General features: G+C 62.0%; 56 protein-coding genes (2 of these 56 only partly in view). 28 read left to right on the forward strand and 28 right to left on the reverse strand.

Translation table 11 applies throughout. The annotated features are described in order from the left end of the window. The 5 genes in view from NKH06_RS02480 to NKH06_RS02500 are tightly spaced (at most 2 nt apart) and all read right to left on the reverse strand, a layout consistent with a single transcriptional unit that may run on beyond the window. A protein-coding gene (locus tag NKH06_RS02480) for a CgeB family protein (RefSeq protein ID WP_023809475.1) crosses the window boundary here: on the reverse strand, positions 1–222 show its start. It extends 909 nt beyond the left edge of the window; only the first 222 of its 1,131 coding nucleotides appear in the window; the start codon lies at positions 220–222; the stop codon falls past the left edge of the window. Positions 223–224: 2 nt separating this feature from the next. Then, positions 225–1,325, reverse strand: a complete 1,101-nt coding sequence (locus tag NKH06_RS02485) for a glycosyltransferase family 4 protein (protein ID WP_352773681.1) — start codon at positions 1,323–1,325, stop codon at positions 225–227. Beyond that, on the reverse strand, positions 1,310–2,602 hold the full coding sequence (locus NKH06_RS02490) for a TIGR04295 family B12-binding domain-containing radical SAM protein (RefSeq protein ID WP_352773679.1): 1,293 nt from the start codon (positions 2,600–2,602) through the stop codon (positions 1,310–1,312). Before NKH06_RS02490 ends, NKH06_RS02485 begins: the two co-directional genes overlap by 16 nt. Further along, on the reverse strand, positions 2,599–3,672 hold the full coding sequence (locus NKH06_RS02495) for an NAD-dependent epimerase/dehydratase family protein (RefSeq protein WP_352773677.1): 1,074 nt from the start codon (positions 3,670–3,672) through the stop codon (positions 2,599–2,601). Before NKH06_RS02495 ends, NKH06_RS02490 begins: the two co-directional genes overlap by 4 nt. Next, positions 3,669–4,775, reverse strand: coding sequence for an NAD-dependent epimerase/dehydratase family protein (locus NKH06_RS02500; protein WP_352866729.1), 1,107 nt, complete (start codon positions 4,773–4,775; stop codon positions 3,669–3,671). Before NKH06_RS02500 ends, NKH06_RS02495 begins: the two co-directional genes overlap by 4 nt. 212 nt (positions 4,776–4,987) lie before the next feature. Here NKH06_RS02500 and NKH06_RS02505 point away from each other — a divergent pair, with 212 nt between their 5' ends. Beyond that, complete coding sequence (locus tag NKH06_RS02505) at positions 4,988–5,260, forward strand: hypothetical protein (RefSeq protein ID WP_127255003.1); 273 nt, start codon at positions 4,988–4,990, stop codon at positions 5,258–5,260. A gap of 52 nt (positions 5,261–5,312) precedes the next feature. On the opposite strand, the gene NKH06_RS02510 is transcribed toward NKH06_RS02505, so the two are convergent. Continuing rightward, positions 5,313–5,906, reverse strand: a complete 594-nt coding sequence (locus NKH06_RS02510) for a response regulator (RefSeq protein ID WP_352551574.1) — start codon at positions 5,904–5,906, stop codon at positions 5,313–5,315. A 332-nt stretch (positions 5,907–6,238) separates the two neighbouring features. On the opposite strand from NKH06_RS02510, the gene NKH06_RS02515 reads away from it, so the two are divergent. Together NKH06_RS02515 and NKH06_RS02520 are read left to right on the forward strand one after the other, a co-directional pair. Further along, positions 6,239–9,349: a CheR family methyltransferase gene (locus tag NKH06_RS02515; RefSeq protein WP_352753499.1), complete on the forward strand. Its 3,111-nt coding sequence runs from the start codon at positions 6,239–6,241 to the stop codon at positions 9,347–9,349. After that, positions 9,346–9,726 (forward strand): response regulator, encoded by a 381-nt coding sequence (locus NKH06_RS02520; protein ID WP_023809467.1) that lies wholly within the window; start codon positions 9,346–9,348, stop codon positions 9,724–9,726. Before NKH06_RS02515 ends, NKH06_RS02520 begins: the two co-directional genes overlap by 4 nt. A gap of 421 nt (positions 9,727–10,147) precedes the next feature. On the opposite strand, the gene NKH06_RS02525 is transcribed toward NKH06_RS02520, so the two are convergent. Continuing rightward, positions 10,148–11,326, reverse strand: coding sequence for a zinc-dependent alcohol dehydrogenase (locus NKH06_RS02525; RefSeq protein WP_352892119.1), 1,179 nt, complete (start codon positions 11,324–11,326; stop codon positions 10,148–10,150). Positions 11,327–11,401: 75 nt separating this feature from the next. Next, positions 11,402–12,187 carry an SDR family NAD(P)-dependent oxidoreductase gene (locus NKH06_RS02530; protein WP_352753506.1) on the reverse strand — a complete coding sequence of 262 codons (786 nt, stop codon included), beginning with the start codon at positions 12,185–12,187 and terminating at the stop codon, positions 11,402–11,404. Positions 12,188–12,513: 326 nt separating this feature from the next. Here NKH06_RS02530 and NKH06_RS02535 point away from each other — a divergent pair, with 326 nt between their 5' ends. From NKH06_RS02535 to NKH06_RS02570, 8 genes are all read left to right on the forward strand, one after another. Next, entirely contained in the window at positions 12,514–12,780 is a 267-nt protein-coding gene (locus NKH06_RS02535; RefSeq protein ID WP_023809464.1) for a hypothetical protein, read from the forward strand. Then, positions 12,777–12,995 carry a hypothetical protein gene (locus tag NKH06_RS02540; protein WP_352753508.1) on the forward strand — a complete coding sequence of 73 codons (219 nt, stop codon included), beginning with the start codon at positions 12,777–12,779 and terminating at the stop codon, positions 12,993–12,995. Before NKH06_RS02535 ends, NKH06_RS02540 begins: the two co-directional genes overlap by 4 nt. A gap of 4 nt (positions 12,996–12,999) precedes the next feature. Beyond that, entirely contained in the window at positions 13,000–13,218 is a 219-nt protein-coding gene (locus tag NKH06_RS02545; RefSeq protein WP_352441966.1) for a hypothetical protein, read from the forward strand. Positions 13,219–13,302: 84 nt separating this feature from the next. After that, positions 13,303–13,533, forward strand: a complete 231-nt coding sequence (locus tag NKH06_RS02550; RefSeq protein ID WP_031212583.1) for a hypothetical protein — start codon at positions 13,303–13,305, stop codon at positions 13,531–13,533. A 157-nt stretch (positions 13,534–13,690) separates the two neighbouring features. Beyond that, complete coding sequence (locus tag NKH06_RS02555; RefSeq protein WP_352551570.1) at positions 13,691–14,146, forward strand: hypothetical protein; 456 nt, start codon at positions 13,691–13,693, stop codon at positions 14,144–14,146. Then, positions 14,143–15,363, forward strand: coding sequence for an NRAMP family divalent metal transporter (locus NKH06_RS02560; protein ID WP_023809459.1), 1,221 nt, complete (start codon positions 14,143–14,145; stop codon positions 15,361–15,363). The genes NKH06_RS02555 and NKH06_RS02560 overlap by 4 nt, the downstream gene beginning before the upstream one ends. Further along, entirely contained in the window at positions 15,363–15,722 is a 360-nt protein-coding gene (locus tag NKH06_RS02565) for a hypothetical protein (RefSeq protein WP_352773670.1), read from the forward strand. The genes NKH06_RS02560 and NKH06_RS02565 overlap by 1 nt, the downstream gene beginning before the upstream one ends. A 2-nt stretch (positions 15,723–15,724) precedes the next feature. Next, positions 15,725–16,057 carry a hypothetical protein gene (locus NKH06_RS02570; RefSeq protein WP_352551568.1) on the forward strand — a complete coding sequence of 111 codons (333 nt, stop codon included), beginning with the start codon at positions 15,725–15,727 and terminating at the stop codon, positions 16,055–16,057. Positions 16,058–16,088: 31 nt separating this feature from the next. On the opposite strand, the gene NKH06_RS02575 is transcribed toward NKH06_RS02570, so the two are convergent. From NKH06_RS02575 to NKH06_RS02585, 3 genes are all read right to left on the reverse strand, one after another. Next, a complete protein-coding gene (locus NKH06_RS02575) occupies positions 16,089–16,415 on the reverse strand; it encodes a hypothetical protein (protein ID WP_023809457.1) in 327 nt (108 codons plus the stop codon). A 352-nt stretch (positions 16,416–16,767) separates the two neighbouring features. Continuing rightward, positions 16,768–17,616: a GNAT family N-acetyltransferase gene (locus NKH06_RS02580; protein ID WP_352773667.1), complete on the reverse strand. Its 849-nt coding sequence runs from the start codon at positions 17,614–17,616 to the stop codon at positions 16,768–16,770. A gap of 137 nt (positions 17,617–17,753) precedes the next feature. After that, entirely contained in the window at positions 17,754–18,272 is a 519-nt protein-coding gene (locus NKH06_RS02585; RefSeq protein ID WP_013530428.1) for a YciE/YciF ferroxidase family protein, read from the reverse strand. A gap of 438 nt (positions 18,273–18,710) precedes the next feature. On the opposite strand from NKH06_RS02585, the gene NKH06_RS02590 reads away from it, so the two are divergent. Then, entirely contained in the window at positions 18,711–20,273 is a 1,563-nt protein-coding gene (locus NKH06_RS02590; RefSeq protein WP_352773665.1) for a GMC family oxidoreductase, read from the forward strand. 67 nt (positions 20,274–20,340) lie between these two features. Here NKH06_RS02590 and NKH06_RS02595 read toward each other — a convergent pair whose 3' ends face one another. From NKH06_RS02595 to NKH06_RS02630, 8 genes are all read right to left on the reverse strand, one after another. Beyond that, positions 20,341–21,870 (reverse strand): aldehyde dehydrogenase family protein, encoded by a 1,530-nt coding sequence (locus NKH06_RS02595; protein WP_352892122.1) that lies wholly within the window; start codon positions 21,868–21,870, stop codon positions 20,341–20,343. Then, the gene (locus NKH06_RS02600; RefSeq protein ID WP_352892123.1) at positions 21,867–22,673 is read right to left on the reverse strand and encodes a creatininase family protein; all 807 of its coding nucleotides are present in this window, start codon (positions 22,671–22,673) and stop codon (positions 21,867–21,869) included. The genes NKH06_RS02595 and NKH06_RS02600 overlap by 4 nt, the downstream gene beginning before the upstream one ends. Further along, positions 22,670–23,644, reverse strand: coding sequence for an ABC transporter permease (locus NKH06_RS02605; protein WP_023809451.1), 975 nt, complete (start codon positions 23,642–23,644; stop codon positions 22,670–22,672). The genes NKH06_RS02600 and NKH06_RS02605 overlap by 4 nt, the downstream gene beginning before the upstream one ends. A gap of 10 nt (positions 23,645–23,654) precedes the next feature. Further along, complete coding sequence (locus NKH06_RS02610; protein ID WP_352551558.1) at positions 23,655–24,677, reverse strand: Gfo/Idh/MocA family protein; 1,023 nt, start codon at positions 24,675–24,677, stop codon at positions 23,655–23,657. An 11-nt stretch (positions 24,678–24,688) separates the two neighbouring features. Next, on the reverse strand, positions 24,689–27,232 hold the full coding sequence (locus tag NKH06_RS02615) for an ATP-binding cassette domain-containing protein (protein ID WP_352892124.1): 2,544 nt from the start codon (positions 27,230–27,232) through the stop codon (positions 24,689–24,691). A 116-nt stretch (positions 27,233–27,348) separates the two neighbouring features. Continuing rightward, positions 27,349–28,368 (reverse strand): sugar ABC transporter substrate-binding protein, encoded by a 1,020-nt coding sequence (locus NKH06_RS02620; protein ID WP_352631310.1) that lies wholly within the window; start codon positions 28,366–28,368, stop codon positions 27,349–27,351. Between the two features lie 159 nt (positions 28,369–28,527). Next, a complete protein-coding gene (locus tag NKH06_RS02625) occupies positions 28,528–29,466 on the reverse strand; it encodes a threonine ammonia-lyase (RefSeq protein ID WP_352892125.1) in 939 nt (312 codons plus the stop codon). Then, positions 29,456–30,523 carry a succinylglutamate desuccinylase/aspartoacylase family protein gene (locus NKH06_RS02630; RefSeq protein ID WP_352892126.1) on the reverse strand — a complete coding sequence of 356 codons (1,068 nt, stop codon included), beginning with the start codon at positions 30,521–30,523 and terminating at the stop codon, positions 29,456–29,458. The genes NKH06_RS02625 and NKH06_RS02630 overlap by 11 nt, the downstream gene beginning before the upstream one ends. A 130-nt stretch (positions 30,524–30,653) precedes the next feature. Here NKH06_RS02630 and NKH06_RS02635 point away from each other — a divergent pair, with 130 nt between their 5' ends. The 6 genes from NKH06_RS02635 to NKH06_RS02660 all read left to right on the forward strand — a co-directional run bounded on the left by NKH06_RS02635 (position 30,654) and on the right by NKH06_RS02660 (position 37,059). Further along, on the forward strand, positions 30,654–31,439 hold the full coding sequence (locus NKH06_RS02635; RefSeq protein WP_352675296.1) for an IclR family transcriptional regulator: 786 nt from the start codon (positions 30,654–30,656) through the stop codon (positions 31,437–31,439). A 129-nt stretch (positions 31,440–31,568) separates the two neighbouring features. Beyond that, entirely contained in the window at positions 31,569–32,318 is a 750-nt protein-coding gene (locus NKH06_RS02640; RefSeq protein WP_023809444.1) for a GntR family transcriptional regulator, read from the forward strand. Between the two features lie 46 nt (positions 32,319–32,364). Next, positions 32,365–33,933, forward strand: coding sequence for a putative N-acetylmannosamine-6-phosphate 2-epimerase (locus tag NKH06_RS02645; protein WP_352892127.1), 1,569 nt, complete (start codon positions 32,365–32,367; stop codon positions 33,931–33,933). 83 nt (positions 33,934–34,016) lie between these two features. Then, positions 34,017–35,312 (forward strand): ABC transporter substrate-binding protein, encoded by a 1,296-nt coding sequence (locus NKH06_RS02650; RefSeq protein ID WP_245486173.1) that lies wholly within the window; start codon positions 34,017–34,019, stop codon positions 35,310–35,312. Positions 35,313–35,368: 56 nt separating this feature from the next. Continuing rightward, positions 35,369–36,235, forward strand: coding sequence for a carbohydrate ABC transporter permease (locus NKH06_RS02655; protein ID WP_023809441.1), 867 nt, complete (start codon positions 35,369–35,371; stop codon positions 36,233–36,235). 2 nt (positions 36,236–36,237) lie between these two features. Further along, a complete protein-coding gene (locus NKH06_RS02660) occupies positions 36,238–37,059 on the forward strand; it encodes a carbohydrate ABC transporter permease (RefSeq protein WP_023809440.1) in 822 nt (273 codons plus the stop codon). Here the strand turns inward: NKH06_RS02660 and NKH06_RS02665 are convergent. The 8 genes from NKH06_RS02665 to NKH06_RS02700 all read right to left on the reverse strand — a co-directional run bounded on the left by NKH06_RS02665 (position 37,049) and on the right by NKH06_RS02700 (position 45,616). Beyond that, positions 37,049–38,176 (reverse strand): NAD(P)/FAD-dependent oxidoreductase, encoded by a 1,128-nt coding sequence (locus NKH06_RS02665; protein WP_128303908.1) that lies wholly within the window; start codon positions 38,174–38,176, stop codon positions 37,049–37,051. The two genes, NKH06_RS02660 and NKH06_RS02665, sit on opposite strands and share 11 nt — an antisense overlap. A gap of 176 nt (positions 38,177–38,352) precedes the next feature. Further along, positions 38,353–38,742 carry a hypothetical protein gene (locus NKH06_RS02670; RefSeq protein WP_155930552.1) on the reverse strand — a complete coding sequence of 130 codons (390 nt, stop codon included), beginning with the start codon at positions 38,740–38,742 and terminating at the stop codon, positions 38,353–38,355. Positions 38,743–38,823: 81 nt separating this feature from the next. Beyond that, on the reverse strand, positions 38,824–40,434 hold the full coding sequence (locus NKH06_RS02675) for a GMC family oxidoreductase (protein WP_352551546.1): 1,611 nt from the start codon (positions 40,432–40,434) through the stop codon (positions 38,824–38,826). A gap of 56 nt (positions 40,435–40,490) precedes the next feature. Next, a complete protein-coding gene (locus NKH06_RS02680; protein ID WP_352892129.1) occupies positions 40,491–41,522 on the reverse strand; it encodes an extracellular solute-binding protein in 1,032 nt (343 codons plus the stop codon). Between the two features lie 103 nt (positions 41,523–41,625). Continuing rightward, positions 41,626–42,414: an ABC transporter permease gene (locus tag NKH06_RS02685; RefSeq protein ID WP_128303911.1), complete on the reverse strand. Its 789-nt coding sequence runs from the start codon at positions 42,412–42,414 to the stop codon at positions 41,626–41,628. Next, on the reverse strand, positions 42,411–43,310 hold the full coding sequence (locus tag NKH06_RS02690; RefSeq protein ID WP_031212568.1) for an ABC transporter permease: 900 nt from the start codon (positions 43,308–43,310) through the stop codon (positions 42,411–42,413). The genes NKH06_RS02685 and NKH06_RS02690 overlap by 4 nt, the downstream gene beginning before the upstream one ends. Then, positions 43,307–44,401 carry an ABC transporter ATP-binding protein gene (locus tag NKH06_RS02695; RefSeq protein ID WP_352721134.1) on the reverse strand — a complete coding sequence of 365 codons (1,095 nt, stop codon included), beginning with the start codon at positions 44,399–44,401 and terminating at the stop codon, positions 43,307–43,309. The genes NKH06_RS02690 and NKH06_RS02695 overlap by 4 nt, the downstream gene beginning before the upstream one ends. 84 nt (positions 44,402–44,485) lie before the next feature. Further along, complete coding sequence (locus NKH06_RS02700; RefSeq protein WP_127271535.1) at positions 44,486–45,616, reverse strand: branched-chain amino acid ABC transporter substrate-binding protein; 1,131 nt, start codon at positions 45,614–45,616, stop codon at positions 44,486–44,488. Positions 45,617–45,809: 193 nt separating this feature from the next. On the opposite strand from NKH06_RS02700, the gene NKH06_RS02705 reads away from it, so the two are divergent. The 9 genes from NKH06_RS02705 to NKH06_RS02745 all read left to right on the forward strand — a co-directional run bounded on the left by NKH06_RS02705 (position 45,810) and on the right by NKH06_RS02745 (position 54,616). Further along, entirely contained in the window at positions 45,810–46,727 is a 918-nt protein-coding gene (locus tag NKH06_RS02705; RefSeq protein ID WP_023809431.1) for a branched-chain amino acid ABC transporter permease, read from the forward strand. Position 46,728: 1 nt separating this feature from the next. Continuing rightward, entirely contained in the window at positions 46,729–47,904 is a 1,176-nt protein-coding gene (locus NKH06_RS02710) for a branched-chain amino acid ABC transporter permease (RefSeq protein ID WP_023809430.1), read from the forward strand. Further along, positions 47,901–48,686: an ABC transporter ATP-binding protein gene (locus NKH06_RS02715; protein WP_236382713.1), complete on the forward strand. Its 786-nt coding sequence runs from the start codon at positions 47,901–47,903 to the stop codon at positions 48,684–48,686. The genes NKH06_RS02710 and NKH06_RS02715 overlap by 4 nt, the downstream gene beginning before the upstream one ends. Next, positions 48,679–49,380 carry an ABC transporter ATP-binding protein gene (locus NKH06_RS02720; RefSeq protein WP_127292339.1) on the forward strand — a complete coding sequence of 234 codons (702 nt, stop codon included), beginning with the start codon at positions 48,679–48,681 and terminating at the stop codon, positions 49,378–49,380. Before NKH06_RS02715 ends, NKH06_RS02720 begins: the two co-directional genes overlap by 8 nt. Before the next feature lie 203 nt (positions 49,381–49,583). After that, the gene (locus NKH06_RS02725) at positions 49,584–50,858 is read left to right on the forward strand and encodes a flavin-containing monooxygenase (protein WP_352441986.1); all 1,275 of its coding nucleotides are present in this window, start codon (positions 49,584–49,586) and stop codon (positions 50,856–50,858) included. A gap of 42 nt (positions 50,859–50,900) precedes the next feature. Continuing rightward, positions 50,901–51,317, forward strand: coding sequence for a RidA family protein (locus NKH06_RS02730; protein WP_023809426.1), 417 nt, complete (start codon positions 50,901–50,903; stop codon positions 51,315–51,317). 5 nt (positions 51,318–51,322) lie between these two features. Next, positions 51,323–51,997 carry a DUF1028 domain-containing protein gene (locus NKH06_RS02735; protein WP_352441987.1) on the forward strand — a complete coding sequence of 225 codons (675 nt, stop codon included), beginning with the start codon at positions 51,323–51,325 and terminating at the stop codon, positions 51,995–51,997. Between the two features lie 20 nt (positions 51,998–52,017). Beyond that, complete coding sequence (locus NKH06_RS02740) at positions 52,018–53,508, forward strand: aldehyde dehydrogenase (RefSeq protein ID WP_352441988.1); 1,491 nt, start codon at positions 52,018–52,020, stop codon at positions 53,506–53,508. Between the two features lie 151 nt (positions 53,509–53,659). Next, entirely contained in the window at positions 53,660–54,616 is a 957-nt protein-coding gene (locus NKH06_RS02745) for a LysR family transcriptional regulator (RefSeq protein ID WP_352441989.1), read from the forward strand. A 6-nt stretch (positions 54,617–54,622) separates the two neighbouring features. On the opposite strand, the gene argE is transcribed toward NKH06_RS02745, so the two are convergent. Then, positions 54,623–55,783: an acetylornithine deacetylase gene (argE, locus tag NKH06_RS02750; protein ID WP_352441990.1), complete on the reverse strand. Its 1,161-nt coding sequence runs from the start codon at positions 55,781–55,783 to the stop codon at positions 54,623–54,625. A 273-nt stretch (positions 55,784–56,056) separates the two neighbouring features. On the opposite strand from argE, the gene NKH06_RS02755 reads away from it, so the two are divergent. After that, positions 56,057–56,538, forward strand: partial view of an oxidoreductase gene (locus NKH06_RS02755; protein WP_023809421.1) — the 5' portion only. It continues 1,588 nt past the right edge of the window; 482 of the gene's 2,070 nt are visible here — the first part of the coding sequence; its start codon is at positions 56,057–56,059; the stop codon falls past the right edge of the window.

The following is a 56,538-nucleotide window of genomic DNA, read 5'->3' on the forward strand; positions in this document are numbered from 1 at the left end:
GTAGGTCACCGGCATCAGTTCTGGGAAATCCTTGCGGAAGCGTTCGATGGCGAAGGATCCCTTCTCGGCCAGCAGGTTCGAACGGCTCCAGCCGTCCGCGGGCTCCAGCGCGACCGCCTGGTGCCGGCGCGCGACCAGTTCCCGCATGATACCGCGCAGGAAATGGGCATTGCCGTGGTTCCAGTCGGAAACGACCGAGTGGGTGTAGAACAGAAAGCGCATGGTCAGCGCCCCGCCATGGCCAGGGCCGCCTTGTCGTAGACGCCTCGCATGGCAGCCGCTTGCCTGACCAGTGTAAACCGGCGGCTCCGTCGCATGGCTGCCTGGCCGAGCTCCCGCCTGAATTCGGCGTCGCTGGAGAGACGATTGAGGCAGGCAGTGAGGTCGTGCGGATTGCGCGCATCAAAGAACATCGCGGCCCCGTCCCATAGTTCGCGATAGGTTGCGATGTCGGAAAGCACCAGTGGCGTTGCCGACATGGCAGCTTCCAGCGCGGCCAGACCGAATGGCTCATAGATCGATGGCGACACGAAAATACCGGCGCGCGCCATCAAGGAGCGCACCTCGTGAGACGGCAGTGCTCCCAGAGGAACGGCATAGCTGAAGCCGGCACGCCCGCCGTTGGGACCGTGCATCGAACCGGCGGCAAAGATGGGCCATTGCGTCAGTGACGCGGCCTGGTCGATCACCGCCGCATTTTTGCCCTCGTCCCACCAACGGGCGGCGGCGAAGACGAGCGGTTGACGCTTTTCGGCTCTCGGGACGGGGCGGGCGCTATTCGCCACGACGTGCAGGCGCGCGATCGGGCCGTAGCAGGTCTCAAGCATGTCGGCGTGGCTGCGGCTCGGCGCGATGACTGCGTCGGCCCGATCCAAGCCGCGCCTGTTGCGCTCCTTCTGCCAGGCCCATGCGCCATCCACTGTCTGTTTCCTGACGGCGTGGAACCATGTCGTCACGCAGGAATGGGAGACCACCACGGCTGGGCATGGCGCATCGAATCCCGATGCCTGCGTCGGCGCGTTGAAATGGACAAGGTCGATGGCGTGGTCGCGCATGGGCGCAAGCAATTCCCGCGGCAGCGCGTCGAGGTCGCCGCCGTCGCGGGTCATCCAATCCGGCGGCGTACTCAACCAGATCAGCGTCGTGAAAGCCTCCGCCTCCGCAGCTTGCTGCCTCGACGGTTGTGGACCGAGGCCGGCAAGCACCACGCTGTCGCCGCCGTTCACAAGTTCCCGTGCCAGATCGAGGGCATAGCGCCATACGCCGCCCACGGCATCGACGGTCATCAGGATGCGCCGCGAGCGCGGCGTCAGTGTCCGCAACATGTCGCCTCCAGCTCCGCCAGCGGCCGCGGGCGCCTCTCCTGGATGTCACTGAATTTCTGGAACGACGCGAGGTAGTGATCATGGGCCCGCTCCCAGGCAAGGTCGTCGGGTTCGCCCCACATCTCGCGGTAGCTGGGCGAACTCGGATACGGGTAAAGCGGCACAGGTTCGTTGGCCCATACGCCGTGGTCGATCAGGTGAGTTCGCCAATGCTCGACCAAGGCGGGATCATCTTCGACCACGCCGATCAGATTGGCCTGGACAAATGGAACGTGACGTCTGGCATCGACGAGCAGCGCGGCGAGTTCCTCGGTCCCCAGCCGGCAGCGCTTGGCCAGCATCGCCCGGCCTTCGACGGTCAGGCTTTCGAGCCCGGCCTCGATGGAGACGCAGCCCGCGGCGCCCAGCAATTCCAGCAGCTCGGGCTTCCACAGATCGATGCGGGTCTGTACGCCGAATTTCACGTCGCGATCGACCAAGGCTTCCAGTAACGCTTTTTGCGGCAGGAAGATCTCGTCGATGAAGTAGACGTAGCCGACACCTTGGGCAATCAGCCGATCGATCTCCGCTACCACCGCTTCGTGGTTTCGACGGCGATAGGCATCACGGAAATCGATCTTGGCGCAGAAGCTGCAATTGTAGGGACAGCCGCGCGATGCCTCCACTTCCGCGCCGAACCCGACCTGACTGTCGTCAAACCTGTGATGGTGATGCGCATGGGCTGCGATCCAGTCCGCTGGCCATTCGAGTGGCGGATGATCGACAAACGAGCTGGCGTGGACGCCGCCGTTCGAAACAACCCTGGCATCCCGCAGATAAGCGGTTGAGGGCACGGCGCTCCAATCGTCGCGCCGGGCAAGTTGCTCGACGACTTCTTCGCATTCGCCGCGCACGACGATGTCGACGCCGAGCTTGCGCAAGGTCGGCGCCGGCGTTGCAGAGCCGTGCGGCCCGACCGCGACCGTGCGTCCACCGCGCCCGGCCAGACGGTTGAGGAAATCGGCCGGCACACGCAATTCCGGCGGTGCGCAGCGCCAGAACAGATAGGTCGGGGCGGTACTGACGACGGTCATAGCCGGGGCGAAATCAGCCACCCGCTCGCAGAGACCGGAATTATCGAGCTTCTGCAACTGGCCATCCAGCATCAGCACCTGATGTCCGGCGGCTTCGAGCAGGGCCTTCGAATAGCCGAGTTCCAGCGGCAGATGCGGTTGGCGGCAGCCGAAATAAATGCTGTCGTCATACGTCCAGGACGGGTTTACCAGGGCGATTTTCATGCAACGTACCTCACGGCTTCAGGGCGAGGCTCGAGCCGATGGCGGCGCAGCCAGTCGGCGAGGTCGCGGATGCCTTCGCGCCATGAAACATGGGCCATCCAGCCAAGCGCGGTTTTGATCTTGCGGGTGTCGGCGACGAAGAAGGGCTGGTCGCCGGTGCGTTCCCCATCATGGCGAATCGAGAGCTCATGGCCGGTCAGGCTACGGATCTCGCTCAACAGCCTGCGCAGGCTGACCGCATTTTCCGGGCCGCCGCCAAGATTGAATGCCTGGCCTTTGGTGGTCTCGATGCGATCGAGCACGGCCCTGTAGGCGGCGACGGCATCGGAGACATGCAGGATATCGCGCACTTGCCTGCCGTCGCCGTAAATGGTGATTGGGCGTCCCGTCAGCGCGCTGAGCAGGAAGTGTGCGACCCAGCCCTGGTCCTCGGTTCCGAACTGTCGCGGTCCATAGATGCAGCTCATCCGCAGAACCGCCGTCGGCATGCCGTAAGATTTGGCATAGTCGAGCACATACTGATCCGCCGCGCCTTTGGAGCAACCGTAGGGCGTGCAGAAGTCCAGGCCCCGAGCCTCATCGATGCCGTTCGCCTGGATGACGCTGTCGCAAGGCACATAGCGATCGCCATCCTCGCGGACCGCTACGTCGGGCAGGCTGCCATAGACCTTGTTGGTGCTGGCAAAGATCACAGGGATATGCTCACCGCTCAGCCGCGCGGCCTCCAGAACGTTGAACGTCCCGCGAAGGTTGATGTCGAAATCCTCGCCCGGCTGGACCAAGCTTGTGGTGACGGCGGTTTGCGCGGCCAGATGGAAAATTGCCTTGGAAACCATCAAGACAGGCGCCAGGGCGTTGGCGTCTCGCACGTCGATCGTCTCCACCGTGAGGCGACCACCGTGTTTTTGCGCCAGCCATTCAAGGTTCTGCTGGACGCCCGGACGGCTGAGATTGTCGATCACCAGTACCGGCTCGCCACCCGACAACAGGCTGTCGGCGAGGTTCGATCCTATGAAGCCGCTGCCGCCGATGATGGCGACCGGCGCGTCGCGTCGATTGCGTGTGTTCATGACACCAGCCCACGTTCTTCGAGCTCGCGTTTCATGTCGGCGCCGCGATCGACGGCAGACGTGTTACGCACCCAGGAAACGAACTCGCCGAGCGAATTCTCCAGTTGCCGCACCGGCTCGAAACCGAGCAGCTCACGGGCCTTGGAGATATCGGCGAAGCAGTTGCGGATATCGCCGGAGCGGGCTTTGCCGAGCAGTTCCGGCGAGCGGTTCGGTGTCCCCATGGCCTCGGCCAGCAATCGCGCGACTTCGCTGATCGCATAGGCGCGGCCGCTGCCGATGTTGATGACATGACCCCTTGCCTGGCGTTGCTGCAGCGCAAGGCGAAAGGCACGGGCGACGTCATGCACATGGACGAAATCGCGCTTCTGTTCTCCATCCTCGAAGATCATTGGCCGTTGGCCGTTGGCGAGACGCGAAGCGAAGTTGGCCAGCACGCCGGTATAGGGATTCGACAACGCCTGGCCGGCGCCGAAGACATTGAACAGGCGCAGCGCGACCGCATCGACGCCATAGGCCTCGCCGAAGATCAGCACGGCGCGCTCCTGGGCATATTTTGTCAGCGCATAGATGGAGGCGAGATCGACCGGCTTTTCTTCGTCCGTCGGCAGCGGCGAGAGGGCGTCTCCATCTGGCGACAGCGGGTTCCATTGCCCGCTCCTGATGTCGCTCGCCTTGCGCCGAGCATTGTCGACACGCCGGCCGTCGGACGTTGCATAGAGCCCTTCGCCATAGACGCTCATCGACGAGGCGACGACGATCCGTTCGACCGGGTGCTTGATCAATGCTTCAAGTAGCGTTGCGGTGCCGAGATCATTGGCGCCGACATAGCGCGCGATCTCGTACATCGATTGTCCGACGCCGACTTCCGCCGCCAGATGAATGACCGCGTCGACACCTTCCAGCGCACTGGCGACCGCCTCTCGGTCTCGGACATCGCCCTTGATCAGCTCGGTTCCAGCGGGAAGCGCGACGGCTTCGCCCGCATGCACCTGCTCCAGCAGCGCATCGAGGATGCGAACCGAATAATCCTGCTCGACGAGTTCCTGTGCGACATGCCGGCCGATGAAGCCGCAGCCTCCTGTAACCAATATGCGTTTCACGACGACTCCTCAGACAAGTAACCTCGGCGCCCCGAACTTTTCGGCAAAAGGTTTGTTCCCTTGCTTCAACAAAGTTCCTTTGGTCGGTCCCATTGGGAGCCGGCGCATCGCGATCACCGCGCGGTTCTGGAACATTGACGTGCTTGTGCTGTTAGGACGCCCGACAGCCCGCCTGTCCTATGTGGCAACGCCGATGATCAAAGGAGATTTCAATGTCTCAGTCGCAAACGACCACCAACCACGACGAAATTCGCAAATGGGCCGAGGAGCGGGATGGCCGGCCGGCAGTGGTGCGCACCAAAGGCGAGGGCGGCATCCTGCGGATCGACTTCGGCGAGCCCGAGGAAGCATTCGAGCCCGTCGAATGGGACGAGTTCTTCCGGATATTCGACGAGAATGATCTGGCCTTTCTGTATCAGGCCAAGACCGGTGAGGGGAAAGCCAGCCGTTTCAACAAGTTCGTCGAGCGCAATCAGAAGGGCTGATGACGCCGGTCAAGTGGCCTATCTGTACGGCCAAGTTTTCTTGGAAGGCAAACTAATGCATCAGTTTTGCGCCGCGGGTTTTCGCCATCTCTTGCATGATGCCGTTGAGCCAGTTTTCAGTGGATTGACCAAGCTGTCTGCGGTCGACATCCCGAATCGCTTGCTCGAGCGTCCTCTCGACGAGCCGATCCGATGCCTCGACGTCTGCCAGCAAAAGGCGCGCCGCAAGTCGCAGTTTGGGCAAAAGCGCGAAGACGTCGTCGGAGGGGTCCGGCACGGGGGCCGCTCGCTCAGATGCCTGCGGGGGAAAGAGCGCGTTGAACACCGCCTGGCTGCCCGAGGATTTCCGCAAATTGCTGGCGTAGCGGAGATGATCGGGAATGGCGATGTCGTCATCGCCACTGAAGAACACGAAGGGGACACCCCGGCGCATCAACTCATCGGCGATTGGAAACACGCGTCGGCCATTGAGATTGACGTCGAGGATTGCAGCTTCAGCCGTCCCGGTGTGTTTGGATGCCTGTTCGACGGTTGCAGCGGGACCGAGGATGATGGCACCCATATTGCTGAAAAACCGCGCAAGATCTCCCGCCATCGCCCATTCGTCTTCGACTATCAGAATATGCAGCCCCCGCAGGTCGCGCACGTCGTCATCCTTTCTTGGAACGGGGGTTAGAATGGAGCGGATTTGCCTTCCGAATTCTGTCGTCCAAGGCCGCCTGCAATTGTCTCGTAAGCGCCAGCATGCGATCAGGGACGGCCCCAGCATGGGAACTTCCAAGCGATCCAGGCTCCCCTGATACCACCGGCGTCGGGAGTTTTATGTCAGCAGATCGTTTTGCCATTGAACCACCATTGATATCGGGTTCAACGTCATCCCTGACGTCTTGTTCCATCCGTCTTGCGCGCTATATGGTTGTGTCCTGTCCGCCGGCCTTGAGGGGATTTCAGGTCGGGTCGGCGAAAGGGGGACATGACGTGACAGCCCAACCGAAAAGGTTTCCCATCGTGGGCATAGGCGCGTCCGCGGGCGGCATTCCCGCGATGGAAGGTCTGTTCAAAGGCGTGACCGGTCAGCCTGGTATGGCTTTCGTCATCATCACGCATCTCAGCCCCAAGCGCGAAAGCCTGTTGCACGAGGTCATCAGCCGCTACACCGACATGCCTGTCATTGTGATCGAGGACGGCATGGTGGTTGAGCCTGACCACGTCTATGTGATGCCGCAAAACGTGACATTGGCCATTGAATCGGGGGTGCTGCACCTCCGCCGGCCCAATGGGCTTACCCAGGAGCGCAAGCCCATCGATATCTTCTTCGCCGCATTGGGTGAAGACCAAGGCGAATACGCCGTTGGCGTCATCCTGTCGGGCGGCGACTCCGATGGAACCCTGGGCGCCAAGGCCATCAAGGAGCGGGGCGGGTTTACCGTCGCGCAGGCGCCGGACGGCTACGGGCCGCGCAATCCCGACATGCCACAGAGCGCTATTGCCAGCGGACTCGTCGATGTCGCTGTGCCCGCCGAGGAGATCGGGGCGAAGCTGGAGGCTTTCGCCCGCGGCTTCGACCCGCTGGAAGGGCTGGCGGAAGAAGATGGCGACCATACGGCCGACATCGATAAGGTGCGAGAACAGATATACGCCATTCTGCGCAGCCACTCCGGCCACGACTTCTCGGGCTACAAGACCAAGACATTCCTGCGCCGCGTGAAGCGGCGCATGCAGATCGCCCAGGTCCATTCCATCAGCGCTTATATAGACTGGCTGAAGAAGGATGCTCGCGAGGTGATGAGCCTTTTTCGCGATCTGCTGATCAATGTCACCAACTTCTTTCGCGACCCCGATGCCTTCGAGTTGCTCGAGCGAAAGATCATACCGCAGCTGTTCGAAGGCAAGACCGCCAGCGACACCGTCAGGGTCTGGGTTCCCGGGTGCGCCACGGGCGAGGAGGTGTTCTCCATCGGCATCCTGCTGCGCGAACACATGGAGAAGCTTACGGTCGTTCCGCGCGTCCAGATATTCGCCACCGACATCGACGAGCCGGCGCTGGCGGTGGCGCGGGCGGCACGCTATCCGGAAGCCTTGCTGCAAGGTCTTTCTCCCGAACGCAAACAGCGGTTTTTCAACGGCGATGGCGAAAGCTATGTCATCAGCAATGCGATACGCGAACTGTGCATCTTCTCGCCGCACAGCGTCATTCGCGATCCACCCTTCTCGCGCATGGACTTGGTCTCCTGCCGCAATCTGCTGATCTATTTCGGCCCGATCATCCAAAACCGCGTCATCCCTGTCTTCCATTATGCGCTGAAGCCCGGCGGTTACCTTTTCCTTGGCACCTCCGAAAGCGTCGGGCAGCACGACGATCTGTTCGCCACCGTCGACAAGAAACATCGCATCTTTCATGCGCGGGAGCATGCCTCACCGCACATCAGACTGCCGGCCTTGATCGGGGAAAGTCATTCCAGCGTCTTCCCATCCGAAAGCGCCGGCTCGAAGAAGGGACTTGTCGGCTATCCCTTGCGGCAGGCAGTGGAGGCGCAGGTGCTGGAACGGTTCGCGCCGCCGCATGTCCTGGTCAACGCCGAGGGCGATGTCGTCTATTATTCGGCCAGGACCGGCAGATATCTCGAAGCGCCACAAGGGATTCCCAGCCGGCAGTTGCTGACGATGGCAAGGCGTGGGCTGCGGCTGGATCTCCGCGCCGCACTGCGCGAAGCGACGACCACGCGCCGCACAGTGGTGCGGGAAAACCTCACCGTGGAGGAAGACGACGAACGGGTCCAGCCGATCAGGCTGACGATCGAGCCGCTCGCGGAACGCGGCAACGGCGAGCCGCTTTACCTTGTCCTTTTCGAGCCGTCGGGCCCGACGCAGGCCCGCTCAGAGGAAGACGGCGGCAGCCGTGACAGTGACAGCACCGCCGATCTCGAGCGGGAACTGCGCGATACCAGAGAGCGCCTGCAATCGATGATCGAGGAATACGAGACCGCGCTGGAGGAGGTGAAATCGTCGAACGAGGAACTCGTCTCCGTCAATGAGGAGGCGCAATCCACCAATGAGGAACTCGAAGCCTCGAAGGAGGAGATGCAGTCGCTCAACGAGGAACTCAATACGATCAATGCCGAGTTGACGGCCAAGATAGAAGAGCTCAATCACGCTAACGGCGATCTGCGCAACCTGTTCGAAAGCACTGACATCGCGACCATTTTCCTCGACCGCAGCCTTGTGGTCCGCACCTTCACGCCGGCGGCGTCATCCTTCTTCAGCCTGCGCCCCTCCGATGTTGGCCGGCCACTGACGGATTTGTCGAGCCAACTCGACTACCCAGAGTTGAAGCAGCACATCGACAAGGTGTTCGAGACAGGCGAGATCCTGAATCACCATCTGGCGCGCGATGCCAGGGGCTTGTTCCACATGGTCCGCATCAATCCCTATCGGGACAAGGGCAACAGGATCCAGGGCGTGGTGGTGACACTTGTCGACGTTACCACGCTGGCACAGGCAGAAGAGCATCAGCAGGTGCTCATCTCGGAACTCAACCACCGGGTCAAGAACATGCTTGCGGTGATCGCCAGCATTGCAAGCCGCACGCGGGAAAGTTCTGATACGAAGGAGGAGTTCGCGGATGCGCTGATCGGCCGCCTGCATGCCATGTCGCGGGCCTACGGTCTGCTGACCCGGGAGAGATGGAAGGAAGCCTCGGTCAGGGAATTGCTCCAGCAGGAGCTCGAACCCTTCGGCATCGAGCGGGTTGAACTCGATGGCGCAGACGTGAAATTAGGCCCGCAACAGGGGCTTTCCCTCAGCATGGCCATTCATGAACTGGCCACCAACGCGGCCAAGTATGGCGCTTTGTCAAAAACCGACGGCAAGGTCAGTGTGCAATGGTCGATCGAGGATGACAGTTTCACATTTGGCTGGCGAGAGAAGGACGGTCCTCTTGTCAAGGCGCCCTTGGACAACGGCTTTGGCCTGACCTTGTTGCAAGGAGAAATTGGTTACAGGCTCGGCGGCCATGTCGAGACCGCGTTCCACAAGGACGGCCTCAGCGTCCAGATCGCGTTTCCGGCAAATCACAAGGAGGCGCCGTGAGCGACGACAGGCCGCGCGTTCTGGTGGTCGAGGACGAATGGCTGATCGCCGAAGACGTCGCGTCTCGCCTGCGTGCGGCGGGTTATCCGGTGATCGGCCCGGTCTCGTCGGTCGCCGCGGCTCGTCAGCTTATCGATGCAGGCAAAGCCGACGTGGCGCTGCTGGACATTCAATTGAACGGTGAAACAAGTCTGCCCGTGGCCGAAACATTGCTGGCTCGCGGCATCCCCTTCGCATTCATGACCGGATTTGGGCCGCGCGACGTTCCCACACCCTTCCGAAACTGCAAATTCGTGCCGAAACCGGCAGGCGACGCTGCACTTCTCAACACCCTGGCCGACCTGGCATCGCTTCGTCCCGACAAACACTCGCTGTGATTTCAAGAGGCCGGTTTCGATCAGTCCAGGGGCTTGTCGGTCGGCCTAGGCGTGGTGCTCGCCTGACGCGGCCGCCCGGCGTTTCGATTGGCAACCGGATTGTCCGGCGGCGGGGCCGATGGCCGGGATGTGCCGGCGGTTTTCGGCGTCAGCGGCTTGGCACCGGCATCCGTATCACTGGCGTCCCGTCTCGGGTGCGGCAGAGCATCGGCGTTTGGCGACCGGACGCTGGGTTTCGATGTGGGATTCCTCATGGCGATAACCTCCTTCGCAGCGGGCGGGCACGACAGTCTCGTCGCCCTGAGTTTATTCTGCGGGTCAACCGCCGCCACGGTCGAAAGTTCCAGGTTCCTCGGCAGCGTCGGTGCTATCCTTGGTGGGGAATCCGCGCAAGGCGGACCCCACGCAAGATGCCGACATCTCAGCCATGCGGTCGCATCACCACCTTGATGCAGCCATCCTGCTTGTCACGGAACGTCTTGTAGAGGTCCGGTCCCGCTTCGAGGTCTGCCCGGTGCGTGATCACGAAGGAGGGATCGATGTCGCCCTTCTGTACCATGGCCAGGAGCGGTTCGAGATAGCGTTGCGTGTGCGTCTGACCCATCCGGAAGGTCAGTCCTTTGTTCATGGCGGCGCCGAACGGAATATGATCGACGAGGCCGATATAGACGCCGGGCACCGAGATGGTGCCGCCTTTGCGGCAGGAGTAAATTGCTTCGCGCAATACATGCGGCCTATCGGTGCCGAGATAGACGGCAGCCTTGACCTTGTCGAGCATGGAGTCGGCACTGGCGCCGGGATCCGATTCCGTACCGACACAGTCGATGCAGCGATCCGGACCGCGGCCATCGGTCATCGCCATCAAGGCGTCGTAGATATCGGAGTTGCTGAAGTCGAGCGTCTCGGCCTTGCCGTGCTCGCGAGCCATCGCCAGCCGCTCCGGCACCTTGTCTATGGCAATGACGCGGCCGGCGCCGAGCATCCATGCGCTCTGGATGGCGAACTGGCCGACCGGACCGCAACCCCAGATAGCGACGGTGTCGCCTGGCTCGATGCCTGCGTTTTCAGCCGCCATATAGCCGGTTGGGAAGATGTCGGAGAGGAACAGCACCTGTTCATCGTCCATTCCCTCGGGCACCTTTATCGGACCGACATCAGCGAAAGGAACGCGCAGATATTCGGCTTGCCCTCCCCAATAGCCGCCGACCAGATGCGAATAGCCGAACAGGCCAGCCGGGGATTGTCCCATCACTTCGGCAGCCTGTTTGGCATTGGGATTGGACCTGTCGCAAAGCGAGAACAGCCCCTTCTGGCAAAACCAGCATTCGCCGCATGAGATGTTGAAAGGCACCACGATGCGGTCGCCCTTTCTGAACTTCGAATGGCCGCTGCCGACTTCCACGACCTCGCCCATCGTCTCGTGTCCGAGCACATCGCCCGACTCCATCGTCGGCATATATCCGTTCATCAGATGCAAGTCCGAGCCGCATATGGCGCAACAGGTGACTTTGATGATGACGTCACGATCATCCTCGATGGCGGGATCAGCCACCTGGTCGCATCGAATGTCGCCTTTGCCGTGCCACGTGAGCGCTTTCATGATGGTGCTCCTGCCTTGGAAGAAGGTCGGCAGAAGAGTCTGCCCGACATTTTGGTTTGGCGTGAAGGCCGAACGTCAGCCTTTGGAGGCAGAACCCGGCTCGGCCATCTTGCGGTGCTGTTCGGCCAGCGTGCCTGCCGGCGTCACATGCGCCGCGGCGACCTGCAGCTTGTTCTTCCAGCCGCTGATGACTTGTTCCTCACCGTCCATCATCGCCTCGTAGCCGGCCTCGGCCACATCGGCGGGATTGTCCTTCTCATCGGTGCCGACCTTGGTATCCATCATTTCGGCGCGTTCGAAGAACCGCGTCTGCGTTGCCCCGGGCATCAGCACGGTGACTGTGACTCCTGTGTCCTGCAATTCATGACGCAGTGCGATCGAGAAGGAATCGATGAAAGCCTTGGTGCCGTTGTAGACCGCCTGGAAAGTGCCCGGCATGAAACCAGCGATCGATCCTGTGAAGAGGATGCGGCCTCGGCCGCGGCGTGCCATCCTGGCTCCGAGTTGATGCGCGAGATAGACGGTACCGGTGATGTTGGTGTCGATGATGCGGCGGACTTTTTTCCAATCCTGATCGACGAAACCACGGCCGAGCCCACGTCCGGCATTCAGGAACAACAGGTCGACATCGCGATCGCCGATCCCGGCGATCAAACGATCGACACCTTCCTCGGTCGCCAGATCGGCCTCGATGGTTTCGACAGTCACACCATGCGAACCGAGCGCCTCGGCGGCCTGCCGGATCGCAGGTTCGTCGGCGGCTATGATCAGATGGTAGCCGTCCTTTGCGCACAGTTTGGCAAGTTCCTTCCCAATGCCGCTCGAGGCGCCCGTCACCACGGCCAACTTTTCATTCGTCATCACGTCCTCCGAACTTCGCTTCGGCCGAACCACTGTCGGAGCTGATTGTTCCGTGCGGGTTGATGCGCGGCCGTATGCGGGCCGTGACAACGATTTGTTCTTGAGTTCAATGAACACGCGGCGTGGAGAGGTGGAACAACTCAGGTCTGGGCGAGTTCGATATCATGCAGCATCGTTGCTCCCCTTGTTTGATGCTGCACGATCGGGTCCCCTCAGCCTGATCCGCTCGCGCTTTCTATCGGAAAGCGCGAGCATCTAATCACCTCGACAATCATGTTTTTGGAACAACAAACCCGTTCGGCAGTTCGGGGCGCAGGAGGAATAAAATGCAATACGCCGAAGAAATCGCGCTCAGGCGCGTGAAAATGCTGGTCGAACAATATGTTGTCGCCAGGAGCAGGAGATATGATTTCGTCTCGACGGAACTTGCCTGCAAGGCCATTCGCCAAGTCGTACGAAGTCCGATCGAAGACGCCGAACTGGACCATTTGCTGGCTAGAAGCGCGGTCAAACAGGGGCTCTCGGTGCGGTTCGACCGAATAGGTCATTGGCAGGCGGCTTCGCCCGAACTCAGCCAGGAGAAATCAGCATGAGGGCAGTCCTTTTGGTGTCGGCTGCATTCCTCGCCTTGGCGGGGTGCAACGACAATGCCGATCCAGCCAAGTCCAAGACGGACACTACGAACAGCCAGCCGGTGGACAAGAATCCCACGACGGACACCAACCCGACGCCGCAGACCAGCACCGGCGGCGACCAGCAAGGTACGCAGCCAACGCAGCCCGCATCTCCAAAGCCAAGTGGCGACTAGGCCTATGGAGCGACGCAACGCAATAATCTCGCTGGTGATAGCGGCGGTCATCATTGTCGGTTTCATCGTCGGCTTTTTCTACGTTGACATGGGCTGGCAGACCTCCCCGCTGAAACGTGCGCCGGAGCAGAACCAGGGCGGCAATGCCCCGGCGGACACCGCCCCGGCTGCGGGCGTCCAGAAAAATCCCAGGGAAAACACGGAAATGCCGGGGCAACAGTGATCGACGGCCGGCAGCAACAGGAGAGGGCGACCTCGCGGTGACCCTGCCGAACTGAGTTCAATACAGCACCGATCTGGAGTGTGGATGATGGGCATCCTTTCCGACCTCGACAAGAAGCTGACGGACAATATGTACGAGCATGGCAGCGAATTCACCGATGCGGTTTCGGATCTGCCGGAAGCAGTCGTGGAAGCGGTCGAACGGCTGATGTTTTTCATCCAGCCCGACGCGCGCGATACAGTCAGAACTCAGGTTCTCGGCCTCATTCACGAATACAGAATCCAAGACGCGCCGAACGGGGATCGCCCCGCCTGACCTTCAGCTTACGCTGATGCGGCAATTGAAACCGATCGGGACCTGGCTCGCCGCCTCGTGCTCCGGATCGGCGGGCGCGGTCGTTGACGGACCCGACGAGTGCTCTAGATCAGATTTACGCCGGCCACGGTTTTGTTGGGTCGGGGGAGACTATTCGGTGGCGCACCAAACGCCTGATTTGATCGTTAGACGCCGCTATCTCAGGCACGACTGCCTGTGCTTGCTGTTGCTGATGTTGTCGGCATGCTCATCTTCCGATCAGATCGAGCAGCAATCACGAACAGCGGCCTCCGCATCGCAGACCGTGTTGATGGCGCTGGACGCCTGGGCGGCAGGGGCGGCGCCGACCGCATACACGGTGGGTACGCTGCAATCGATCGGCGAGACGCTTACCGACGCCGGGGCGCAAATCCGGTCCGCGCAAACCAGTGAACCCGCCGAGCAAGCTTCACTGACAAAGGCAGTCTACGATTTGTCGGTCGCGGTGGCGCGTGCAGAGGCCGGATTGCAGGCGGGCGACCGGCCGGAAGTCCAAGACGCGCAACAGGATCTACGGCTGGCGTCGCGTTCGCTCGCTACCGCCTACGCCAAGTATTTCGCGCCGAAGCCATGAAGAAGCTCATGGAAATATCCCTCGGCGTCGTCACCAGCGTCGGCGGCTTCCTCGAAGTTGGGTCCATGGCGACGGCGGCGCAGGCAGGCGCGATGTTTGGCTTCCAGTTGATCTGGGCGGTGGTGCTAGGCACCATCTGCATCATCTTCCTTGTCGAAATGTCCGGCCGGTTCGCGGCCGTGAGCCATCACACGATCTCCGACGGCATCCGCGAGAGATTCGGCTTCAACGTCTTTCTATGGCCGTTGCTGGCCGCCCTGCTGGTCAATTTCCTGGTGCTGTCCGCCGAGATCGGCGGCGTCGCCATTGCGCTCGAATTTGCCACCGGCATAGGCTTCCAGTGGTGGGCACTGCCGGTGGCTTTGCTGGCGTGGCTGCTGCTTTGGAAAGGCACCTTCGGCTTCATCGAGAAGGGCGTATCTATTCTCGGTCTGGTGACGCTGTGTTTCGTCGTCGGAGCGGTGATGCTGAGACCCGATTGGACGGCAGTCGCAAGGGGCGCCGTGCCTTCGCTGCCGGTCCACGATGCCGCCAATTACTGGTTCATGGCGGTGAGCATTCTCGGCGCCTCGATATCGCCCTACCTCTTCATGTTCTATTCCTCGGGGGCCATCGAGGACAGGTGGGACAAAAGCTATCTCGGAGCCAATCGGGCCATAGCGGGGTTGGGCATGACTTTCGGGGGGACCATCTCGATCGGCGTGTTGATCGTGGCCGCTCTCGTGCTCGCCACGCATGGCGTCACCCAGGTGGACGACTATCACCAATTGCCGTTGATGCTGATATCCATATTCGGCTTCTGGGGCTTCGTGCTGTTTGTTGCCTCCCTCGCCATTGCCTGCTTCGGCGCCGCACTAGAGGTCGGGTTGCAACAGGCCTATCTTGTGGCCCAGGGTTTCGGCTGGAATTGGGGCGAGGATCGCAAGCCGCGCGACGATCCGGGTTTCAGCGCCACCTACACGATATCATTGCTTTTGGCGGCTATTCCCATCGCGCTTGGTCTCGATCCGCTGAGGCTCACCATCTTTTCCATGGCGCTGACGGCAGCCAGCCTGCCGCTGACGGTCGTTCCTTTCCTGTTTCTGCTGAACGACAAACGTTATGTCGGCGAGCATCGCAATGGCTTTTTGTCGAATGCCGCCGTCATCTTCATCATCGCGCTTGGCTTCGTACTGGCGGTGGTGACCATCCCGCTGCAGATATTCGGGGGCACATGATGAAGTTGCTGCGTGATCTCCTCGACAAGCAGGTGGTCGACCGCGAGCAGATCAAGATCGGCAAGGTCGACGGGCTGGTGGCGGAGTTGCGGCCTGGCAAGCCGCCTCGGATCATTGCCATCGAGCTCGGCTCCATCACCCTGGCACGTCGCCTCGGCGCACGGCCTGGGCGCTGGATGGCGCGGCTCGCGGTCAAGCTGGGTGGCAAGCAGCATGGCGAACCCCATCGGATCGCCTGGCACAAGGTGAAAGATATCGGCATCGATGTCGAGTTCGACATCGATGTGCGAGAAACGTCGATCTTCGCCTGGCAGGACTGGTTGCGCGACCATGTCATCGGGCGCATTCCGGGAGCTTGATAATGACCACGGTCAATCTCGAGCATCTGGCAGGGCGACGAGTACTCTCGCAGCGCGGCAAGAATGTCGGTTATATCGAGGAGATCCACGCCGAACGGGACGGTGACGATTTCCTCGTCACCGAATTCCATGTCGGGGTCTACGCTGCTTTCGAGCGTCTTTCGGCCTCGGCCATAGGCGTGGCGGTGCTGGATCTTTTCCGATTGCGCCGCCGCGACGGTCTATACCGCATCCCTTGGGACAAGCTCGACATCTCCGATCCCGCGCGACCGCGGCTGCTGTGCCCAATGACCGAACTCTCAGGCATGAAGGGCGCACCAGACCTCCATGAATAGGCCGTGGGGTGCTGCATCGTCGGGATCGTTCTCAGCGCAGCATGCTTGCCGCCAGGAAAACCACGGCTGCTATCAAAACGACAGCTGCAATCACCAAAACCGGCCAGTTGGCGCCAGGCCGCAGTTCCGGCTCGCCTTCGACCGGGCGCATGGCGTTGGCAAAGCTGGCATCGTTTTCGAATTCTGGACGATTGCGCGGCGGACTTGTCCCAGCGACCGGATTTTGTGTGTCCGCGGCCTCTGCGTCTGTCTCAAGCGGGGCAATGGCGGGATCGAACCCCGGCGTCTTGTCCTGCGTCGCTCCTGCCTGAACTTCGCCTCTGGCCGCGGCAGGGGTCGGACTTGAAACCTTGGCCATGATTTCTCCCTTTCAACCACGCCCTGGCAGACTTGCACTTGTGAGCGCGGCGAGAGCAAAGCTTGCGTGCGCCGGAGCGGCCTACCACGGTCGATTTGCTCGCCATGCGGTCCTCGTAGCGCACGCCAAACTTCTGCCGCCGCCGATTTGTTCCAAGCAGCAACACCCACGGCCTGAGTCGGTTCACACGAGGCTGTGGCGCTCAAGAATTTGGCTGTGGAGCATGGCGTCGCAAATTGGCGTTGGATCAGCCTTGGCAGATCATATGAACAGTCACTGCTCGCTGCGGGAAAATGAACCGACCCGTCGCTGCCTCGCGATTGAGGCCATGACGGCAGGTTCGCGATCAATTTCACAGCAGATCTTTCCGAAGGAAGATGCGGGCATGTCCAGGGATCCCGAATTCGACTTTGCCAAATTCCTCGAAACCATGGCGCATGTAGAATACCGGTGCCTGGAAACTGCTCGTCTCCACGACGGCCTTCTTACAGCCACGCCGGATGGCTTCTTCCTCGACAGTCCTGAGAAGTTGTGAGCCAAAGGATTGGCCACGCAACTGCTCAGGCAGGAAGAACATGTCGAGAAACAGGAGCCCGAGCTCCGTTCTGCCCCAAAGCCCGCCCCAGACTTTTCCTGAGTGGTCGCAAAGCTCCGCTCCGATGACAGCTCGGTCGTCGATCCCGGTCTGTGCGATGTTGTATTGATAGAGCGCTGCGGCGGCCCGCGCTCTATCATCCTCGCTATACGTCAAAGCGGTTGTAAATCTCTCGGATCGGAATGACATGCATTTTCCTCCTGGGTGGGCACAGGCATGAGACCCGCCGGCAACGTCGGTCACGGCCAAGATGAACTCGTTGCCAACGCCAAGAAATAAATCCGACAGCCATCTCAGGCGCCTTCGAACGCCGCGGGCTTTGTGGTCTTCACAAAATGTTACGTGAGGGAACGTTCGCGCCTGACTCTTCTTAGGCAATCGAGGCGGTTGTCGCCTCGTGGATTTTGAAGGAGAAGAAGAATGCCCAATCAAGGTGGTAGTCACGAACAGCATGTGAAGGCAGGCCAGCAGAGCCACAAGAACGCCGACAATAAAAACCGTCAGCAACAGCAGGCCGCTGGTGGTGGTCAACGGCAGCAGGGCGATGGATCCGGCATGCGTGGTGGAACCCACGAACAGCACGTGAAAGCTGGCGAACAAAGCCACAAGAACCGCTGATCGCGGTTGATTTCAGCAGACCCACCCCGAAGTATCGGGGTGGGTCTGATTGCATCTGAAGGGGTACCGACGAAGAGGCCGGGTCGCGAAGTCGCCCCGGCGGCTTTGGCGCCGGGCACAACCAGTCAGGCAGCTTGCTCCAGGGCGCGCTCATTGACACCGCCTTCGCCCAGCCCGGAAAGCGCTTCGTCCGTCGCGACCTCCTCTTTCAATGTCTCGTTGAGGAGCTTGACCACGTCGCTCTTGCCAAGCTGTTCAGCCCACGCGACCAACGTGCCATAGCGCGCGATTTCATAATGCTCGACGGCCTGTGCCGCGCCGACCAGCCCTGCATCCAGCGCCGGGTCACCCTTGTATTCGTCGAGAATTTCCGACCCTTCCTCAAGAATGCCGTCGATCGCCGGACAGGTCTTGCCGCGGGCCGGTTTGTCCATAAGTTCGAACACTTGCTCGAGCCGATCGACCTGGCCTTCGGTTTCCATGCGATGTTTCTCAAAGGCCGCGGCCACCTCCTCGGATTCGGCGCCCTTTGCCATCTTCGGCAAGGCTTTGAGTATCTTCTTTTCAGCGTAGTAAATGTCCTTCAGCCCATCGAGGAACAAAGCCTCCAGTCCCTTTGTCGTCGCTCTTTTTGCAGTCGCCATGATTTGTCTCCCTGGATTGTCGTGAAAGCTCACCGGCGGTGTAGCCATGGACTAACTTTCCATGGAAGCAGTTGTTCCCTGGGCGCGACTCGGAAGGGCAGCACGCCAAACACCGCTTTTGTCGAAAACCGATCGCTGTCAAAAGGCGATGGATGATGACGGTGTGAGAACCGCCGGCAGGGGACGGAGAGCACCGGGGTTCTTCGCGCGATATGGAGCAGATGGTGAAAAGAAACCCTTCCGATGGGTTCATATACAAAATCATATTTACATATAAAACAAATCATGATGATCTTGCAGTCGTGCAACGCGGCTAAGGTGGTTGGTTCCGGCGTACATCGCTGAGCCTGAATGCCAGCAGATGATCGTGCACAAATGAAATCAACATGATGTCGCGGGCGAGTCAGCCGTGCATTGATCGGATGTAGGGAGTGCGGCATGCCCTTTGATGTCATCGTTGTCGGAGCCGGCGCAGCCGGGGCTGTTCTTGCCGCCCGGCTAACCGAGGATGCAGCCACGAACGTGCTTTTGCTGGAAGCGGGGCCGGACTACCGGAGCGGCGAGCAACCTGCCGAGATGACGAGCCCAAATCCCTTCAACCTGCTGCTTCCCGATCATTTTCAGCAGCAATACATGTATCCCGACCTGATGGCTCGCCGCACGAAGCGGCAGGAGCATCGGGTCTACTGGCGCGGCAAGGGGCTTGGCGGTTCGACGGCCGTCAATGGGCAGATTGCCATTCGCGGCGTGCTCCATGCATTCGACCGCTGGGAGGAAATCGGATGCAAGGGCTGGTCGGGAGCGGATGTGCTGCCCTTCTTCTGCCGCCTGGAGGACGACCCGATCGCGGCCAATTTTCACGGCAGCGGCGGCCCGATTCCGATCTACCGCGCGCCTGTCGAAAGCTGGGGAAGCGTCGACAAGGCCATGCGCCAAAGCGCGATGGCTCTCGGCCATCCTTGGCATGACGATCTCAATGCTCCGGATGCCGAAGGGGCTTGCACCTATCCCATCAACAGTCGAGCCGGCAAGCGCGTGTCGGTCAATGACGGCTATCTGGAAGCGGCCCGCGACCGGCCGAACCTCACCATCATCGGGCAGGCGACAGTGGACAAGGTGCTTTTCGATGGCAGGAAAGCGATCGGCGTTTTGGCCATCGTGGCCGGTCAGGTTCGCAAATTCGAGGCGCCGCTGATCGTCCTCTCGGCCGGCGCCATCCACTCTCCGGTCATCCTGCAGCGCTCGGGCATCGGTCCGGCGGCTCTCTTGAATCGAAAGGACATCGAGGTGCTTGCCGACCTGCCGGTCGGCGAAGGTTTTTTCGACCATCCTTATTGCCGCATCGAACTGAAGCTGAAGCCGGAATTCAAGGCGACCGATGTCGACGCGCGGCATACCAACTGCTGTGTGCGGATGAGTTCGGGCGTGCCGGGCGCTGAGCGCGACGACATTCTCTACGTCGCCATGAACCATGGCGGTATCGGCGTGGAGTCCGACAGCGCCCAGTTCGGCGAGGCCATGGTCAATCTGATCCTGATGGAGGCCAAGAGCCGGGGCACCGTGCAACTGCGTTCCGCCAATCCCTTCGACCAGCCGATCGTGGAAGAAAACATGCTGGACGATCCAATGGATCTTCAGCGCATGCGTATCGCCTATCGCCACCTCGGCGAGATTGCCCGGCAGGCGCCGATCCAGGCGATCGCCGAGCGCGTCCTGCTGGGGGATTCCGATCTGCCTTTGTCATGGCTCGAAACGGCAAGCGACGAGGAGGTCGACAATTTCCTGCTGGCGCAGTCTTCCGATGCGCAGCATGGGATCGGAGGCTGTTGCATGGGAAGGCCCGGCGAGGCCGTGGTCGATCCGGAATGCCGGGTCTACGGTTTGGAAGGACTGCGGGTTATCGATGCGTCGATCATGCCGCTCGATTGCCAGGCAAACACCAATCTCACCTCGATCATGATTGGCGAGAAAATGGCCGACAGCCTGCGCCGGTCCACCTGACAGCTCTCTGCCGAACTGCATATGGTCGCGAGGGCAGGCCCGCGCAAAAAGGCGCGGGCCTTGAATGTCAGCGAGTGACATCCACGGTAATCGTCTTCAAGTCGCACATTTCCATCAGCGTGTGCCGACCCCCGGTGCGACCGAGGCCGCTCTGCGTCCCGGCGGCGCCGCCGGCAGGAATATGCAGCTCCCAATAGCAACTCATCTCGTTGATGTTGACGATGCCGACCCTCAGGCTTTCAGCAAAGGCAAAGGCGTTCTTGATGGTGCTGGTGAAGACCGCGGCCGACAGGCCGTAGGGGCTGGACGCCGCAAGTTCCATCGCCTCCTCGTCGGTCTCGAAGGTCAGCACGGGTGCAATCGGCCCGAAGGATTCCTCGACATTGAGCAGGCTTTCCCGGGTCAGTCCTGTGACGATCGACGGCTCGAAATAGAGATTGGTGGCAAAGCCCGCCGCCACATTGCCGCCGGTGACGATCTCGGCGCCACGTGAGCGGGCGTCCGCAATGTGGCTGAGCACCTTGTCGACGGCCACCGCATTGTTGATCGGCCCCATCGTCGTCGCGGGATCGAAAGGGTCGCCCATTTTCACCTTCGCGGCCGCTTTCACGAGACCTTCGATGAAACGGTCATGGACGGATTTATGCACCAGCACGCGTTCGGTGGCCGTGCAGATCTGCCCGGCATTGGCAAAGCAGCCGGCCCCGACCTGGGCGGCAGCCATGTCGATATCGGCATCGGCCAGCACGATGGTCGGACCGTTGCCGCCCATTTCGAGCAGAAGCGGCTTGCCCGCGCCACGCCGGGCGATCGTCGCGCCGGTGGCGGAACTGCCGGTGAAGCCGATGGCATGGGTGCCCGGATGAACGACCGCCTCGTCGCCCACCTCCGCACCGTCACCCAGAACGAGATTGATGGCGCCGTCCGGCAGGCCCGCCTCGATGAAGCATTCGACAAGTGCAGTGGCAATCAGCGACGTCGTCGGCGCGGGCACCCAGACGACGGTGTTGCCCGTTGCGACGGCCGGTCCGAGATAGTAGAGGCAGGGCAGGGCGAGCGGGAAATTCCAGGGTGTGATGATGGCAAAGACGCCCTTCGGCTGCAGGAAGCTGAAGGCGCGCTTGTTGGCATCGGCAAGCGGAAACGCCGCCGTCTCCAGCCACTTCATCTGTTCTGCCGCATTGCGGAAGCCGAGAGCCGCCGCCGACGCTTCGGCCTTTGCTTCGCTGTGGAACGGCTTACCCTGTTCCAGGCAGAGCAGGCGCGCAAGCTCCTCGGCGCGCCTGTCGATCGCGTCGGCAATGCGCATGCATAGTTGAGCGCGCGCGAAGGTTCCCATCTTGCGCATGGTCTCGCGTGCGCCTTCGGCGGCTTTCACCGCGCGACCGACATCGGCGCGGGTGGAAAGGGAGAGATAGCCGAGATGCTCGCCCGTCGAAGGACTGTCGATTTTCAGGAATTTGCCCGAGCTGCCGGCAATCCACTCGCCGCCGATGCGGTTGATGCCGATGCGGGCGGCTGCTTCCGGCTCCGAGACGATCGCCATGCCGCGCAGGTTGGGGCCTTCGAGAGACGATTTGAAATGGACTGTCATCATGCGTTCCTTTGGCCGAATTCGGATTGGATGTTCAAAATGGCGGCACGGCTGCGCTCCACGGCTGCGATGAAAAGTCTGCTGCCGGCCTCTGCGCTCGCCTCCGATGGCGTGCCGATGACGCCGTTGTCGCGGATGGCTTCGAAACGGCGCCAGACGGTGACGGCCGGCGCGGCGTAAAGGTGAGGATCCGGCCAGGATGGCGAAGTGCCGCCTGGCGGGATGAGATCGCGGCGAACGCTGTCGCCAAGCACATGCATCATCAACGAGGTTTCAAGCGCGCAAGCGTGACCGGTGCCCGTGGCGGCATCGGGCAGGGCCTGCGCCGCCACGTCGGCGATGAGATCGAAATACGAGAAACCCGCGGTGACGATGCCACGCTGGCCAAGGGTGGTGATCGCCACCTGGATCGCGGCGCGGTTTCCGCCATGGCCGTTCAGCATGACCGGCAGGAAGCCGTCTTCGGCAAGGCAGGTGCAGAGATCGACGAGCACGGCGATGAAGGTCCGCGGACTGAGGCTCATCGTGCCGGAGAAGGAGCGATGATGCTCGGACGAGCCATAGGCGAAAGGTTCGGCGACCCGCATGGAAGCCTGTCCTTCCGCCGCGGCGAGAGCGACTGCTTCCGCAAGCCAGCAATCGACGCCGAGAGGCAGATGCGGGCCATGTTGCTCGACAGCGCCGAGCGGCAGAATGACGACGGGTTTATGCACGCCGGCTGTCGCGTGTTTTTCCGTATCCGGCGAGGTCATCAGCGCAAAGCTGGACCTGAGCGGGATCGGCAAGGCCGGAACTGGCTCGCTCATCGTGCTGCCTCGACGAGCCGCGCCTTGGCGTAGGTCATGCCGGAATCGGCCAGGAGAGCGACCATGATGATTGCACCCTTGTAGAGTTCGAGGCTGGAAGGATCCGTGCCGAACACCCGAAGCGCAGTTGTCAGCAGACTGACGATCAGGGCGCCGACGACCGCCCCCCACACCGTTCCCCGTCCGCCGAAGATACTGGTGCCTCCAAGCACGGCAGCGGCGATCGCGTCCAGAAGCAGCGAGGTACCGCCGATATTGGGCGTCACGACAGGCACCCGGCTGATCATGATCACGGCCGTCAGGAAGACGAAGATGCTGGAGGCGCAATAGACGAGGATCGTGTGTTTCGTCACCGGGATGCCGGCAAGTTCCGCGGCTCCGGCATCCGACCCGAGCGCATAGGTACGCAGCCCGAAACGGCTGTGCCGCATCAGGATTGCTGCTACGGCAACGATCAGGAGCGTTGCGAAGATGACATTGGGAATGCCAAAGCTGCGCTCAATGCCGACCGCGCGAAGCGTCGGATCCTTCAGCATCAGGACGCCTTTGGAGGCAACGGCAAGCGTTGCGCCCTGCAGCGCGACCATTGTGGCCAGTGTCGTCACGAAGGGCGGTATCTTCAACAGTGCGATAACGGCGCCGTTCGCGAGGCCGATCACCACCATCACGGCAAAGCCGACGAGCAAGGCAAGCGGCAGGCCGGCGCCGCCGTCGATCAGGCTGGCGATGAAGACGGCGCAGAAGGCGACGCCGACGCCGGCGGACAGGTCGATGCCCGCCGTCAGCAGAACGATCAGAGCCCCAAGCGCCAGGATGGCGATCGGGGTCGCCTGGGCGACGATGTTGATGAGGCTGGCGGTTGAAACGATGCGGGCGTCGATGAGCGCGAAGATCGCCAGCAGGATGACCAGCAGGATCAACGGCGAGAGGTCGAGAAAGCGCCTGCACCAGATGTTCTGTTGGCGGGTCATGAGGGTTCTCTCATCGGATGTGCCAGTCTTCGACCGGTTCGCGCAGGCCTGATTTGACGCTGCGCAGGATTGCATCATTGACGGCGACGGCGCGCAGGGCGTCGCCAACCGGCATCACGAAAGGGGTATCGTCGCGAACCGCCGAAATGAAATGGTGGACCTCCTCGAAGAGATCCCCGGTGATACGGCCATTGACGGTCGGCCAGTGCAGGGCGTCGGGTTGCGACCACTGTCCATGCGACAGGATGCGTAGACCGTGGTCGCGCACGTCGAGGTCGATCATGCCTTCGGTGCCGATGATTTCCGTGCGTGCCCAGATGCCGGTCGGAACGGTCGGTGGCAGCGTCCAGCCGAAGTAGAGCTGTCCGCTCATTCCGTTCGACAGTTCGACGGTGGAGAAGATCGCGTCTTCGGATCGAACTCCGAGCGAAGGCATGAGCTTGGCGACCGGGCGGGAGTAGACGGCGATGATGTCCGAACCTGAGATCCATTGCAGCGCATCCACGTCGTGCACGCCGAGGTAGAAGCAGACGCTCGAGTTTCCGTTCATGCGAAGACCGACTTCGCGACTGGTGAAACGGCCGCTGCTGCCGTGGATCGGCTCGCCGATCCGCCCGGATCTTACCGCTGCCGCGGCCTCGCAATAGCGAGGGTCGAACCGCAGGATGTGGCCGACCAACAGGCGTGCGCCGCTTCTCTCCGCTGCTTTCGCGATCGCCTTGGCAGGGGACAGATCATGAGCCATCGGCTTTTCGAGCAGCACCGGCTTGCCGGCATCGAGCAGAATGCGGCAGACGTCTTCATGCAGCGTGTCGGGTGCCGCCACGATATAGGCGTCGGCGGCATTGGCGGTCAGCGCGGTGGTGGCATCGCGGAAATACCGGGCACCGAAATCCGACGCGGCCTTGCTCCCCGTGGCAGCATTCGGATCAACGAATGCCGACAGTTCGGCGACAGGACTCGCGGCAACCACCTGCGCATGCAGGAGACCCATGTAGCCGGCACCGACGATGGCGATTTTCAGCTTGCTCAAAGGGTTTCTCCTTACAGGCATGGTGCAAGGTTGGATGCTGGCCGGGGTGCGCAAGCTTGTGGTGTGATCGTGCGATCACCGAAGGCCAGCGTCATCACGTCTTCTTCCGTCGCCCCACGAGCCAGCGTGCCGACAGAGTGGCCTTCGCGCATGACGACGATGCGGTCGGCAACGCCGAGAACCTCGGGCAACTCGCTCGACACCATGAGGATCGCCGCGCCCTCGGCCTTCAATCTTGCGATTAGGTGATGGAGTTCGGATTTTGCGCCGACGTCGACGCCGCGTGTCGGCTCGTCGAGCAGGATGATCTTCGGCTTAGTGGCAAGCCATTTGCCGATGACGACCTTCTGCTGATTGCCGCCCGAAAGCTCGATGGTCATCTTGTCGGGCTGGGCCGGCCGCACGCCGAGTGAGCCGATGAGATCGCGGGCGAGTGCCAGGATGCGGCGAGGTCTCAGCAGGCCGAAGTGACTGTTATCGCGAATCCAGGCGAGGGACAGATTGTCCCTGATCGACATCGTGCCGACGAAGCCTTCCAGATGCCGGTCTTCGGGTATGTAGACGATGCCGGCGCGATTGGCGGCCTTGGTGTCGCCGCCGGTCTGCTGCCCGCCGAAAATTCTGAGCGTGCCGCCATGCATGGTCTCGAGGCCGGCAATCAGCCTGAGCACCTCGGAGCGGCCGCTTCCCATCAGGCCGGCGAGCGCGACGATTTCGCCCCTGCACACGCTGAGCGTGGCCGACTTCAAGAGCTTGCCATCGGAGATGTTGCTGATCTCGATCGCGGTTTCGCCGATTTGCGCTTCGAGATAGGGGAAGATGTCGCCGACATCGCGCCCGACCATCATGGAGACGATCTCGGCCTCGTTGGTCTGGCGGGTCTGGCGCTCGCCGATGAACCGTCCGTCACGCAGAACGACGACGCGGTCGCACTGGCTGAAGATCTCTTCCATCTTGTGCGAGATGTAGAGGATGCCGGCGCCGCGAGCTCTCAGCCTGTCGATCAGGTCGTAGAGCTGGTCGCGCTCGCGGTTGGAGAGCGCGCTGGTCGGCTCGTCCATGATGAAGAACCAGGCATCGGACAGAACGGCACGGGCAATTTCCACCATCTGCCGGTGCCCGACGGAAAGCGTTCGCAGCTCCGCGCCAATGTCGATATCGAGCGACAGCTCGTCCATGATGGATTTCGCATCGCGCCGCATCCGGGCCCGGTCGAGAAATCCCAGGCGGGTATGCGGTTCGCGGCCGATGAAGAGATTCTCCGCCACCGTCAGGTCCGGCGAAAGGCTGAAATGCTGATGGATGACGCTGATGCCCTTGGCGTCGCTGGGGGAGTGGAACTGGACGGCGTTGCCGTCGATGACGATCTCACCCTCGTCCGGACGATGCAGACCGGAAATGCACTTCACCAGCGTCGATTTTCCGGCCCCGTTCTCGCCGGCAAGTCCTACCACCTCGCCGGCCGAGACGGCAAAGCTGACACCGTCGAGTGCCTTGACGCCCGGAAAAGACTTGCCAAGCCCGCGCAAGGCGATGCTGTGTTTGCCGACCGGTGTTGCGGCGGTGTTGCGGGGCGACGGGGTGGACTTGCGGCCACTGGTTTTGAACAGGGCGGCGACACTCTCCGGCTGGCTAGTGAGAACGGCCACCAGAATGAGGCTCGCGGTCACGAAGTAGATCAGGATCTGCGGTACCTGCAGGAAGGACAGGCCGGTGTTGATGACGCCCAGCAGCAGCGCCCCGATCGCCGTTCCCCAGATGGAGCCCTGGCCGCCGGACAGTTTCGTGCCGCCGATGATGGCGGCTGTGATGGCTGTAAATTCAAGCCCGGTGCCGGCAAGCGGCTGTGCCGAACCAAGGCGGCCGATGGTGAGGATCGCGCCGAGCCCGGCCGTTGCGCCGGCAATCAGGTAGACGGAGATGCGCACGAGGTCGACGGGAACCAGTGAGGCCCGCGCTGCTCCCGCATTGCCGCCGACCGCATAGATCCAGCGCCCGTACACCGTGCGATTGAGCACGAACCACCAGAGGCCCAGGCAGATGGCGGCGATGATGACGGAGACCGGTAGGAGGCCGATCGTCTCGCGTCCCGCGAAAAGCAGGACCGGATCGGCGACCGCGATGCTGGATGCGCCGGAGAGACTGAGCGCCAGGCCGCGCGCAAACGCCATGGTGGCGAGCGTTGCGATGAATGGGGAGATGCCGGCAAAGCCGATCAGCGCTCCATTGAGCAGACCGATTGCGGCACCGCCACCGATCGCGGCGAGAAGGCTCAAGCTCGCCGAGCCGGTTGCCGTGTAGGCAAGGCCCGCCGCGATGCCGGAACAGGCAAGATTGCTGCCGACGGAAATATCAATGCCGCGCGCGATGATCACGACCGTCATGGCAAAAGAGATGAGGGCGATGACCGCACTCTGCTGCGCGATGCTGACAAGATTGCCGGTCGACAGAAAACGCGGATCGATCCAGCCGAAGACGGCGATGGCGACCAGCAGCACCGCGATGAGGACCGGTTCGTTGCGCCGCAGTAACGGAGAGGTCCAGGACTGGAACATGGGTTGGTCCTCTTATCGAGCATCATGCGCGGTCACCACGGAAGCGGCGATGGCGATCGTCAGGAAAAGGGGACGCCGGATGATATGTCATCCGGCGCTTGAGCCGCTTTAGGCTGTTACTTTGCCAGGGTCATGGCGGTCGCCGGAACCTTGGGACCGAGTTGCTCGGTATAGTTCTTGGCTTCCACCGCCTCCTTGTCGGTATTGATGTATTCGAAGGTGAGGCCATCCGCCTTGAGCTTCGCCGCCGTCGCATCCGAGGTCACGAAATAGGTCGGCATGTAGAGATCCTGCGGCAGCTTTTCGCCGTTGGCCAGGCGAGCGGCAACGGCGATGTTCCAGTAGCCGACACGATAGGCGCCGGTCAGCACGTCCATCACCATCTTGCCGTCGTCGATCAGTGGCTTCATCTCGGCGTCGCCGTCATAGCCGCCGTAGAGCAACTGGGTTCCCATCGAGCTGGCAACGGAATCGGCTGCCAGGCAAAGGCTGTCGGAGATGCAGCCGATGGCCTTCAGATCCGGATAGGTGGTGAGCCATGTCTGGGCGGCATTGGTTGCCTTGGCTGCGTCCCAGCCGGTCGGCTCGATCCCGACCACCTTGATGTCCGGAAACTCCTTTTTCAGGGTTTCGACAAAGCCTTTTTCGCGCGTGTCGGACACGAAGTTGCCACGCGAACCGACGAGCAGGGCGACTTCGCCCTTGCCGCCAAGCGACTTGCCGAGCGCGCGGGCAACCATCGACATGTTGTCGTAGTCCGGATAGAGCGTCGAATAGTTCGAGCCGGCCTCGACCTTGTTGCCCATGGTGATCACCGGAATGCCGGCGGCGGTGGCTTTCTGGATGACCGGAATGACCGCGTTCTTGTCGATCGGATCGATCAGGATCGCGCTGACGCCCTGATTGATGAAATTCTCGATGATGCTGACCTGTTTTTCCAGACTGCCCTCGGCGCTCTGCCAGGTGGATTTCACCCCATAGTCGGCGGCAGCCACGTCGCCCGCTTCCTTCATGCGGACAAAGAAGGAATTCTGCAGGTCGATTGCCGCAAGCCCAAGAACCTTTTCCGCGGCAAGCGAGGGCGTCGCGATGGCGAGTGCGAGCAGGGCAATGGATGCTTTCAAGGAAAGGCGCATGTTTCAGTTCTCCTCTTGTTGCGACAGGGCGATTCTTCGCCTCTTTTTCATGTCCCGCACGACGACCGTCCCAGCGACAGGCATTCCGGCGGTATTCCGCGGCACTCGTGCCGTATCCATGTCAGGGCCGCGCCCTGCGTGGACCGGCCTTGCTCGACCTCAGCCATTCAGGCCCTCGACACCGGCGCCGCAGACAAGTCCGGCGATGCGGGCGCCGCGCGGTGGCTTGAAAGCTCCGCTCGTCAACGCGGCCAGCGATGCCGCGCCGCTGAGGTCGGCGGCGATGCCGAATTCGAACCAGAGCAATTCAGCGGCCTTCTGCATGTCCGCATCCTCGACAAGGACGATATCGTCGACGTGCTTGGCGACGATCGCGTAGATGCTTTCATCCGTGCGGCCGCAGGCCATGGTCGCCACCTTCGTCGTTATCTCGGGCAAGCGAACGACACGGCCGGCAGCCAGGGAGGCGTGAAGGGTCGGTGAACCGGTCGGCTCGACACCGATGATCCTGGCTTCAGGTTTGACGTGCTTCAGGACTTCGGACATGCCACTGATAAGGCCGCCACCGCCGATCGCGACGATATAGATGTCGGCATCGGGAATCTGTTCGACCATCTCCAGCGCCACGGTTCCCTGACCGGACACGATCTGCGCATCGGCGAATGGATGCATGTAGAAGGCGCCGCGCGCCTTTGCCTCGGCCGATGCCGCCTCATGCGCTTCATCCCAGACATTGCCTGCGAAGCGAACGTCAGCGCCCCATTTGCGCAGCTTTTCCGCCTTCAGCGGGCTTGCATTGTTCGGCAGGTAAATGGTGGCGGGAACGCCGGCCCGGGCAGCCACATAGGCGGTGGCCAGGCCATGATTGCCGCCGGATGCGGCGACCAGTCCGTTTTCGATCCGGCTCGGCTCGAGCGTCTTCACCCGGTTCGTGGCGCCCCGGATCTTGAAGGAGCCGCTCACCTGGAGGCACTCGAGTTTCAGATAGACATCATTTTGAAGGTTTGCGCCCGCGGCATGGTCGAGCTTGACGACCGGGGTGCGCCGTATGAAGGGGGCAATGCGCCGGGCAGCCGCAATGATGTCCTCATGGCTCATCGGTCAGTGCCTCCGGATATTCGTTGGCAAGCACGAAGCAGCAATTCCCCGGACGCACGCGGCCGGGCTGACGCTTGGCGAAAACGATGCCGTCGATGGGGTGAAGGAGATCGATGGGCGCGCGGGACGGTGTGTGGAGGAAGTGAATGCGTCCGGCAAGGTCGCCTTTGCTGACGGCACTGCCGAGCGGGCTCAAGGGCTCGAAGACACCGTCCTCCTCGGAAAGCAGATAGCCTTCGCTTCCGGGCACCTTGAGCACGCGTGCGTTGGCGCCAGGGGCAATGTCAGGCGCACCCTTCAGGACGCCTGCATGTTTCAGCACATTGCGGATGCCCCTGCGGCAGATGGCCAGCGCATCTGGACTGACAAGGCCGCCGCCGGCCATCTCACTGCCGATGACGATCAGCCCCTGGTGGTTGGCGGACGCGGTCGAGGTCCGGGTTTCACCGAGATTGTCGACCATGACAACGGTCGGCGCCCCGAAGGCGAGCGTCGCCCTGATGTTCTTGCGATGCCCTTGCGCGGTCGGGGATGGCTCGATGATCGCGCTCGGCAAGATCATCAGGGACGAACCGCCGGAATGAAGATCCAGGAAGTAGTCGGCCATCGGAAACAGGATGTCATGCACGTAAGCCGCGATCTGGCTTGTCAGCGTGCCGTTGAAATCGCCCGGAAAACTGCGGTTGAAATTCAACCCGTCGACCGGGGAGGTGCGGGTGCCGGCCTCGACAGCCCGAATGTTGATGGCCGGAATCGCAATGATGCGACCGGCAATATCCCGTGGATCGATCTCGCGCAGAAGCTCGCCGAGCGCGATCGGCCCCTCATATTCATCGCCGTGGTTGCCGCCCTCGATCAGGACCGTCGGACCGTCTCCGTTCTTGATGACGGCGAGCGGAACGCGGACCGTGCCCCAGGCATCGTCGTGCGGCGATTGGGGCACATGGAAGAAGCCGACCTGCTTGCCCTCGCGATCGAAATCGACCGACGTGTAAACACTGTTGTTCCGGGGAGCGATGGTTGCGCGCACAGTGTTTGCAGGTCTCGGTACGATCATCGGGTCGGCCTCGAATTCATTGTCCCGGCCATCATGTCAGTTTTATATATGGTGTCAAGTTTGGGTATAAAACCAATGGCAATTCCGATTCCTTATCTCTATCGTGCGCGGACCACCGGGGATTCTTCGAATGTCAGATGACGCAAAAGAGAGTGGCAAACCGACCTATTCGGCCCCGGCGCTGAGCAAGGGCCTGGATGTTCTGGAACTGCTGGCGGAAGCGCGGGCACCCTTGACGATGAAGGAGATCGCGGAAGGCCTAGGCCGTTCGAAAAATGAGATATTCCGAATGCTGATCGCGCTGCAGGAACGTCAATACATCGAGCGCAACGCCGAGACCGACGCCTATTCGTTGACCGACAAGCTTTTCAAGCTGGGGCTGCACACGCCGAGCGCTCAGGATCTCATGTCCGCCGCCATGCCCGAACTGACGCGGATTGCCGGAGACTCAAATCAGTCGCCGCACCTGGTCGTCTTCAATCATGGCTTGACCGTCGTAACCGCGGCCGTTCCCGGCGGCGAGGACATGGCGTTCACGCTACGCCTTGGATACGGCCGCCTAGCCACCGACGCGACCTCCGGCCATGTGATACTTGCCTTCCAGCCGCCAAAGGTCGCGGCGCGGATGATCGATGAAAGTGAGGCGCACTCCCCGGCGCCGCTGGATCGTGACGCGCTGGAAAAGCAGCTTCGGATCATCCGCGCGGACGGCTGCTGGATGCGCGAAAGCCGTGACTTCGTCGGCATCACCGATATCTGCTGTCCGGTCATCGGACCGGACGGCAGCGCCGTCGCCTCCATTATCGTCGCCTATATCAATCGCCATACGCGTGAAAGCCGCCATGCCTATACTCTAGAGGTCCTGCGCGCGGCCTGCGATCGCATCTCCATGAAGTTGTCACCGCGGGTTCGCTGAGGGATCGTGGTGTGCCGGGGGCGCGGACGAAGCACCGTCCGCTGGCCGTTTGCACCGGATTGATAATACCAGTATAGGTCCAGTCAGGAATGTTCCGATCCAGGGTGCTTCTCGCGCGGAGGAAAGGCAATGACAACCGTGAACCTGATCGGGCTTGTCAGTCGGGAAATGGAAGCGACAGCGTCCGATGTGCCGCTTTACAGGCGGTTGAAATCGGCGATCGAGGCAGCGATCCGCTCCAATGCATTGAAGGCCGGCGCGGTTCTGCCAGGCGAGCGGGTTCTGGCGGAAGCTCTGTCGATCTCACGTGTCACCGTGAGAAAGGCCTTGGCGTTGCTCGAAGAGGAAGGGCAACTCAATCGCCGGCATGGTTCCAAAACCGAGATCGGGTCGCGGGTCGAGAAATCGCTTTCGACGCTGACGAGCTTTTCGGAGGACATTCTGGCGCGCGGCCTGAAGCCTGGATGTCTATGGCTTTCCAAGCAGATAAGCCGCCCATCCCCAGCCGAAATGATGGCCTTGGGTATTGCAGGCAATACCAATGTAGTTCGGATGCGTCGTGTGAGGACGGCCGATGGCGCGCCGATCGCCGTCGAGGTCTCGGCCGTGCCGGTTCGCTTCCTTCCTTCGCCCGAGATGGTTCAGGATTCCCTTTATGAAGCGCTTGATGCACGCGGCTTCCTGCCTCAGAGGGCAGTCCAGCGCATGCGCTCGCGCGGCGCGTCGCTGGAGGATGCGAAACACCTTCATTGCGAGCCGGGCGCACCGCTGCTGATGACCGAGCGCCGCTGCTTTCTCGCCGACGGACAAATCGTCGAATACTGCGAGACACGATACAAGGGCGACGTCTACGATTTCGTCTTCGAGCTGCAAAGATAATACCAGTTATGAACTGGTTGTAATCTGGTATTTTCCATTTATCGTGATGGCGACAGGGAGTGCCGACGTGCAGCGGGAAGACATCACCAACAGTCTCATCGTGTCCTGCCAGCCGGTTCCCGGCGGCCCGATGGATAGTGCGCAATTCGTGACAGGCTTTGCCAGGGCCGCTGTTGAAGCCGGAGCCAAGGCCCTGCGCATCGAATCCGTGCCCTATGTCGCGGCCGCCCGCCTGGCCGTCCGCGTGCCGATCATCGGTATCGTCAAGCGCGATCTCACCGACAGCCCCGTGCGCATCACACCCTATCTGGCCGATGTCGAAGCCCTGGCCGAGGCGGAAGCCGATATCATCGCTTTCGATGCGACGGACCGTGTCCGTCCCGTTCCTGTCGAAGCGCTTGTGAAAGCCGTCAAGGCCAGGAACAAGCTGACCATGGCCGATTGCTCTTGCCTTGACGATGCGCGCCGGGCCCTTGCCGCGGGTGTCGATTTCGTCGGCACGACGCTTTCCGGCTATGTCGGCGGGCCGGAACCTGAGGATCCGGACATCGCCCTCATCGCTCAAATGCGAACCCTGACCCCCTACGTCATTGCTGAAGGGCGTATCCGGTCGCCTGAGCAGGCGGCTGCCGCCGCGCGCGCCGGCGCCTGTGCCGTGGTTGTCGGCTCGGCGATCACCCGTACCGAGCACGTCACCTCATGGTTCCATCAGGCGCTTTCCGACGCCTATGTGGCGAGGGGCGCGCAAACCGCCCTTGGCACAAGTGTCCTGGGCCCAACCGTTCTGGGCATCGACATCGGGGGAACCAAGACCATGGCCGCGCTGGTCAGCGGCGGCAAGGTGATCGAGGACATGATCGTGCCGACCGCGCGAGAGGCTGGACCCGACGCCTGGCTTGCATCCTTGGCGCAAAGCACGTCGGCCTGGTCGAGCCGCTTCAGTCGTATCGGCATTGCGGTGACCGGATTGGTAGAGGATGGACGCTGGTCGGCGTTGAATCCGGCAACCCTCGGCATTCCCGACGGCTACCCGCTGGTCGAAAGGGCGTCCTCTGTTTTCGGCAAGCCGGTCTGTGCGGTCAACGATGCCCAGGCAGCTGCCTGGGGCGAATACAAATTCGGCGCCGGGCAAGGTCGCGACATCGTCTTTCTAACCATCTCGACCGGAATTGGCGGCGGCATCGTTTGCAACGGCCGATTGCTGTCCGGTCTTGCCGGTCACTTCGGTCTGATCCGTAGTCTGTCTGAAGACCGGGCTCCGCTCGAGGACGGCACCTCCGGCCGCTGGATCGCTTCGCAAGCCCTCAAGGCCGGCTTCAAGGCCGATGCCGTCGATGTGTTCAGGCGTGCGCTGAAGGGCGAGGCCTGGGCCGGCGCCATCGTCTCGCAGAGCGCCTCGCGGGTCGCGACGCTGTGCCGGGACATTCAGATGATGTTCGATCCCAAATTGATCGTCATCGGCGGCAGCATCGGTCTTGCAGAAGGCTATCTCGACCGGGTGCGCGCACATCTGAGCGAGGTCCCGCCGCGCCTTTCCCCCGATCTCGTAGCGGCGAAGCTCGGAGGCCACGCCGGCGTCATCGGTGTTGCCGATCTTGCCGAATGGGCAAGGTAACGGCGCGCCCGATCATGTCATGCAAAAATCATCAAAAAAAGAAGGGAACGATCATGAAATTGAGCAGGACGTCTTTTGCGCTTATGGCCACCCTCCTTGCGGGGACGGCTTTGCCGACCTCTGCCAACGCAACCGTGACCGTGCTCGGCTGGCCTGGCGGCTCCGAGGAAACCGCACTGCGGGCAACCGTGGAAACCTACAACAAGCAGGCCAGTGATGCCGACAAGGTGGAGTTGCTGTTCTTCAACCGCGAAGGCTTTTACGACAAGCTGCAGGCCGACATGGCGGCCGGATCCAGTGCCTTCGACGTGAACCTCGTCGCCACCTACTCGCTCGGTCGCTACGCGCCCTATATGGAGCCGATCGATCTTGGCGCGGACGCGGCCAAGGTTTTCGGCGAATCCGTTCTCAAGACGATGCAGTTCGACGGCAAGCAATACGGCGTGCCGACAGACCTTTCGTTGCACTTCATGTACTACCGCAAGGATCTCATCGACGCCTTGATCAGGGATGACGCCGCCAGGAAGACCTATGGTGAAATCGCCCAGAAGTATCTCGGCAAGCCGCTGCAGCCGAAAGACCCGGACAGCTGGACCTGGGACGACTGGGGGGCCACCGCCCTCTATTTCACCAAGCGGGTGAACCCCGACAGCCCGGTGCGCTACGGCACGGTCCTGCAGATGAAGAACCTGCTGTTCAACATGATGGTCTTCCAGTCGCTGCCGCGCTCCTACGGCGGCGACTGGATGGACAAGGACGGCAATGTCACGGTGGATTCCGATGCCTACAGGACAGGCCTCGAGCTCTACAAGAAGCTCTATGATGCCGGGTCGTCGCCCAAGGATTCGCTGAGCTACGAATATGCGGAAACCAACGCGGCCTTCGCATCCGGCCAGGCCGCGACAGCGCTCCAGTGGAACGCCGCGGCGGCGGATCTGACCAGCACCGAAAAATCCCCGGCCGTCGCCGAGGTGACCGGGATCATCGCGCCGCCGGCAGGTCCCGACGGACGCGCCGATCATATCCACGGCCTTGGTTTGGGCCTCAACAAGAACGCCAAGAACAAGGAAGGCGCCGTCAAGTTCCTGAAGTGGCTCGCCACCGAGGATGCGGCCTTGCTCTATGCGCGCAGCGGCGGTTCGCCGGCATTGTCTCCCGATGTCGTCGGCAAGGTTGCGAAGGAACGTCCCGACCTCGTCAAGCTCGGCGAATTCGCCAGCAAGTACGGCTATGTCATGACCGGAGCGACGTCCGCGAGTGCGCTCCCGGTTTATGAGCTGCAGGCAAAGGAGTTCACCGGCTACTGGTCCGGCCAGCAGAGCCTCGAGGATGCGCTCGCCCACACCAAGGCGGGCATGCAGGACCTTCTGAAGAAATAAATTATTGGCCGGACGCCGGGCCGAGGCCCGGTATCCGGCGCGTTTGGCGGATCGACATGGCCCTTGTGACACGTGCCGAAGGCAGGAAGTATCTGACGCCGCTGGTCGGCTTCCTGCTTCTGTTTCTCGGCTTTCCGGCGATCGTCAATCTGATCTATTCCGTTTCGACCGTCACATTCGAGACGTTGCGCAGTCCGGTGTTGAGCGGTTTCGGTAACTATGTCGCGGTGTTGAACGACCGCGAATTCTGGAGCTCGGCCTGGTTCTCTCTGCGCTTCGGTATTCTTACCGCATCGGCGGAATGTCTGATCGGCCTTTTCCTTGCCATCTTCCTGGCGCCGCTTCTGAGCAAGCGTCCAGTCCTGATGGCGCCGTTGATGCTGCCGCTGATGGTCGCGCCGGCCATGGTCGGTCTCATGTACCGGCTGGTGCTGCATGAATTCGCGGGCCCCGTCCCCTACTATCTCTTCGAATGGTTCGGCGACAGCCCGGCCTTCCTCGACATCGACAATGCCTTCCGCACCCTTGTCGTCGTGGAGACGCTGCAATGGACGCCTTTCGCCTTCCTGCTCTTCTACATGGCCTATTCGGCCATACCGCTCGACGTGCGCGAAGCCTCCTCGCTCGATGGCGCATCACCGTTTGAGATCGTCCGCTGGATCGACCTGCCGTTGATGAAGCCGACGCTGGTCATCGCGTTTTTCATCCGTTTCATCGACGGTTTCAGGGTGTTCGACAATGTCTACGCACTGACCGGCAGTGGCGCTGGCGGTTCAACGACGTCCTTGTCGATCTACATCTATCAGGCTTTCTTCAAGGAAGGGGCTATCGGCAAGGCGGTCGCCGCCTCGGTTGTGCTGTTCCTGGCTTCGTTCATCGTTCTCCACGGCCTTAACCGGCTTGCCGGCCGCAGGAAGCTTTGACGATGGTCAGGGCACTGCGCTGGATCGTTTTTGCCATCGCCGTGCTGGCGATGAATTTCCCCATTATCGTGACGCTGATCACATCGCTCAAAAGCCAGCGCGAGCTTTCGACGAACCCCGGTTTGTGGATCAGCCAGCCGACGCTCGACAACTATCTGGAGGTCCTGACGCAGACCAGCCGCTTCAACATCTATGCCTATCTGCTGAACAGCACCGTGGCGGCGCTGATTGGAACCGGCCTTGCGATCGCGCTCGCGTTCCCGGCTGCCTATGCGATCGCGCGTAGCGAGGCGGGAAAGCGCTTGGTCCTGCCGATCGTCATCAACCTTCGCGCCGTGCCGCTGATCATCTTCGCGATCCCGCTTTACATGATGTACCAGTGGCTGGGCCTGCTCGATACGCGGATCGGGCTCGGGCTCATCCTGACCATCGTCAACGCGCCGCTTGCGCTCGTCATCCTGGTGAACGCGATTTCAGATGTACCGGTCGAACTCGACGAGGCGGCGAAAGTCGATGGCGCAAGTTCCTTGCAGGTGATGATGATGATCGTCCGGCCCGTCATCCGACCGGCGCTCGTCACAACCTTCATTTTCGGCTTCATCACTGCCTGGAACGAGTTCCTCTTCGGCCTCATGCTGACAACCAGCCGTGCCGTCCCGATGACGGTCGGCGCATCGTTTTTTTTCGCCGCAAGCGGCGGCGGCGTAAAATGGGGAACCGCTTCCGCGGTCATGATGCTGGGCGCCTTGCCGCCGGCCTTGCTGGGTCTTGTGATGTATCGGCAGATATCAGGATCCATGACCGCTGGAGCGGTCAAAGGCTAAGGCAAGACGAGTTCGTCGTTCTGACTAGTTGGACAACCCTATCCGACAGGGCGAGCGCACTTGTCAGGCCAGGTGACTCGATTCCGAAAAGACTGATCAGCCGTCCGGACGAATCTGCCAGAATGTCGAAATCGCCGAACTGCAACCCGTTCGTTTTAGGCCGCAGCCCGCAATAGCTCGGCTCCAGTTCCCCGTCCCTCAGCCCCGGCCAATAGCGTCGGATGGCCGCGTAAAATGGCGTGGCCCGAGTTGGGTCGACCGCGTAGCCGACCTCATCGACGGGCTCGACGTCCGGCCCGAAACGAACCGATCCGCCCATATCCAGCGTCAGGTGAACTCCGAGGCCGCCTGGTTCCGGAACCGGATAAACAAGATGGTTGAAGGACGGGCGGCGTCCAAGCGCAAAATAATTGCCTTTGACGTAGGTGACATCTGGGATTTTGCCGCCATGCCCGCCCGCGAGGCTTCGGGCAACGAGATGGGCTGACAATCCGGCCGCATTGATGACCAGATTTGCGGCGATCCTATAGCCTTCCATATCGCCGCCAAACTGGAGCTCGCAGCCCGTTTCGTCGACGCTCCCGCCGAGAACCGGCGCGCGAAACGCAAAGGTGGCACCGGCATTCTCGGCATCGCCCTGTAGCCCCAGCATCAGCGCGCGGCTGTCGACGATCCCCGTGCTTGGGGACAAAAGCGCGCCGGCAACGTCCAGTTCAGGCTCAAGGCGTTCCACATCCGAGCGGCTGAGCATCTCCAGGTCCGCAACACCATTGTCCGCAGCCTTGGTCCGGATCCCCTCCAGAATCGGCAATTCCGCGTCGCTGGCGGCGACGATCAGCTTGCCGATGCGTTTGTGCGGAATCCCGCGCGCTTCGCAATAGCGGTAAAGCGCGTTCTTTCCTTCGACGCATAGCTGCGCTTTCAGGCTGCCCTTCGGATAGTAGATGCCGGCATGGATGACCTCGCTGTTGCGGCTCGACGTGCCCAGCCCGGGGCTGTCCTCGGCCTCCACGACAAGAACTTCGCGTCCATCGAGCGCCAGCTGCCGCGCAATCGCCAGGCCGACGACGCCGGCGCCGATGACGATGCAATCGACTTTCTCGTCGGGGACCTCCATCGTCAGTCGCCAGACCCTAGGGAACAATGCAGGACGTGCAAGCAGGCCTCACCAGAATTGCGGACCCACCGAAGGCGCCGCCAGCATGAGATGTCACCACAAGCATGACATGTCACTCCACCGCCGAGCAAATAGAACGAGATGTCCAGACCGATGCCGTTCATCGGCTGCTGGGTTCAATTCAAACTTGCGTTGTGTGGCGCACGCAGCGCAATTTGTTTGCGTCCCGTTGCATTGATGCCAACCGCGATCTCGGCGGCCCTGCCAAGGTCGTGCTTCAGAACCCAGACGCGCGGCGAAAGTTCATCGTCTTTCTGCAAGGGCAACTCGGCATCTCCGCGCAGGAGGCGGATACGATGCTGGAGCACTGCGCCAACTCCTTCGTCGGCATCTTCACGACCTTCGACCGTCGGTTTCGCCAGCGGTTCGCGAAGGCCGACATCGAAAGGCTGCTGCGCGAGATCAACGGCGAGGCGGATGAGCGGGACGATCAAGCCGCTTGAATTCGATGGCGCGTGCCCGCCGCAGCCCAGCTGCAAAAGGTAGCGGTTCAATGTTTGATTCACTGAACCGCTCCAACTTATTGTTTTTGCGCGGCTACTGAAGGAAGGCCGCTGTACGCCTTTCCTGGAGTTGCGCTACAGAAATTATCCCCGGCCCAGGATCATCTCCGCTGCCCGCTGCCCGATCATCATGCTGGGGGCATTGGTGTTGCCGCCGATCAGCTTCGGCATCACGGACGCATCCGCGACCCGCAAGCCACCGATGCCGCGCACCTTGAGCGTTGCCGGGTCGACGACGGCCATCGCGTCGGTCCCCATCTTGCACGTCCCCACCGGATGATAGACGGTGAGCGCTTCGGCACGCAAATAGGCGAGGATCTCGTCATCGCTGCGAACATCCTTGCCCGGCAGCATCTCCGTCCCCCTGATCGGGTCGAACTCGGATGCGGCAAAGATTTGACGCGCGATCTTGATGCCTTCGACCAACACCCTGGCATCCTCGTCGTTCGAGAAGAAGCGATGATCGATCAGCACATCCCGCTTCGATGCCTGGCCTGACAGTTTGAGTTCGCCGACGCTTTTGGGCCTGAGCACGCAGGTGTGGATTGCGTAGCCATGGCCGTACTCCACCAGCTTGCCGCGATGGCTGCGATAGCCGGGCACGAAGTGGAACTGGATGTCGGGAATGCCGTTCGCATATTTCGTCCGGGCAAAGCCGCCGGCTTCGACATAGTTGGTGGTGAGCATGCCCTTGCGGCCGGCAAAGTACCGGAAAGGCGCAGCCAGCACGCGGGGCAAGTTGGGCAGCGACAGGCCGAGCGTCTTCGTGCTCGAGGAGCGGACCGTGATCATGCCGTCGATATGGTCCTGAAGGTTCTTGCCCACGCCCGGCAGATCGACAACCGGCTTTATGCCGATCGCCTGCAACTCGGCGGCTGCGCCGATGCCGGACGCCAGCAGGATCTTCGGTGAATTGATGGCCCCGGCCGAAAGCACGATTTCGCGGCGGGCCGACAGCGTCTTCTGCTCGCCCTTGTGCCGCACCCGTACCCCTGTCGCGCGCCCCTGGGCTATATCGAGGTCGATCACTTCGCATTCGCTGAGGATTGTGAGATTCTTGCGATCGAGCACCGGGCGCATGAAGGCGGTGAAACTGCTGAAGCGCTGGCCGCGATCCTGGGTGACATTGTAGATGCCGAGGCCGAACTGGCTTTCGGCATTGAAGTCGCTGTTGGCCGGAAGACCGGCATTGTTGCCGGCCTTGACGAACATCGACGACAGCACATTCGGATCGCGCGGCTTGTCGACCAGCAGTTCCCCGCCTGTACCGTGGTAGTGCGGGTCCTGGCCAAGCAGGTTGCGCTCGAGCTTCTTGAAGACGGGAAGCACGTCGCTGAATGCCCAGCCTGCGCAGCCGAGTCGCGACCACTCGTCATAGTCCTGCGCGGCGCCCCTGATGTAGACCATCGAGTTGATCGAACTGGAGCCGCCCAACGCCTTGCCGCGATTGACCGGAATCCTGCGGTCGTTGAGGTTGGGCTGAGGCACGCCGACATAGCAGTAGTCATAGTTCGGATTGCCGTAGAGCGAGAGGATGCCGGCAGGCACCTTGACCCGCAGGCCGCTGTCGCTGCCGCCGGCTTCGATCAGGCACACTTTGTGGGACGGGTTGGCGCTCAGGCGATTGGCAAGGACGCAACCGGCCGAGCCTGCGCCGATGACGATGTAGTCGTAGTCAAGATTTTCGGTCTGCATGGCCAGCCCCTTTGAGAATGGAGATGCCGGGGCGGCGCGCGCCCCGGCTGAGCGGCTCACTGCAGAAGCTGCGTCCAGACCTTGGTGACGAGTTCCTGCGCCGCCGGCGAGCAGGCCTGGCCCATCTTGACGGGAACGGTCGGGAACAGCTCCGGAGCGTTCTCCTTGTTGTAGAGCGCCTTGCTCTCGTCGATCTTCACCGGCGAAGAGTGGCCGTAATAATTGTACTGCGCCGTCGCGTTGTCGATCTGGGTCATGAAATCGATGAACTTCCTGGCGTTCTCGATATTGGCCGCGCCCTTCGGCACGACATAGGAATCCAGCCAGCCGACCAGACCTTCTTTCGGCATCGCGTATTCGACATTGGCCTTGTCGTTGCGGCGAAGCCTCATGGTGTTGCCGTCCCACCAGAAATGGGCGGCAACCTCGCCGCTGCCGATGCGGTTTTCGATGTTGTCGCTGGAATAGGCCGCCACGAATGGCTTCTGCGCCAGCAAGAGGTCGAGCACGCGCTTCATCTCCTGCGGGTCTTCGCTGCAATATTTGATGCCGAGATAGTTTTCCGCTGCCGGAATGACTTCGTCGGGCTGCGCCAGGCTGGCGATCTTGCCGCGCAGCTCCGCCGGTGGCTCGAAATAGGTCTTCCAGCTGTCGACCGGGCCTTTGTAGAGGTCGCGGTTGACGGTGTAGCCGGCATTGCCGAAGGCGAGCGGGATCGAATAATTGCCTGTCGCATCCCACCACGGTTTCTGCCAGTCCGGCAGGACTTGGCTGTAGGCCGCCATCGAGCTGGCGCCGAAATCCTCGAGCAGCCCGCTATCGATCATGATCTTCACGAAGTGCTGCGAAGGCGTGACGATGTCGTAGCCCGACGAGCCGGCCTGCAGCTTGGTCAGCAGGTCCTCGTTGGATGAGAAGGCGTCGACCGTGACCTTGATGCCGGTTTCCTTCTCGAATTTTGTGACCATCTCGGGCGAGATGGAATCCGCCCATGCGTAGATGGCCAGGCTGCCCTCGGCGAGAGCGGGCACGCTAAAGGCGAGGCTCATGGCACCGGCCATGGCGAGCGCTGCAATTTTGGTCGTCATGTCATTCCCCTGTTTGTTGTTCTCCAGGGGCGACGATAACAAACCGTCGGGTTCGATAAATTCGATTTGCCCGATGCCTTGATTAGGAAAAACTACGCCGCTGCTACTGCCGTCGCTGAAGCAGGAAGGCCACGGTCGCCAGCACCACCGAGACAATCATGATCAAGGTCGAGATTGCGTTGAGCTGCGGCGACACGCCCTGCTTGATCAGCGAGAAAATGTAGACCGGCAGCGTGGTGGCTCCGCCGGAATTCAACAGGTTGCTGGTGATGAAATCATCCATCGAGATGACGAAGGCGAGCATGGCGCCGGCAAAGACGCCCGGCAGGATGAGCGGCAGCGTGACGCGGCGAAAGGCGACCCAGCCGGTTGCATAGAGATCGCGGGCCGCTTCCTCCAGATCGAGGTCCATCCCTTGTAGGCGCGCGCGTATCGGCAGGAAGGCGAACGGGATGCAGAAGGTGGTGTGGGCGATCATCAGCTTCACCATTCCGTTGGCGAGCCCGATCTCGGAGAAGAGGATCAGGACGGCGACAGCAACGACGATTTCGGGCAGGAGCAGCGGCAGGTTCACCACCGCTTCGGAAATCCGGCGGAACCGGACATCGCGGCCGCGCACCAGCACCAATGCCGCCATCAACGCGACAAGCGTCGAGGCGACTGTGGCGACCGCGGCAACGAGCAGGGAGGTCTTCACCGCCGTCATCAGGTTCGCGTTGGACAAAGCGGTGGCGTACCAGTGCAATGAGAAGCCGCCCCAATTGGAGACGATCCGGTTCGCATTGAAAGAGTAGAACACCACGACGGCGATGGGCAAATAGAGATAGGCGAAGAAGATCGCGCTGAAGAGACCGAAGCCCGGATAGCGCCTGACATCATCGTCCGCGTTCATGCCGCACGCTCCAGGCCTTCGGTGCGCATCGAGCGCAGACCCTGGAAAATCAGGAAGACCATGACCGCGGCCATCAGCACGATGGCGATGGCGGCGCCGAGCGGCCAGTTGCGGGCGCCACCGAACTGCAGCTGGATGAGATTGCCCATCATCATGGTCTTGCCGCCGCCGAGCAGGGTCGGCTCCAGGACCGCGCCGAGGCTTGGAACGAACACCAGGATCGCGCCGGCGATCATGCCGGGCCGGGTGAGGGGTAGGATAACGCGGCGCAATGTGGTGAGGCGGTTGCCATAGAGATCATGCGACGCCTCGATGAGCGCAGGATCGAGCTTTTCGATCGAGGCGAAGATCGGCAGGATCATCAGCGGAATGTAGCTGTAGACGAGACCGAGCAGCATGGCGGTGTTGCCGAACAGCAGCGAGTCCATGTTGTCGACGAGGCCGAGACCGCGAAGGGTCTTTTCGACGACACCATCCTTGCCAAGGATGATGATCCAGGAATAGACGCGCACGATCATTGAAACCCAGAATGGCAGCGTGACGAGATAGATCAGCAGCACTTTGATCGCCGGCCGCTGCAGCGCGATGAAATAGGCGACCGGGAAGCTCAGAAGCAGGCAGATCGATGTTGTCACGGCCGACAGGACCAGCGTCCTGGCAACGACGATGAGATATTGCGGATTGAACTCCAGCTCGCCGGTCCAGCCTTCGTTGAACAGCAGCTGCTTGTAGGGCGCGGTGGTGAACACATATTCGAACCCGCCGTAAGGTCCGCGCGTCGAGAACGACACCACGATGATGATACCGATCGGGATGATCAGCGTCAGCAGCATGATGAGATGGGCCGGCAGCAGGCCGAGGACATTCCAGTCAGGAGTTTTTGTGGGTGCCTTCATGCGCCGAGGATCCGCACGGATTCGGCGGCAAAGCCAACTTTTACCGATTGCCCGATTTCGAACATCTGGCCGCGGCTGACGCTGTTGCGCTTGGAGATGCGCAGCTTGGTGCCGCCCGCTTCAATCAGATAGTATGTGTAGCCGCCGAGATAGTTGGTGCTCATGATCGTGCCGTCGATAGCGATCGGGTTGTCCTGGGCGGGCAGGCTGATTTTCTCCGGACGTATCGAGATGAAGGCCTTCTGCCCGGCGACCGCTTTCTTGTGAGAGGCCGTCAAGGTCATGCCGAGCTGCGTTTTCACGGTTGCCTGCTCGCCGTCCACGGCAATCACGTCAGCATCGAGGAAGTTGGTCTCGCCGATGAAATCGGCGACGAAGCGGTTCGACGGCTCCTCGTAGATCGCCGCGGGTGTGCCAAGCTGCTGGATCTCGCCATCGCCGAGAACGCAGATGCGATCCGACATGTCGAGCGCTTCTTCCTGGTCGTGGGTGACGAAGACGAAGGTGATGCCGGTCTTGCGCTGCAGGATGCGCAGTTCGTCGCGCATGGCCTGGCGCAGCTTCAGGTCGAGTGCCGAGAGCGGTTCGTCGAGCAGCAGCACTTCCGGTTCCGGCGCCAGAGCGCGGGCGAGCGCGACGCGCTGGCGCTGGCCGCCCGACAATTGCTGCGGCTTGCGCCCGGCAAAGGCCTCCATATGGACGAGACGAAGCATATCGGCGACGCGCGTATCGCGGCGGTCCTTTGACCAGCCGAGGTTTTCGAGCCCGAAGCCGATGTTCTGTTCGACGCTCATATGCGGAAACAGGGCGTAGCTCTGGAAGACGGTGTTGACCCGCCGCTTATGAGGGGGAAGTCCCTGTATGTCCGAGCCGTGCAGGAAAATCTGCCCCGCCGTCGGCCGCTCGAAACCGGCGATCATGCGCAGCAGGGTGGTCTTGCCGCAGCCGCTCGGGCCGAGCAGCGTGAAGAACTCGTTGTCGTAGATGTCGAAGGAAACAGGCTTCAGCGCCTGATAGGTGCCGAACACCTTGGAGACGCCCTTGATCTCGACGGCCTTTCGAGGTGCGCCGTTGCCGGCCTCGTCATTCATGGTCAGGCGCTCCGGTCAGGACTTTTTGCGAGCTCGGCGGTGATCGACGCCGCGCCACGAGAACGGGCGGCGTCGATCAGGTAGTTACATCTTCTCCCATTTGCCGCTGCGAACGACGAACATGTCGATGTCGATGGCCATGTTGGTCTGTCCGTTGGCATCGAACGAGACGTCTCCCAGAATGCCGTCGTGGTGGATGTCACGAATGGCCTTGCTCAGCGCTTCCTTGTCGTCGAGGCCTTTTTCCTTGATGACCTGAAGCAGGATCTGCGTCGCCTCGTAGGCATATTTCGCATAGGAGCCGGCAGGATCGGGATAAGCCTTGGTTTCATAGGCCTTGTTGAATTCCTCGAGCTTGGGGTTCGACTGGACGGCCGGAGTTCCGGCGATGGTGCCCTCGGCTGCAGCTCCCGCGATCTCGATGAATTTCGGGTCGTAGATGCCTGAAATTCCGTACATCGGCAGATTGCCCATGCCGAGGTCGGCCATCTGGCTGCGCACCAGCGCTGCTTCGGTGACGACGCCGCCGAAATAGACCGCGTCGGGCGACGCTGCCTTCGCGGTAGTCAGCATAGCGCGGAAATCGGTCGTGCCGACAGCCGCGGCATCCGAAGAAACGACCTCGCCGCCGGCCGCCTTGAAGAAATCGCCGAACCATTTGGTGTTGGCCGCACCGTAGTCGGTCGTGTCGGAGATGATGGCGATCTTCTTGATCTTGCCTTGCTTGGCGATGGCTTCGGCCAGCGGCTTGTTCTCGTTGACCAGCGTCGGCGTCACGCGGGTCACGTTCGGGAAGTTCTGTTCGGTGATCTTCGGGCTGACCGCGCCCCAGACGATGAACGGCATCTGCGAGCGGTTGAAGACCGGGATCGTCGCCAGCGCGACCGAGCTGTTCCAATGCCCCGTTGCCGCGACCACCGCGGGATCGTTGACCAGCTTCTGCGCCGCCGAAACGCCGACGGCCGGATCGGAGGCGTCATCGAGCACGACGCCTTCCACCTGGTGCGGATAGCCGCTGGCATTGGCCTGCTCGATGGCGAGCAGGAAGCCGTTGCGGGCGCCGAGGCCCTGCTGGGCGTTGCCGCCGGAGAGCGGCCCGATGAAGCCGAGCTTGATCTGGTCGGCCTGCGCCTGGGCGGCGCCCAGGGCGATGGCAAACAGAGAGCCGGCCAGAATTGACGATACGCGGATAAGCGCACTGCGCCTGTTTTGCATGGTTCCACCTCAAACAGAATTATCTGCCGCCGTCGTAGCGACCCGGCCGATCGTGATCGTCGGCTGATCATCAGTGTACGGGCGCGTATTCAGTGACGAAATTCGGAAATTGTGACTCGTGAGTTCGGAGATTCGTTCTGTCCGCCCGGGATGGCGGTTGATACCTGTCGGCTTCAATCGAGAGACGGACCGCATGGCGGAACTGCTTGTCCAGCAACTGGTGAACTGGATAACCCTTGGCTGCATCTATGCCTTGCTGGCGATCGGATTCAGCCTGATCTTCGGTGTCTTGAACGTCATTCATTTCTCGCATGGCGATGTCGCGATGACGGCGCCGTTCATCACGCTGGCGCTTGCCCAGGCGTTGGCGACCGCTCTTGGCGCCTCGGGGCCCGCCTGGCTGGTGCTTGCGGTTCCGGTCGCCGTGCTCGCCGTCGGTTTGATCGGCGTCCTGCTCGACAAGGTGGTCATCAGGCGCTTCCGCGATGCGCCCGCCATGATGGCGCTGGTGGCGACGGTGGCGCTCGGCATCGTCATCCGCGAGCTGATCCGCCATCTCTATCCGCAGGGATCGAACCCGCATGCCTTCCCGCGCCTGGTGTCGGGCATGGCTTTCGAAATCTCCGGTGTTGCCATCAGTTGGTTCGCGCTGCTGGTGGTGGTGCTGACCGTCGCGCTGGTTGCCATGCTGTTTGTCTTCCTGCGCATGACCCCGCTCGGACTGCGCATCCGGGCGGCCTCGGAGGACCGGGTTGTAGCGCGCATGATGGGCATCCGCGATGCACGCGTCTTCCGTGCGACATTCTTCATTGCCTCGGCTATCGGCGCCATCGCCGGACTTCTGTTCGCAAGCTATGCCGGCGTGACACGGTTCGACTTCGGCGTCATGGCCGGCCTGCTCGGCTTTTCCGCCGCGGTGATCGGCGGCCTCGGCTCGATGCCGGGCGCCATATTGGGCGGACTGATCATTGCCGGCATCGAAGTGCTGGCGCAGACATTCGTGCCGGACGGCGCTTCCTACCGGCTGGTCTTCGTCTTCCTGCTGGTCATCGCCGTGCTCATCTTCCGCCCCGCCGGCCTGCTTGGGCGCACCGTCATGGAGAAAGTCTAGCATGCAGGGTCGTGCTTCACCCGACGTGCCGGGCATAGCCGCGGCCACGGTCTTCGCCATCGCCTCGCAAATCATCGGGGCAGCGTTCCTGTACCTCATCCTCAGAGTCGACGGCGGCTGGCAGGTGGTCGGCCTGCTGGCCTTGCTCGGCCTCGGTTTCTATCTGCTGGAGAGGCTGCCGTGGATCGCCGACTATGCGTTGGCGAGCTTTGCCCGGGTTCCGCTCGTGGCGATGATCACTGCGGCGGTCATCGTCCTGGCCTTTCCGTTCTTCGTCGGTTCGAACACCTATATCCTTCATCTGCTGATCGTCGCCGAGCTCTATGCCGTGCTGGCGCTGGCGCTCAATTTCCAGCTCGGCAGCGCCAACATCCCGAACTTCGCCACCGGCGCTTCCTACGGCATCGGCGCCTACGTGTCGGCGCTGCTGGCGATCAATTTCGGCGTCAGCTTCTGGCTGACGCTGCCGGTCGCGGCGCTGGCCGCGACCTTGTTCGGTTTCATCATCGGCATCCCGTCGATGCGCACGCGCGACACTTATCTGGCGCTTGTCACCATCGCCTTCGGTGTCGTGGTCCAGCAATTGCTAAACAATTTCAGTTGGACCGGCGGACCGAACGGACTGGTCGGCATTCCGGCGCCCAGCCTGTTCGGCCATTCCTTTGCCGATCCGCTGGTGATCTTCGGCTGGAAGCTGCCGAGCCAGGCGAACTTCTATTATCTGTCGGCTGCATTGGTCGTCGTCGCCATCGTCACCGCGCACCGGCTGCACGGCTCGCGCATCGGGTTGGCCTGGAACGCGCTGCGCGCCGACGAGATCGCCGCCAAGGCGCAAGGCATCAACGTGGCGTGGTTCAAGGTGCTGGCCTTCGCGGTCGATGCCTTTCTCGCCGCTTTTGCCGGCACGATCTACGCCTTCTACGTGTCCTACATTTCTCCCGACAATTTCACCTTCCTGGTCTCCGTCACCATCATGACCATGGTCATCGTCGGCGGCATGGACAATATTTTCGGTGTCATCGTCGGTGCGTTCCTGCTGACCATCCTGCCGGAGAAATTGCGCGCGTTCGCCGACTACCGCCTGCTGTTCTTCGGCGTCGTCATCATCGGCTTCCTGATGATCCGGCCGCAAGGCCTGTTCCCGCAACGCATGCGGCGCTACGGAGGCGAGCCGTGAGCGCGCTTCTCAAGGTCGAGAATTTGACGATGCGCTTCGGCGGCCTGGTCGCGCTCAACGATGTCAGCCTGTCGATCGACAAGGGCGCGGTGCTCGCCGTCATTGGCCCGAATGGCGCCGGCAAGTCGACGCTGTTCAATGTCGTGACCGGCGTCTACCGGCCGACCTCCGGTCGCGTGACCTTCGACGGCGCCGAGATCACCGGCCGCCCGTCCTACGAAGTTGTCGACCGCGGCATCGCCCGCACATTCCAGTCGTCGCGACTGTTCTCCGACCTCAGCGTCCTCGACAATGTGATCATCGGCATGCACACCCGCACCAGGACCGGCGTGCTGACCGCGCTGTTTAGGCCTGGCGCATCGCGCCGCGAGATGGCGGCCTGCGTGGAAAAGGCCGAAACCCTGCTCAAGCTCGGCTCCGGCGACCTGTTCGAACAACGCTACCGGCCAGCGGGCACGCTGGCCCAAGCCGACAGGCGGCGGCTGGAAATTGCCCGCGCGCTCGCATCGCAGCCCAAGCTCTTGCTGCTCGACGAACCTTCGGTCGGCATGGACGACACGGAAACCGACGCACTGGTGGCCGACATCACGCGGCTGCGCGTACAAAACCCTGCTCTGTCGGTGGTCCTGATCGAGCACGACATGCGGGTGGTCGAAGCGTTCCCGCAGCATGTCACCTGCATCGACTATGGCAGCAAGATCGCCGAGGGCGACTTCGCGGCGGTGCGCGCCGACCCGCGCGTCCAGGAAGCCTATCTCGGGAAGGCGGTCGCCCATGCTTGAGCTCAGGGATGTCGATACTTCCTATGGCGCGGTGCCGATGCTGCGCGGCGTGGCGATGAGCGTGCGTCCCGGCGAACTGGTCTGCCTGCTGGGGCCGAACGGCGCCGGCAAGACGACAACCTTCATGACCGTCTGCGGCGTCGTGCGGGCGCAGCGCGGCAAGGTCGAGGTGATGGGCAGGGACATGGCGACGCTCGGCACGGAAAACCTCGCGTCGCTCGGCGTCGGCCTCGTTCCCGAAGGGCGCCGGCTGTTCCCCGGCCTGACCGTGATGGAGAATTTGCGCCTGGGCTATGACGCGGTATCGGGCAGGGGACCCAATTTCGCGGTGCAACTGGACAAGATGTGCAAGCTGTTTCCGCGCATCCATGAGCGTTTGCGCCAAGTCGCCGGCACGCTGTCCGGCGGCGAACAGGCGATGGTGGCGCTGGCGCGCGCCCTGATCGGCGAACCCAGACTGGTGATCATGGACGAGCCGTCGCTCGGTCTCTCGCCAAAACTCATCGGCGAGTATTTCGAGATCACAAGGGAGATCCATCGCCAAGGCACGACCATCCTGTTGATCGAACAGAATGCCGAAATGGGGCTGGGCATCGCCGATCGCGGCTATGTGCTGGTCAAGGGTAAGGTCGCCCAGGAGGGGCCGGCAAAGGAGTTGCTCTCGTCCAAGGCGGCCAGAAGCCTTTATCTCTGAGCCGTCCGTTTCTTCTGTCTCGACAGTGATGATCCACGCCCCGCGCTCCACATCTTCGGCCATGCTTTCCGGCATTTAGGGACAAGCTAACCACTGCCACATGAAATCATAATTTTCGCTGCCCGGTGCCTCCAGTAAACCAACGATCAGATCTCCGCCGCATCCGCAGACACTCCCGGGGAGAGCCAGAAAGGGCCGCTGAAATGCCAGTCGAAACGGTAGACACGCTTGTTGTTGGCGGCGGCCAGGCGGGGCTGGCCATGAGCGAGCATCTGAGCAAGTGCGGGGTGCCGCATCTCGTGCTCGAGCGGAGCCGCATCGCCGAACGCTGGCGTACCGAAAGATGGGACTCGCTGGTTGCCAATGGTCCCGCCTGGCATGATCGTTTTCCCGGCATGGAATTTCCGGACGCCGGTCCCGACGCCTTTGTCGGCAAGGAGAAGGTCGCCGACTATTTTGTCGCTTACGCCGGCATGATCGCTGCCCCCATCCGCTGCGGCGTGGAGGTCAGGAGCGTGGAAAGGCTTGTCGGCCGTCCCGGCTTCCGGGTCGAAACCTCGGATGGCGTGATCGAGGCCAGGAGCGTGGTTGCCGCTACCGGGGCTTTCCAGCATCCGGTCATTCCGGCGGTTGTCCCCGGGGATGCCGGAGCGATGCAGATCCATTCCAGCGCCTATCGCAATCCGGGCCAGTTGCCCGAAGGTGCGGTGCTGGTGGTCGGCTCCGGGTCCTCGGGGGTGCAGATCGCAGACGAACTCCAGCGCGCGGGACGGCGCGTCTACCTCTCGGTCGGGCCGCATGATCGGCCGCCGCGGGCCTATCGCGAGCGTGACTTCTGCTGGTGGCTGGGGGTTTTGGGCAAATGGGACGCCCAAGCGCCGGCGCCTGGCACCGAACACGTCACCATCGCGGTGAGCGGCGCGCGGGGCGGCCAGACGATCGACTTCCGGCGTCTTGCCGCGCAAGGGATGACGCTGGTTGGCCGGACGGAATCCTATAAGGAAGGGGTCATGACCTTCGCTCCGGATCTGGCTAAAAATATCGCGCGCGGCGATGCGAACTACATGTCGGTGCTGGACGAGGCCGACGCCTATGTCGCTCGCAACGGCCTCGACCTTCCCGAGGAGCCCGCGGCCCGCGAGATCGGACCGGACCCTCGATGCATGACTGATCCCATTCTCGAGCTGAACCTGGCGGAAGCCGGGATAGGTTCGATCATCTGGGCAACGGGATTCACCGTCGATTACAACTGGCTGAAAGTCGATGTGTTTGATGAAAAGGGCAAGCCGAAGCACCAGCGCGGCGTGTCGACCGAGCCGGGGATCTATTTCCTGGGCCTGCCGTGGCAATCGCGGCGGGGGTCGAGCTTCATCTGGGGCGTCTGGCACGACGCACAGCATGTGGCAGACCATATCTCCACGCAGCGCAAGTACCTGGCCTACCATGCGTCCGCAAAGCGCAAGACCAGGGTAGCATAGAAACGGACGTCCCGACCTCGAGCCTGACTGAGGGAGACCAAGATGGCGCATACAAGAATTCGCAAGTTCAACACCAAGGACACCTATCCCGAGCAGAAACTCGACAATGATCTGTGCCAGGCGGTCGTTACGCGGGGCGGCAGGACCGTCTACCTGCGCGGCCAGTGTCCGCAGGATCTCGACACGGCCAAGAATATCGACAGCCATGATCCGGTCGAGCAGACGCACAAGGTCATGCAGAACATCCGCCAGCTGATCGAGGAGTGCGGCGGCACCATGGAGCACCTGGTCAAGGTGGTGGTCTACATCACCGATGTGCGCCATCGCGAGGCCGTCTACCGCACCATGGGCGAGTACATCAAAGGCGTGCATCCCGTCTCGACCGGCCTTGTCGTGCAGGCCTTGGCGCGGCCGGACTGGCTGGTCGAGATCGACGGCACCGCAGTTATCCCGGACTGACGGCGATGACCTTTTCCATTGTCGCGCGGTGCAGCCACACCGGCATGTTCGGAGTCGCAGTATCCTCCTCGTCGCCTGCTGTCGCCGCGCGCTGCGCCTATGCGCAGGCAGGCGTCGGCGCCATTGCCAGCCAGAACGTCACCGATCCGATGCTGGGGCTGCGAGGCCTCGAATTGCTGGCGCGCGGCGCTTCGGCCGCCGAGGCGATTGCCATATTGAAGCGCACCGGCGCTTATCCCGAATACCGGCAGGTGCTGGCTGTCGATGCCGCCGGAAAGACCGCGATCCATTCGGGTCCCAAGGCGCTTGGCATCTGGGCGGAGGCGCGTGCGGACAATGTCGCCTGCGGCGGCAACATGCTGGCCCATGACGGCGTGCCGCAAGCCATGGTCGACGCCTTCCTGGCCTCGGAAGGGCATCTAGGCGACCGCCTCATCGCGACCATGCGCGCCGCGCTGAAAGCGGGCGGCGAGGCTGGTCCTGTCCATTCCGCCGGCATGAAGCTGGTGCGCGAGGTTGCGTGGCCGGTCGCCGATTTGCGCTGTGACTGGACCGATGACTGCCCGATCGAGCAGCTGGCGACGCTGTGGGAACTCTACAAGCCGCAGCTCAATGCCTATGTGACCCGCGCCATAAACCCATCCGATGCGCCGAGCTACGGCGTGCCGGGCGACGAATAGTCAAGACAGGGTCACCTGCGATGAGCGAACTCAGCCACAAGGACTGGATCGGCAAGGCGTCCGCGATCCGTTTTCGCGACAAGGCGTTCATCGACGGCAAGACGGTTGCGGCGCGTTCGGGCCGGACCTTCGCCAGCGTCAATCCGGCAACTGGCGAGGTGCTGGCCGAAGTGGCGTCCTGCGGTGAGGAAGACATCGATCTGGCGGTTGCCGCAGCGCGGCGCAGCTTCAACACCGGCGTCTGGTCGCGGACCAGCTCGGCGCACCGTAAGGAGGTTCTGCTGCGGCTGGCGCAATTGCTGCGCGAAAACCTGCATGAACTGGCTCTGCTGGAATCGCTCGACATGGGCAAACTGGTCAGGGATGCGGCCGCGGTCGACGTCCCCGGCTCGGCAGCGATCTTTCAATGGTATGGCGAGGCCATCGACAAGATCTATGGCGAAGTGGCGCCGACCGGCGAAGGTGATCTGGTGCTGGTGCGGCGCGAACCGCTTGGCGTGGTCGGCGCGGTGGTGCCTTGGAATTTCCCGCTCGATATGGCGACGTGGAAATGCGCGCCGGCACTGGCGGCAGGCAATTCGGTGGTGCTCAAACCCGCCGAGCAGTCGCCTTTGTCGGCCCTGCTTCTGGCGGAACTGGCAATGGAAGCGGGCCTGCCTGCAGGCGTGCTCAATGTCGTGCCCGGCCTTGGCGAAACCGCCGGCCAGGCGCTTGGCCGCCATATGGATGTGGATTGCCTCGCCTTCACCGGTTCGACCGCCGTGGGCAAGATGTTCCTGCAGTATTCCGGCCAGTCGAACATGAAGCAGGTCTGGCTGGAGACCGGTGGCAAGAGCCCGAACCTCATCTTTGCCGATTGCGGCGATCTCGACGCTGCAGCCGACATGGCGGCCTTCGGCATCTTCTTCAACCAGGGCGAGGTCTGTTCCGCCAATTCACGCCTGCTCGTCCAGCGCGGCATCAAGGATGCTCTGGTGGAGAAACTGGTGCAACGTGCGGCGGTCACGCAGCCCGGCGATCCGCTCGATCCGGCTTCGAAAATGGGCGCGATGGTCGATAGTCGCCACGCCGCCAACGTCATGCGCTTCGTCGAGGCCGGCAAGAAAACCGCGCGCCTGGTCGCGGGCGGCGACCTGGTCACGGTCAACGGGCGCGGCAGCTTTGTCCAGCCGACCATCTTCGACGATGTCGCGCCTGCCGATCCGATTGCCCGCGACGAGATCTTCGGGCCGGTGCTTTCGGTCATCGCCTTCGACGACGAGGCCGACGCGATCCGTATCGCCAATGACAGCCCATACGGGCTGGCCGCATCGCTGTGGACCGACAGCCTGTCGCGCGCGCACCGCATCGCCGGCCGGCTGCATGCCGGCACGGTTTCCGTCAACACGGTCGATGCGCTGAGCCCGATGACGCCGTTCGGCGGCTTCAAGCAATCAGGCTTCGGCCGCGACCTGTCGCTGCATGCGCTCGACAAATACACCGCGCTCAAAACGACGTGGATCAAATACTGATGGGCGCCTAAAGCGCATCGCGATTGAACGGATTCAAGCGATGCGCTTTAGGCCTTTGCTCTATGCATGTCGTTTGCGCAAAACCGGGGCCACTTTTGCGCGACATGCATTAGGCTTGATCGAAGCCCTCAAACCGGCAACATAGCCAGCCATGCCGCTACGCTTCACGCTCAGACAGTTGGAATATTTCGTCGCCGTGGGCGAAGCCGGCTCCATCGCCAAGGCGGCCGAACAGGTCAATGTCTCGCCGCCCTCGATTTCGGCGTCCATTGCGCAGCTGGAAACCGAGTTCGGCGTCCAGCTCTTTGTCCGCAAGCATTCGCACGGCCTGTCGCTGACAGCCGGCGGCCGCATCTTCCTCAAGGAAGCCGCAAGGCTGCTCAACGACGCCGATGCCTTGCATGACGTCGCCGGCGATTTTGCCGAAAAGGTGCGCGGCCCGCTGGCCGTGGGATGCCTGCTGACCTTCGCGCAGATCGTCCTGCCGGCGCTGCGCATGCGGTTCGAGCGTGCCTATCCCGATGTGCGCGTGCGCCAGTTCGAGCGCAATCAGGGGCAATTGCTTGAGATGCTGCAGCGCGGCGAAATCGACCTTGCCCTGACCTACGATCTCGAACTGTCGCAGGACATGACCTTCGAGCCGCTGATGCTGGTGCCGGCCTATGTGATGCTGCCGGCGGGGCATCGCTTCGCGGCAAAGGCGTCGATCACGACGGAGGAATTGGCCGATGAGCCGATGGTGCTGCTCGACCTGCCGTTCAGCCGCGAATATTTCCTTTCGGCATTCCACCAGCGCGGGATCCGCCCCAACATTGCCGAGCGCACCGGCGACATCGCCGTCATGCGTTCCATGGTGGCCAACGGCTTCGGCTACGGCATCGCCAATATGCGGCCGCTCAACACGCTGGCGCCGGACGGCAAGCCGCTGGTCTTCGTGCCGTTGGACGGCGATCTGCGGCCGCTGACCATGGGCGTCGCCTTGCCCAGTTCCGAACACCGCACGCAAACCGTCCAGGCGTTCATCGACCACTGCCGGCATTTCGTCGTCGAGCAAGGCGTGTTCGGCGCCGAGCGGGCTGTCGGCCAGGCAGCACTTCTACAGAAGTAGCCCCGGTTAAGCCAACTGCTGGTCGGCAAGCCGCTGCAGCAATTTTTCCAGCATGCCGTCGCAGCGGCGCATCTGCTCGACGCTGACGAACTCATCCGGCTTGTGTCCTTGCGCCATCGATCCCGGTCCGCACACGACCGTCGGCGTGCCGAGATCGCGGCTGAACAGGCCGCCCTCCGTACCGTAGGCAACCTTGATGGTGTTGTTGGCGCCGGTCAGCGATTTGATGAAAGCGACGGCTTGCGAACTGGCCGGCGTGTCCAGGCCGGGATAGGTGTTGGTGATGTCTATGTCGATCGCCGCCTCGGGGGCGGTGGCCGAGGCTTCGGATGCAATATGAGCAGCCTCCTTGCGCAGACGGTCGAGAATCTCGTGCGGATCGTCGGCCGCGACATTGCGGATCTCGAAGTCGACCTGGCAGAGGTTCGGCACGATGTTCAGCGCCACGCCGGCGTTGATCTTGCCGACATGGACGGTCGTGTAGGCAATGTCGTAGTCGCCGTCGCGGGCGCCATCGCGCACCAGCCGATCCTGCTCGCGGCGCAAGGCGGCGACGAAGTCGCAGCCGAGATGGATAGCATTGAGCGCCAACGGGGCCAGCGCCGAATGGCCTTCGCGGCCTTTGCAGAGCGCGCGTGCGGCAAGCTTGCCCTTGTGGCCCGTCGCCACCTGCATGTCGGTGGGCTCGCCGACGATGCACAGCAAGTGCCGCTGCGGGGCTGCTTGCAGCATGTCGATCAGGCTGCGCACACCAATGCAGCCGATCTCCTCGTCGTAGGAGAGTGCCAAATGCAGCGGCGTGCGCAGCGTCATTTTTGAGGCTTTAAGGCACGCCGCGAGCGCGCAGGCCACAAAACCCTTCATGTCGGCTGTGCCACGTCCGTAAAGCTTGCCGTCTCGGCTCGTCATCTCGAAGGGCGGTAGCGTCCAGGCTTGGCCGTCGACGGGGATGACGTCGGTGTGACCGGACAGCATGATGCCGGAAGCGTCGGCCGGTCCGATGGTGGCAAAGAGGTTGGCCTTGTGGCCGTCCTCGCTGTGGATGATCTGGCTGGCAATGCCATGCGCGTCCAGCAGCTCCGCCACGTAGCCGACGAGGGCGAGGTTCGAATCGCGGCTCACCGTCGGGAATGCGATGAGCTTTTCAAGGATCTGGATGCTGTCCATGCGTCTTGTGTCTCATTGGCCGTCGGCACTTCTAGCATCGCGCGGCCGCGGCCTTGAAGTCGCATTTGGCTCAGCCGGGATTCAGCGGATGCTAATCCCGGCGGGCGATTAGGCGCGTCCTAACCGGCACAGAAGAAATCTGTTGTTTCCCGGCGCTTGTCGCAATTTATGGATGGTCTCAAGGCATCAACCCACTGGGCTGGCCGGCTTGCACCTTGGCTCGAAACCATGATCGGGCATGTGCAAGGCGACGCTGGCAGGAAGGCACGTTCCATGCGCGATCCGCGCTACGACATTTTGTTCGAGCCCGTGAAGATCGGTCCGGTGACCGCCAAGAACCGCTTCTACCAGGTTCCGCATTGCAATGGCGGCGGCTACCGCGACCCTTCGGCCGCAGCCGAGATGCGCCGCATCAAGTCGGAAGGCGGCTGGGGCGTCATCTTCACCGAGCAGACCGAGATGCACCATACTTCGGAGATCACGCCCTTCATCGAGCTCAGGCTGTGGGACGATGCCGATATCCCGGCACTGGCGAAGATGGCCAAGGCCATGCACCAGCATGGCGCGCTGGCCGGTATCCAGCTGGCCTATTCAGGCATCAACGGTCCCAACCTCTACACCAAGGAAGTGCCGCGCGGGCCGTCGGCCTTGCCGATCCGTACCTTCACCAACGATCCGGTTCAGGCGCGCGCCATGGACAAGCAAGATATACGCGACCTGCGCCGCTGGCACCGCAATGCATTCAAGCGTGCCAG

It is taken from the genome of Mesorhizobium sp. M1342 (genome assembly GCF_040317955.1).
Taxonomy (GTDB): Bacteria; Pseudomonadota; Alphaproteobacteria; order Rhizobiales; family Rhizobiaceae; genus Mesorhizobium.

Excerpts from the sequence above, each read along its gene's own strand:
- NKH06_RS02705 (WP_023809431.1), top strand. The coding sequence starts at position 45,810 with ATGGCGGAACTGCTTGTCCAGCAACTGGTGAACTGGATAACCCTTGGC.
- NKH06_RS02535 (WP_023809464.1), top strand. The coding sequence starts at position 12,514 with ATGCAATACGCCGAAGAAATCGCGCTCAGGCGCGTGAAAATGCTGGTC.
- NKH06_RS02625 (WP_352892125.1), bottom strand. The coding sequence starts at position 29,466 with ATGAGCCATGAGGACATCATTGCGGCTGCCCGGCGCATTGCCCCCTTC.
- NKH06_RS02745 (WP_352441989.1), top strand. The coding sequence starts at position 53,660 with ATGCCGCTACGCTTCACGCTCAGACAGTTGGAATATTTCGTCGCCGTG.
- NKH06_RS02600 (WP_352892123.1), bottom strand. The coding sequence starts at position 22,673 with ATGAGCGAGCCAGTTCCGGCCTTGCCGATCCCGCTCAGGTCCAGCTTT.
- NKH06_RS02735 (WP_352441987.1), top strand. The coding sequence starts at position 51,323 with ATGACCTTTTCCATTGTCGCGCGGTGCAGCCACACCGGCATGTTCGGA.
- argE (WP_352441990.1), bottom strand. The coding sequence starts at position 55,783 with ATGGACAGCATCCAGATCCTTGAAAAGCTCATCGCATTCCCGACGGTG.
- NKH06_RS02540 (WP_352753508.1), top strand. The coding sequence starts at position 12,777 with ATGAGGGCAGTCCTTTTGGTGTCGGCTGCATTCCTCGCCTTGGCGGGG.
- NKH06_RS02700 (WP_127271535.1), bottom strand. The coding sequence starts at position 45,616 with ATGCAAAACAGGCGCAGTGCGCTTATCCGCGTATCGTCAATTCTGGCC.
- NKH06_RS02640 (WP_023809444.1), top strand. The coding sequence starts at position 31,569 with ATGACAACCGTGAACCTGATCGGGCTTGTCAGTCGGGAAATGGAAGCG.
- NKH06_RS02730 (WP_023809426.1), top strand. The coding sequence starts at position 50,901 with ATGGCGCATACAAGAATTCGCAAGTTCAACACCAAGGACACCTATCCC.
- NKH06_RS02605 (WP_023809451.1), bottom strand. The coding sequence starts at position 23,644 with ATGACCCGCCAACAGAACATCTGGTGCAGGCGCTTTCTCGACCTCTCG.
- NKH06_RS02630 (WP_352892126.1), bottom strand. The coding sequence starts at position 30,523 with ATGATCGTACCGAGACCTGCAAACACTGTGCGCGCAACCATCGCTCCC.
- NKH06_RS02650 (WP_245486173.1), top strand. The coding sequence starts at position 34,017 with ATGGCCACCCTCCTTGCGGGGACGGCTTTGCCGACCTCTGCCAACGCA.
- NKH06_RS02620 (WP_352631310.1), bottom strand. The coding sequence starts at position 28,368 with ATGCGCCTTTCCTTGAAAGCATCCATTGCCCTGCTCGCACTCGCCATC.
- NKH06_RS02570 (WP_352551568.1), top strand. The coding sequence starts at position 15,725 with ATGACCACGGTCAATCTCGAGCATCTGGCAGGGCGACGAGTACTCTCG.
- NKH06_RS02560 (WP_023809459.1), top strand. The coding sequence starts at position 14,143 with ATGAAGAAGCTCATGGAAATATCCCTCGGCGTCGTCACCAGCGTCGGC.
- NKH06_RS02675 (WP_352551546.1), bottom strand. The coding sequence starts at position 40,434 with ATGCAGACCGAAAATCTTGACTACGACTACATCGTCATCGGCGCAGGC.
- NKH06_RS02575 (WP_023809457.1), bottom strand. The coding sequence starts at position 16,415 with ATGGCCAAGGTTTCAAGTCCGACCCCTGCCGCGGCCAGAGGCGAAGTT.
- NKH06_RS02565 (WP_352773670.1), top strand. The coding sequence starts at position 15,363 with ATGAAGTTGCTGCGTGATCTCCTCGACAAGCAGGTGGTCGACCGCGAG.
- NKH06_RS02590 (WP_352773665.1), top strand. The coding sequence starts at position 18,711 with ATGCCCTTTGATGTCATCGTTGTCGGAGCCGGCGCAGCCGGGGCTGTT.
- NKH06_RS02595 (WP_352892122.1), bottom strand. The coding sequence starts at position 21,870 with ATGATGACAGTCCATTTCAAATCGTCTCTCGAAGGCCCCAACCTGCGC.
- NKH06_RS02680 (WP_352892129.1), bottom strand. The coding sequence starts at position 41,522 with ATGACGACCAAAATTGCAGCGCTCGCCATGGCCGGTGCCATGAGCCTC.
- NKH06_RS02685 (WP_128303911.1), bottom strand. The coding sequence starts at position 42,414 with ATGAACGCGGACGATGATGTCAGGCGCTATCCGGGCTTCGGTCTCTTC.
- NKH06_RS02585 (WP_013530428.1), bottom strand. The coding sequence starts at position 18,272 with ATGGCGACTGCAAAAAGAGCGACGACAAAGGGACTGGAGGCTTTGTTC.
- NKH06_RS02615 (WP_352892124.1), bottom strand. The coding sequence starts at position 27,232 with ATGTTCCAGTCCTGGACCTCTCCGTTACTGCGGCGCAACGAACCGGTC.
- NKH06_RS02690 (WP_031212568.1), bottom strand. The coding sequence starts at position 43,310 with ATGAAGGCACCCACAAAAACTCCTGACTGGAATGTCCTCGGCCTGCTG.
- NKH06_RS02485 (WP_352773681.1), bottom strand. The coding sequence starts at position 1,325 with ATGTTGCGGACACTGACGCCGCGCTCGCGGCGCATCCTGATGACCGTC.
- NKH06_RS02495 (WP_352773677.1), bottom strand. The coding sequence starts at position 3,672 with ATGAACACACGCAATCGACGCGACGCGCCGGTCGCCATCATCGGCGGC.
- NKH06_RS02525 (WP_352892119.1), bottom strand. The coding sequence starts at position 11,326 with ATGAAAGCGCTCACGTGGCACGGCAAAGGCGACATTCGATGCGACCAG.
- NKH06_RS02545 (WP_352441966.1), top strand. The coding sequence starts at position 13,000 with ATGGAGCGACGCAACGCAATAATCTCGCTGGTGATAGCGGCGGTCATC.
- NKH06_RS02740 (WP_352441988.1), top strand. The coding sequence starts at position 52,018 with ATGAGCGAACTCAGCCACAAGGACTGGATCGGCAAGGCGTCCGCGATC.
- NKH06_RS02725 (WP_352441986.1), top strand. The coding sequence starts at position 49,584 with ATGCCAGTCGAAACGGTAGACACGCTTGTTGTTGGCGGCGGCCAGGCG.
- NKH06_RS02665 (WP_128303908.1), bottom strand. The coding sequence starts at position 38,176 with ATGGAGGTCCCCGACGAGAAAGTCGATTGCATCGTCATCGGCGCCGGC.
- NKH06_RS02505 (WP_127255003.1), top strand. The coding sequence starts at position 4,988 with ATGTCTCAGTCGCAAACGACCACCAACCACGACGAAATTCGCAAATGG.
- NKH06_RS02720 (WP_127292339.1), top strand. The coding sequence starts at position 48,679 with ATGCTTGAGCTCAGGGATGTCGATACTTCCTATGGCGCGGTGCCGATG.
- NKH06_RS02550 (WP_031212583.1), top strand. The coding sequence starts at position 13,303 with ATGATGGGCATCCTTTCCGACCTCGACAAGAAGCTGACGGACAATATG.
- NKH06_RS02695 (WP_352721134.1), bottom strand. The coding sequence starts at position 44,401 with ATGAATGACGAGGCCGGCAACGGCGCACCTCGAAAGGCCGTCGAGATC.
- NKH06_RS02635 (WP_352675296.1), top strand. The coding sequence starts at position 30,654 with ATGTCAGATGACGCAAAAGAGAGTGGCAAACCGACCTATTCGGCCCCG.
- NKH06_RS02645 (WP_352892127.1), top strand. The coding sequence starts at position 32,365 with ATGGCGACAGGGAGTGCCGACGTGCAGCGGGAAGACATCACCAACAGT.
- NKH06_RS02655 (WP_023809441.1), top strand. The coding sequence starts at position 35,369 with ATGGCCCTTGTGACACGTGCCGAAGGCAGGAAGTATCTGACGCCGCTG.
- NKH06_RS02490 (WP_352773679.1), bottom strand. The coding sequence starts at position 2,602 with ATGAAAATCGCCCTGGTAAACCCGTCCTGGACGTATGACGACAGCATT.
- NKH06_RS02710 (WP_023809430.1), top strand. The coding sequence starts at position 46,729 with ATGCAGGGTCGTGCTTCACCCGACGTGCCGGGCATAGCCGCGGCCACG.
- NKH06_RS02660 (WP_023809440.1), top strand. The coding sequence starts at position 36,238 with ATGGTCAGGGCACTGCGCTGGATCGTTTTTGCCATCGCCGTGCTGGCG.
- NKH06_RS02530 (WP_352753506.1), bottom strand. The coding sequence starts at position 12,187 with ATGACGAATGAAAAGTTGGCCGTGGTGACGGGCGCCTCGAGCGGCATT.